Source organism: Anaerovibrio sp. RM50, assembly GCF_000622005.1.
In the GTDB taxonomy this organism is placed as follows: domain Bacteria; phylum Bacillota; class Negativicutes; order Selenomonadales; family Selenomonadaceae; genus Anaerovibrio.
On the sequence record NZ_JHWV01000006.1, the window covers coordinates 170,860 to 228,530 of the forward strand.

At 46.7% G+C, this 57,671-nt stretch carries 53 protein-coding genes and 1 riboswitch (2 of these 54 only partly in view); of the genes, 4 read left to right on the plus strand and 49 right to left on the minus strand.

Annotation, left to right across the window (positions count from 1 at the left end; all coding sequences use genetic code 11):
* From T525_RS14215 to T525_RS0104560, 15 genes are all read right to left on the minus strand, one after another.
* Nucleotides 1-838: the beginning of a TonB-dependent siderophore receptor gene (locus tag T525_RS14215; protein WP_051533405.1), read on the minus strand. 1,043 nt of this gene lie to the left of the window's left edge; 838 of the gene's 1,881 nt are visible here — the first part of the coding sequence; it begins with the start codon at nt 836-838; its stop codon lies off the left edge, out of view.
* 17 nt (nt 839-855) lie between these two features.
* Nucleotides 856-1,848 carry an ABC transporter substrate-binding protein gene (locus tag T525_RS0104495; protein ID WP_369751935.1) on the minus strand — a complete coding sequence of 331 codons (993 nt, stop codon included), beginning with the start codon at nt 1,846-1,848 and terminating at the stop codon, nt 856-858.
* A 131-nt stretch (nt 1,849-1,979) separates the two neighbouring features.
* A riboswitch (cobalamin riboswitch) is annotated at nt 1,980-2,154 on the minus strand.
* Between the two features lie 187 nt (nt 2,155-2,341).
* Nucleotides 2,342-4,363 (minus strand): clostripain-related cysteine peptidase, encoded by a 2,022-nt coding sequence (locus T525_RS0104500; RefSeq protein ID WP_037325079.1) that lies wholly within the window; start codon nt 4,361-4,363, stop codon nt 2,342-2,344.
* Nucleotides 4,364-4,676: 313 nt separating this feature from the next.
* Nucleotides 4,677-5,096 (minus strand): type II toxin-antitoxin system HicB family antitoxin, encoded by a 420-nt coding sequence (locus T525_RS0104505; protein ID WP_051533407.1) that lies wholly within the window; start codon nt 5,094-5,096, stop codon nt 4,677-4,679.
* Between the two features lie 9 nt (nt 5,097-5,105).
* Nucleotides 5,106-5,300, minus strand: coding sequence for a type II toxin-antitoxin system HicA family toxin (locus T525_RS0104510; protein ID WP_027406218.1), 195 nt, complete (start codon nt 5,298-5,300; stop codon nt 5,106-5,108).
* 286 nt (nt 5,301-5,586) lie between these two features.
* Nucleotides 5,587-7,749 carry an autotransporter outer membrane beta-barrel domain-containing protein gene (locus T525_RS0104515; protein ID WP_027406219.1) on the minus strand — a complete coding sequence of 721 codons (2,163 nt, stop codon included), beginning with the start codon at nt 7,747-7,749 and terminating at the stop codon, nt 5,587-5,589.
* Nucleotides 7,750-7,996: 247 nt separating this feature from the next.
* Nucleotides 7,997-8,938: a hypothetical protein gene (locus tag T525_RS14220; RefSeq protein WP_051533408.1), complete on the minus strand. Its 942-nt coding sequence runs from the start codon at nt 8,936-8,938 to the stop codon at nt 7,997-7,999.
* A gap of 255 nt (nt 8,939-9,193) precedes the next feature.
* Nucleotides 9,194-12,808 carry an autotransporter outer membrane beta-barrel domain-containing protein gene (locus T525_RS0104525; protein ID WP_027406220.1) on the minus strand — a complete coding sequence of 1,205 codons (3,615 nt, stop codon included), beginning with the start codon at nt 12,806-12,808 and terminating at the stop codon, nt 9,194-9,196.
* 271 nt (nt 12,809-13,079) lie between these two features.
* Nucleotides 13,080-13,382, minus strand: a complete 303-nt coding sequence (locus T525_RS0104530; protein ID WP_027406221.1) for a type II toxin-antitoxin system RelE/ParE family toxin — start codon at nt 13,380-13,382, stop codon at nt 13,080-13,082.
* Complete coding sequence (locus T525_RS0104535) at nt 13,375-13,638, minus strand: prevent-host-death protein (protein ID WP_027406222.1); 264 nt, start codon at nt 13,636-13,638, stop codon at nt 13,375-13,377. The genes T525_RS0104530 and T525_RS0104535 overlap by 8 nt, the downstream gene beginning before the upstream one ends.
* A gap of 190 nt (nt 13,639-13,828) precedes the next feature.
* Nucleotides 13,829-14,044, minus strand: coding sequence for a hypothetical protein (locus T525_RS0104540; protein ID WP_027406223.1), 216 nt, complete (start codon nt 14,042-14,044; stop codon nt 13,829-13,831).
* Nucleotides 14,045-14,139: 95 nt separating this feature from the next.
* Nucleotides 14,140-14,700 (minus strand): heavy metal-binding domain-containing protein, encoded by a 561-nt coding sequence (locus T525_RS0104545; RefSeq protein ID WP_027406224.1) that lies wholly within the window; start codon nt 14,698-14,700, stop codon nt 14,140-14,142.
* 69 nt (nt 14,701-14,769) lie between these two features.
* Nucleotides 14,770-15,579, minus strand: coding sequence for an ion transporter (locus T525_RS0104550; RefSeq protein ID WP_027406225.1), 810 nt, complete (start codon nt 15,577-15,579; stop codon nt 14,770-14,772).
* A gap of 132 nt (nt 15,580-15,711) precedes the next feature.
* Nucleotides 15,712-15,909 (minus strand): hypothetical protein, encoded by a 198-nt coding sequence (locus T525_RS0104555; protein WP_027406226.1) that lies wholly within the window; start codon nt 15,907-15,909, stop codon nt 15,712-15,714.
* An 88-nt stretch (nt 15,910-15,997) separates the two neighbouring features.
* Complete coding sequence (locus T525_RS0104560; protein ID WP_027406227.1) at nt 15,998-16,651, minus strand: lipoprotein; 654 nt, start codon at nt 16,649-16,651, stop codon at nt 15,998-16,000.
* 241 nt (nt 16,652-16,892) lie between these two features.
* On the opposite strand from T525_RS0104560, the gene T525_RS0104565 reads away from it, so the two are divergent.
* Both T525_RS0104565 and T525_RS0104570 read left to right on the plus strand, forming a co-directional pair.
* A complete protein-coding gene (locus T525_RS0104565; RefSeq protein WP_027406228.1) occupies nt 16,893-18,233 on the plus strand; it encodes a GHKL domain-containing protein in 1,341 nt (446 codons plus the stop codon).
* Entirely contained in the window at nt 18,227-19,120 is an 894-nt protein-coding gene (locus tag T525_RS0104570; protein WP_027406229.1) for a hypothetical protein, read from the plus strand. The genes T525_RS0104565 and T525_RS0104570 overlap by 7 nt, the downstream gene beginning before the upstream one ends.
* Before the next feature lie 121 nt (nt 19,121-19,241).
* Here T525_RS0104570 and T525_RS0104575 read toward each other — a convergent pair whose 3' ends face one another.
* The 4 genes from T525_RS0104575 to T525_RS0104590 form a co-directional block, all read right to left on the minus strand.
* The gene (locus tag T525_RS0104575; protein ID WP_027406230.1) at nt 19,242-19,970 is read right to left on the minus strand and encodes a LytTR family DNA-binding domain-containing protein; all 729 of its coding nucleotides are present in this window, start codon (nt 19,968-19,970) and stop codon (nt 19,242-19,244) included.
* A gap of 210 nt (nt 19,971-20,180) precedes the next feature.
* The gene (gene pckA, locus T525_RS0104580; protein ID WP_027406231.1) at nt 20,181-21,782 is read right to left on the minus strand and encodes a phosphoenolpyruvate carboxykinase (ATP); all 1,602 of its coding nucleotides are present in this window, start codon (nt 21,780-21,782) and stop codon (nt 20,181-20,183) included.
* A gap of 238 nt (nt 21,783-22,020) precedes the next feature.
* Nucleotides 22,021-23,490 carry a threonine synthase gene (gene thrC, locus T525_RS0104585; RefSeq protein WP_027406232.1) on the minus strand — a complete coding sequence of 490 codons (1,470 nt, stop codon included), beginning with the start codon at nt 23,488-23,490 and terminating at the stop codon, nt 22,021-22,023.
* A 91-nt stretch (nt 23,491-23,581) separates the two neighbouring features.
* Nucleotides 23,582-24,844 carry a DUF2939 domain-containing protein gene (locus T525_RS0104590; protein ID WP_027406233.1) on the minus strand — a complete coding sequence of 421 codons (1,263 nt, stop codon included), beginning with the start codon at nt 24,842-24,844 and terminating at the stop codon, nt 23,582-23,584.
* A 282-nt stretch (nt 24,845-25,126) separates the two neighbouring features.
* On the opposite strand from T525_RS0104590, the gene nadE reads away from it, so the two are divergent.
* Nucleotides 25,127-27,010 carry an NAD(+) synthase gene (gene nadE, locus T525_RS0104595; protein ID WP_037325082.1) on the plus strand — a complete coding sequence of 628 codons (1,884 nt, stop codon included), beginning with the start codon at nt 25,127-25,129 and terminating at the stop codon, nt 27,008-27,010.
* Between the two features lie 149 nt (nt 27,011-27,159).
* On the opposite strand, the gene scpB is transcribed toward nadE, so the two are convergent.
* The 29 genes from scpB to T525_RS0104740 form a co-directional block, all read right to left on the minus strand.
* Nucleotides 27,160-27,729, minus strand: coding sequence for an SMC-Scp complex subunit ScpB (gene scpB / locus T525_RS0104600; RefSeq protein ID WP_027406235.1), 570 nt, complete (start codon nt 27,727-27,729; stop codon nt 27,160-27,162).
* A complete protein-coding gene (locus T525_RS0104605) occupies nt 27,729-28,460 on the minus strand; it encodes a segregation/condensation protein A (RefSeq protein ID WP_037325184.1) in 732 nt (243 codons plus the stop codon). The genes scpB and T525_RS0104605 overlap by 1 nt, the downstream gene beginning before the upstream one ends.
* Nucleotides 28,461-28,467: 7 nt before the next feature.
* Complete coding sequence (gene trpS, locus T525_RS0104610; RefSeq protein WP_027406237.1) at nt 28,468-29,565, minus strand: tryptophan--tRNA ligase; 1,098 nt, start codon at nt 29,563-29,565, stop codon at nt 28,468-28,470.
* A gap of 80 nt (nt 29,566-29,645) precedes the next feature.
* A complete protein-coding gene (locus tag T525_RS0104615) occupies nt 29,646-30,272 on the minus strand; it encodes a site-2 protease family protein (RefSeq protein WP_027406238.1) in 627 nt (208 codons plus the stop codon).
* Nucleotides 30,273-30,285: 13 nt separating this feature from the next.
* A complete protein-coding gene (locus T525_RS0104620) occupies nt 30,286-30,831 on the minus strand; it encodes an NUDIX domain-containing protein (RefSeq protein ID WP_027406239.1) in 546 nt (181 codons plus the stop codon).
* A gap of 98 nt (nt 30,832-30,929) precedes the next feature.
* Nucleotides 30,930-32,636: a DNA repair protein RecN gene (recN, locus tag T525_RS0104625; protein WP_027406240.1), complete on the minus strand. Its 1,707-nt coding sequence runs from the start codon at nt 32,634-32,636 to the stop codon at nt 30,930-30,932.
* 49 nt (nt 32,637-32,685) lie between these two features.
* A complete protein-coding gene (gene argR / locus T525_RS0104630; RefSeq protein WP_027406241.1) occupies nt 32,686-33,147 on the minus strand; it encodes an arginine repressor in 462 nt (153 codons plus the stop codon).
* Nucleotides 33,144-34,004, minus strand: a complete 861-nt coding sequence (locus T525_RS0104635; protein ID WP_027406242.1) for an NAD(+)/NADH kinase — start codon at nt 34,002-34,004, stop codon at nt 33,144-33,146. The genes argR and T525_RS0104635 overlap by 4 nt, the downstream gene beginning before the upstream one ends.
* A 65-nt stretch (nt 34,005-34,069) precedes the next feature.
* Nucleotides 34,070-34,900: a TlyA family RNA methyltransferase gene (locus T525_RS0104640; RefSeq protein ID WP_037325084.1), complete on the minus strand. Its 831-nt coding sequence runs from the start codon at nt 34,898-34,900 to the stop codon at nt 34,070-34,072.
* 2 nt (nt 34,901-34,902) lie between these two features.
* Nucleotides 34,903-36,789 carry a 1-deoxy-D-xylulose-5-phosphate synthase gene (gene dxs / locus T525_RS0104645; RefSeq protein WP_027406244.1) on the minus strand — a complete coding sequence of 629 codons (1,887 nt, stop codon included), beginning with the start codon at nt 36,787-36,789 and terminating at the stop codon, nt 34,903-34,905.
* A 15-nt stretch (nt 36,790-36,804) separates the two neighbouring features.
* Nucleotides 36,805-37,689 (minus strand): polyprenyl synthetase family protein, encoded by an 885-nt coding sequence (locus tag T525_RS0104650; RefSeq protein ID WP_027406245.1) that lies wholly within the window; start codon nt 37,687-37,689, stop codon nt 36,805-36,807.
* Nucleotides 37,690-37,692: 3 nt separating this feature from the next.
* Nucleotides 37,693-37,935, minus strand: coding sequence for an exodeoxyribonuclease VII small subunit (gene xseB, locus T525_RS0104655; RefSeq protein ID WP_027406246.1), 243 nt, complete (start codon nt 37,933-37,935; stop codon nt 37,693-37,695).
* Between the two features lie 4 nt (nt 37,936-37,939).
* Nucleotides 37,940-39,142 (minus strand): exodeoxyribonuclease VII large subunit, encoded by a 1,203-nt coding sequence (xseA, locus tag T525_RS0104660; RefSeq protein WP_027406247.1) that lies wholly within the window; start codon nt 39,140-39,142, stop codon nt 37,940-37,942.
* A 92-nt stretch (nt 39,143-39,234) separates the two neighbouring features.
* Entirely contained in the window at nt 39,235-39,669 is a 435-nt protein-coding gene (gene nusB / locus T525_RS0104665) for a transcription antitermination factor NusB (RefSeq protein ID WP_027406248.1), read from the minus strand.
* A 44-nt stretch (nt 39,670-39,713) separates the two neighbouring features.
* Entirely contained in the window at nt 39,714-39,974 is a 261-nt protein-coding gene (locus T525_RS14225) for a DUF2273 domain-containing protein (RefSeq protein ID WP_037325086.1), read from the minus strand.
* A 13-nt stretch (nt 39,975-39,987) separates the two neighbouring features.
* Nucleotides 39,988-40,560: an alkaline shock response membrane anchor protein AmaP gene (gene amaP, locus T525_RS0104675; protein WP_027406249.1), complete on the minus strand. Its 573-nt coding sequence runs from the start codon at nt 40,558-40,560 to the stop codon at nt 39,988-39,990.
* Between the two features lie 11 nt (nt 40,561-40,571).
* Nucleotides 40,572-40,967 carry an Asp23/Gls24 family envelope stress response protein gene (locus T525_RS0104680; RefSeq protein WP_027406250.1) on the minus strand — a complete coding sequence of 132 codons (396 nt, stop codon included), beginning with the start codon at nt 40,965-40,967 and terminating at the stop codon, nt 40,572-40,574.
* Nucleotides 40,968-41,164: 197 nt separating this feature from the next.
* Entirely contained in the window at nt 41,165-45,856 is a 4,692-nt protein-coding gene (locus T525_RS0104685; protein ID WP_027406251.1) for an autotransporter outer membrane beta-barrel domain-containing protein, read from the minus strand.
* Nucleotides 45,857-46,154: 298 nt separating this feature from the next.
* Complete coding sequence (gene efp, locus T525_RS0104690; protein WP_027406252.1) at nt 46,155-46,712, minus strand: elongation factor P; 558 nt, start codon at nt 46,710-46,712, stop codon at nt 46,155-46,157.
* 60 nt (nt 46,713-46,772) lie between these two features.
* Nucleotides 46,773-47,846 (minus strand): Xaa-Pro peptidase family protein, encoded by a 1,074-nt coding sequence (locus tag T525_RS0104695; RefSeq protein WP_027406253.1) that lies wholly within the window; start codon nt 47,844-47,846, stop codon nt 46,773-46,775.
* 23 nt (nt 47,847-47,869) lie between these two features.
* Nucleotides 47,870-48,319 carry a type II 3-dehydroquinate dehydratase gene (gene aroQ, locus T525_RS0104700; protein ID WP_027406254.1) on the minus strand — a complete coding sequence of 150 codons (450 nt, stop codon included), beginning with the start codon at nt 48,317-48,319 and terminating at the stop codon, nt 47,870-47,872.
* Between the two features lie 44 nt (nt 48,320-48,363).
* Nucleotides 48,364-49,584 carry a U32 family peptidase gene (locus T525_RS0104705; RefSeq protein ID WP_084276889.1) on the minus strand — a complete coding sequence of 407 codons (1,221 nt, stop codon included), beginning with the start codon at nt 49,582-49,584 and terminating at the stop codon, nt 48,364-48,366.
* Nucleotides 49,584-50,204 (minus strand): O-methyltransferase, encoded by a 621-nt coding sequence (locus T525_RS0104710; protein WP_027406256.1) that lies wholly within the window; start codon nt 50,202-50,204, stop codon nt 49,584-49,586. Before T525_RS0104710 ends, T525_RS0104705 begins: the two co-directional genes overlap by 1 nt.
* 43 nt (nt 50,205-50,247) lie before the next feature.
* A complete protein-coding gene (gene mltG / locus T525_RS0104715) occupies nt 50,248-51,348 on the minus strand; it encodes an endolytic transglycosylase MltG (protein WP_232219187.1) in 1,101 nt (366 codons plus the stop codon).
* Between the two features lie 378 nt (nt 51,349-51,726).
* Nucleotides 51,727-52,044, minus strand: a complete 318-nt coding sequence (locus tag T525_RS0104720) for a DUF1292 domain-containing protein (RefSeq protein WP_027406258.1) — start codon at nt 52,042-52,044, stop codon at nt 51,727-51,729.
* A gap of 131 nt (nt 52,045-52,175) precedes the next feature.
* Nucleotides 52,176-52,592, minus strand: coding sequence for a Holliday junction resolvase RuvX (gene ruvX / locus T525_RS0104725; RefSeq protein WP_027406259.1), 417 nt, complete (start codon nt 52,590-52,592; stop codon nt 52,176-52,178).
* A complete protein-coding gene (locus T525_RS0104730; protein ID WP_027406260.1) occupies nt 52,592-52,840 on the minus strand; it encodes an IreB family regulatory phosphoprotein in 249 nt (82 codons plus the stop codon). The genes ruvX and T525_RS0104730 overlap by 1 nt, the downstream gene beginning before the upstream one ends.
* 172 nt (nt 52,841-53,012) lie before the next feature.
* A complete protein-coding gene (locus T525_RS0104735) occupies nt 53,013-54,560 on the minus strand; it encodes a DASS family sodium-coupled anion symporter (RefSeq protein WP_027406261.1) in 1,548 nt (515 codons plus the stop codon).
* 82 nt (nt 54,561-54,642) lie between these two features.
* Nucleotides 54,643-55,518 carry a transporter substrate-binding domain-containing protein gene (locus tag T525_RS0104740; protein ID WP_027406262.1) on the minus strand — a complete coding sequence of 292 codons (876 nt, stop codon included), beginning with the start codon at nt 55,516-55,518 and terminating at the stop codon, nt 54,643-54,645.
* 276 nt (nt 55,519-55,794) lie between these two features.
* Between T525_RS0104740 and T525_RS0104745 the strand changes: the two genes are divergently transcribed.
* The gene (locus tag T525_RS0104745; RefSeq protein ID WP_027406263.1) at nt 55,795-57,096 is read left to right on the plus strand and encodes an NCS2 family permease; all 1,302 of its coding nucleotides are present in this window, start codon (nt 55,795-55,797) and stop codon (nt 57,094-57,096) included.
* A 119-nt stretch (nt 57,097-57,215) separates the two neighbouring features.
* On the opposite strand, the gene gatB is transcribed toward T525_RS0104745, so the two are convergent.
* Nucleotides 57,216-57,671 carry the final stretch of an Asp-tRNA(Asn)/Glu-tRNA(Gln) amidotransferase subunit GatB gene (gene gatB, locus T525_RS0104750; RefSeq protein WP_027406264.1) on the minus strand. Its footprint extends 987 nt past the window's final position, so the window shows 456 of its 1,443 coding nt (coding positions 988-1,443); the start codon falls outside the window, past its right edge; it ends in the stop codon at nt 57,216-57,218.

Genomic DNA, 57,671 nt, shown 5'->3' on the forward strand with positions numbered 1-57,671 from the left:
AATTATAGGTAATAGAACCATAATTATAATTATGATTTTGGTAAAATGGTGGATTATTATAAATACCCATATCCTGCTGTCTATGGGTAAACATCAGACGCAGGGAATCACTGTCAGAAAACTTTTTCCCAAGACGCATAGAAAGGCTGTCGTTGCTGTAATCACTGTTATCCATGGAAACATCCTCGCCATTTTCAGCTTTGTATTTGAAATCTCCACGCTTCTGGATACCAGCAGTTACGAACCAGTCCCAATCCCCCTGACTGCCCTGATTGGTCAGCTCATAGTTGTGGGTTCCAAATGAGCCTGTATTAAGGTCTAAGGTAGTTTCATTCTTGCTGCCCTTTTTGGTGATAATATTTACCACACCACCTACAGCATCACTGCCGTAAAGGGCAGAGCCTGCACCCTTTACCACCTCAATGCGCTCGATATTCTTCACGGACGGAATCATACCAAGACTGGCACTGGCACGGCCCATGGATCCCTGATCGTTATTAAGGCGCTGACCATCAATCATAATTACAACACGCTGGTCACCATTGATGATAACTTCCTGGTCACCATTGGAACCACCACTGTTTACAACCACACCATTTACATGGGAAAGTGCCTCAGCCACATCGCTATAGTGATTATCCTCAATCTGCTCAGCGGTGATAACAGTTACATCAGCAGGGGTGCTCATTATAGATGATGGCATACGCTCCGCCGTAACTACCACATCCACAATATCATCATCCTGCACCACAGCCTCAGCCTGGCAAACTGCTGTACCAGAGTACAGTACACCCAAAGCCAGGGAAGCCAACACCATTTTCTTCAAATCCCTTTGCATTATAAAAATCCTCCTCATTACTTCTCTACTGCTGACAGATGCTGTTGGGGTTCCAGCTTAAACTTGTCACCATATACACGATAGGCAATCTCCTGAACCGCAAAAACAAAATCCTGTGAGCAATTATATATATAACCCTCATCTGGCATCAGCAGGGCACCATTTTTTATGGCTTTCATACCCTGCAGCCCCGGGTCATTGATGTATTCAGACCGGATACGGTTTATATCCACCTCTCCATGATTGTTATAGGATGGCAAAAATAGAAAATCCGGATTTATAGCCACCATTTTTTCCTTGGTCATAATCTGTCCATTTTGGATACCCGCAGCGGCAGCACCATTTACTACACCCGCCAGCTGACAGGCTTCATCAAAGGCGCAGCCCGCACCGCCATAATCCTTCATAAGGGATATGAGCAATACGCTTTTCCTCTCTGACTGGGGTATTTCTGCAACCTTTTGACTTATCTCAGCCAGCTTTTCATCCATTTTCTTCAGCAAAATATTTCCCCGTTCCGGCTCTCCCGCAGCCTGGGATAACAGGGTAATTGTTTCTTTTATATCCTGTAAATTCTTTGGACCTTTGCAGACCACCACCGGGATTCCTAAATCCCTTAGGGCCGCCACTCGCGAAAGATCTCCCCAGTCCGGCTCAATAACCAAATCCGGCTGAAGGGCAGCAATTTCTTCAACAGAAGGATATGTAATCTTGGTAGGCACCTTTTTGCCCAACTCCACCATATTTGAGCTGGAAGGATCATCCAGCAGGTTGTTTACTGCCACCATACGCCCCGGTTCCACCAGTCCCAGCATAATTTCATCAGTACACATAGACATAGTAAGTATCCTCTTTGGTTTGGCTGGTATGTTGACGGTGGTGCCCTGAATATCCGCGACTGTATAGCCACCCGAATTATCTGCTGTTGCCCCCTCCTGCTTGCAGCCTACCAGAGAAATTACTATCAGTAATGCAAGGGCTATTAAATTAAACCTGATATATTTATTCAAAACTTCTTCCTCCACAGGAAACAAACAAATAAAAAAACCATCCTTTCTGAAAAAGGACGGCACAAACTTTTACATAACATTATAAATAATATTAAGACTTGCAAATCCCCTTCCCATCGCTCGTAGGAAAAAACGGTGATTGTTAAACAGGCAGTTCTCCTGACTCGATTCATTGCTAGGCTACACCTTCCCAGATTTCTCCAGTGGCACTTACTATAGCTTCGCTCCTCATACAGTGGCGGGACCGTGCTGGACTATACCAGCTTCTCTATTAAGCCTCACGGCACCTGTTCCTAAATTATTAAATTTTGATTAAAAAGATTCAACAATTATTAGTATACACTTTTGGTTATAATTGTCAAATTAAATAACTAAAAGTAATAGGTTTTCGCCAAAATCATCGTTTTAAAAAAGTTAAGCGCAGGACACTGAGCCCTGCGCTTTTTAAATATTTTAATTCTACTTAAATTAACAATATGAAATAAAACAGGCCTTACTCAATTGTTGTGGTGATGTCACCATTCTTTATATCAAACTGAACCATCTGTGAAAAGGCACTGTCACCGGTTGGGCTTACAAATTCGAAGAAGTATCCGTAAAGTCCGTCCCCTGTTTCATCATCAGCAAACACTGGGTTGCTGCCAATGGTAAAGGTATCAACATCTACTGGCGTAAAATCATTGCTGGCAGATGAAATTTTCATTACATAGTGGATGGTTGTAATGGTATCTCCTGCTTTCAGCTTCACATAGTGACGGTCACCCATGCCATTTTCATCTATACCCTTCCAGGCGCCAATAATACGATATTTATCATCGGCGTATGTGTATGCCACCTGCAAATTGCATTGTTCCCCATTCAGCTTTATTGGAATGGAATAAAGGTTATACCCGTCCTCCTCGGTGGTGATTTCCACATAAACAGGATGTCCGTCAAGCATCGGCCATTTGCCGAAGAAATTATCCTTAAAAATACCCTTGTCCCAATCTGCAATTATGTTGGAATCACTACCCAGAGCCATCATAATGTCCCCAGCCATATCAATATATACCAGCTGGCAATGAACTGATGACAGAAGATCCATCTGCTCCTCCGTCAGTGAAACAAAAGCATTGCCCTCACTGTCCATATCCACTGGGGTATCCTCCAGCTGGGATACATTACAAAATCTTTGGGATGGCTGAATCTGAGGAACAGGGGCCGATATAGTTCCCTGGCTGTTGCCGGCCAGAACCTTGTCAGCCTCCTGTGGCCATTCGCCACTGAGCAAATAATAATACAAGCATTTATGGGCCAGAGGAGCAGCATGCTGATCAACATATCTGGAAAATGTGTCCACATCACCATCATAAGGATAATAGCCGGACAAGCCACCGCCCTTTTGACGATATGCACCCTGAACCTTGTAGACAACTGCATTGTTCACACTATACAGCAGATTGGAGGCTGTTTTTGGCATCAGATGCTGTGATTTGTAGGCCAGATCACCGATATCCACCATGTTGGAATATCCCTGTTCCCTGGTATTTCCCCCATAATTTTCTGCCATCTGGGCATCACGTCCAAAGTCTGAGAAAAATCCCTGAGGATTCCCCTTGGCCTGACCAAGGGCTTCTGCACCAAAGGCCTCGTAGGCTGTCTTAAGGTCCGGAACCTTGGAAATATCCACAACAGAAAGGGTTGCCGCATCCTCGGTGCCGTATTCCTCACAGCCCTCCATATATGTATCGCAAACAACCTGCCCCAGTCTGTCGCCACCCATGGCAGGATTGTTGGCCAAAGCACCGACCCAGCCTTCATAATTCCAGCCGTTACCCGGCTCTATTTCCTCAGAAGCGGTCATATAACGGGTCAAGCCATGAAGCATATTGGCTGTATCATAAGTAGCCATGAGACAGGCATCAAAGCCTATCATTTCAAAAGGCGGATTATCCTGGGATACCCCGTAAACCCCTGAAAAGGCTTCATGTATATCATTAAGGCTGAGAATATTGCCAGTACGTTCATCCAGACAGACACCTGCCGCACTTCCGCCGCCATGATCCCAAAATACAAATACCCTGTGATCTGCAGGGAAATTATCCTTGCCAAACTGCAAAAAATCCTTGAGGGTATTCTTGTCACCCATATCGGCATCAGGGGCCAGCTCCAGCTCCTGAAGGCCGTTTGAATCATAAAGGTAACGTCCTACTACGTTATTGCCCATAACCTCATTTTGCCACTCAGTGCTGCCGCCGGTCTGAAAAACAACCTTAACATTGGATGGTAAATTAACCTCCAAAAGCTCTGCAATATCTTCGGTGGCAGACCCATACTGGGATTCCAGATCCGTACCGCAGATATACCAGTACACAACCCAGCTGTCATTAGGATTGTAAACATTGGCAAAGGCCTTTCCCTGGTTATTCTCATCATCCAGACACCCTGCAGCCAATACAGCCACCAGCATAAATACCAATAAAGCCAGTGCCCTCAGCTTTTGTTCTAAAAAATATTGACCAATATTTTTTTTCATTCTCCCACCTCGATATAACTTAAATAAATTTGCATCTTTTACTAATAATTGCCTATCTTCCTCTAATATACAACCTTACATTTCAAAAATCCACCACTTTGGAGCGAACGGTCGAAATTTGCAACGAACGGTCGATTTTTAGACCAATTGACTTTTCTTGTATGACAAAATTGTTATGATGGCTGGCGAAAAAAATTCTCCTGCTAATATTACAGACAATAAAAAATCTCCCGCTGATCACTACAACCAATCAACGGGAGTGTGTCCAATCCATCATTTAACCGTTAGTGCCACCATATACTGTATCACTCCACTATTTATTTTGACTTACAGTTGCAATTACAGCATTTTGAAGAAGCTGAGAGAAATTTACTCCATATCTTTCCCCCTCAGCATTTACCCAGTAAGGGATTGATACAGTTTTCTTGATAAACCTTTTATTTAGTTTTTCGCGAATAACGGGCATAAAGGCATTAACCTTAACCAGCACCTCATTATCAGCCAAATTTTTCTTTAATTCCTTCAAACTGGAAGGCTGTGGAATAGCTTCTCCATCCTCTTCTATGCCAAACATGTGAAGCTGTAATACTTCTTCTGCTTTTCTTGCGGCTTCGTCTTCATCAGCTCCAAAAGAAACACACCCAGGCAAATCTGGATAGGTAATATGGATACCGTCATCCTCATAAGTAAATATGGCAACATAATTATAAAATTTTGGCAAACTGTCCATCATGATTCCTCCTTAAAATTTTATCCCTGCCTGTTTCTCTATACTCTTAATATCTCGTATATTCATATCTTTAACCGGATGAGTTACAGTAACCCGTCCATGCTTGGTTGGGTGCTTAAATTGGTGATGATCCCCGACACAAGCAACCTCATACCAGCCATCTTCCTTCAGCTTTTGTATCACTTCCCGTGAGGAATAACTTTTCATCCTATGCCCTTCTTTCCTACATTATTACACGTAATATATTACGTGTCAATTACCATCCTAGCATTTAGTAAATCTAACTTGTTTTTATATAATTTTATCATCTTTAAGGCTTATGATAAATATATTTTGGTATTTTCTAAATTTTATATAATTTTATTATGAATATACTTATTTTTAATTAAATATGTATATAACAAAAACTCCCAGCAAAAGCTAGGAGCCATAAAAAATATCATATTTAGTTTAAATATGGAACACTGCGGAAAGTCCCCCTGTGTATGACTTTTCAGAAGCTCCAGGTGGCACCCATCTGTACACTGCCGCCTCTTTGCTTTCCAACCCAGCCATTGAGGCCAAGGTCAAGGGTCAATGGGCCGTTGCCCGGCTTTACCTGCCAGCCCAGCTCCAGCATTCCACTGCTGCCCTTTACGCTTGGGCTTGGGGTACTGCCGCCATTGTAGTGGGCTGTGGCATCGCCGCCAAATTCATACTGGTAGGCTACGCCCCCATAATAGCTGTTTTTCTCGTTAACCTTGTGGGTTAATCGTGCGCCGATACGGATACGGTGGCTGTTCACTGCATCGAAGCTCCATTGCTCATCCCCAGTAATTGAGGCGTGCATGGTGACATCGTCCCCGGACTGATGGCTGTAGAAATATTTCAAATATCCGTCAAGGGTATTGCCCTTCCCCAAGTCGTAGACCTTGCCAAGACCAAGATGGGCCGCCCAATAATTCGATGCGGTGTCGTAGTTTATGTCCTGCAAGTTGAAGGTACTCTTGTAATCTGAGGTCACACGACCCCCACGAAGGCTTCCCTCGTAGTAAAAGCCGTCCCTATTGATTTGCCGCGCCATAATGCCTACACCGAAGTAATGGGAGCCACCCTCGCCGTGAATGCCATTGTCAAGATAACTGTCATAGCTGCCGCCGCCGTATTCCACTACAGGGCCAAAGAGCAATTTACCATTGGCATTGGAAATCTCCCTGGCAAAGCCCACATTCAGGCCGAAGCCCTTTGTATCCACGTAGGAGCCGCTTTCTGCCCGCATACTGGAGCCACCGAAGGCAGCAAATGGGGTAAAGCTGCTCACGGTTGGAGCTCCTGCCCCGCCGCTTTTGGACTGCTCCGCGGCTTCACCGCCTTTTGACTGGGCCGCCGTTTCCAGAGCAACGGCATTGGCCGCCTGTTGGAAGCCCTGGGAAGCCAGCATATCTGCCCCCGCGTTAATGAAGGTAGTGGTGGCCGCCTTGGTTTCCACTATGGATTTTGTATTTTCCATAGCCTCATTTTTCTGGGATCCATTACCGCCTCCTTCATCAGACGGTTCCTCCGTAATGGTGGCGTAAATATTGTTTGTGTCGCTGGTAACATCAAATTTATAAGTATCGATGGTGGCAATGCTCTCTGGCACATTGATCTCCGTGGTCTGGGACACTGTGCCGTTCAAGGTGTTGGCGTGGAGCAGGGTCACCTTGTCATTTTTCACCAAGTTCACCAATTTTCCCTGGGCCATGACACCCACCTTCGCGTCCGCCACATTGGCGGTGCCGCTGACCGTCAGCATGGTGTCAGTCTTGCTCATGTCTGTAGGTATATAGAAGTTGAGGTTTTGGAACCTGTCCAGTACACCCGTAGTCACGCCCTTTGCGGCAAGGTTCAGGGTGTTACCCGTGGAGTTGCTGACGACCACGGTGCTACCGCCAATCAACCCGCCCACGGTAATCTGCTTCAAAATATTGACGGTGTTGTTCGTAGCCGCGCTGCCTCCGTACCCGCCGTGAATTTCGGTATTCGCCCCGAAGGTGCCGCCGGAAATTGTGACGATATTATTGTCCACCGTTCCGCTTATGGAGTAACCGCCATATACTTTGCCATTGATAGTGCCGCTGGTAAACTCCACCCTATTCCCCGTAACGTCGCCATTGCCAGAGCATCCGCCGAGCACGATGCCATTATCGCTTACCGAGCTGTTTGTGACAGTGACTTTGTTGCCCGTGGCATTGCCCGTGCCGACGTTTACCCAGCCGCCACATACATCATTGATGATAAAACTGTCTTTGAGCTCAAGGATATTACCCGCGGCATTACCACTTTCAGAGTATCCGCCGTATGCACATTCTACATCACCGGTCCCGTCCAAGATAAGCGTATAGCCGCTGATATCTCCGGCTGATATCCCGCCGTAAATTCGCCAATTATTACAATTGCCGTCCGTGACGGTCAGTTTCTTTTCCGTTGCCGTTTGGCCGACATCAGGGGTTGGCCGGCAATTCATGTTGCCCCCTACTTCCATGACTTTGTCCCCGTTGTCAGCATTGATGTAAAGCAAACTGTAAGCCGATGCTATACCAGCCTCCCCTATCCACAGGGAAAGAGCAAGAGCCAATGCTACCCGGGCCTTCTTGCTGTTAAAGCTGCTCTTTTGGAAATATACTTTTGTAGGCATATAAAACACCTCCAAACGACAATCCATTTATCCGCATCTGTTTATTTACCTATACTACATATATCGTCAAAATCCTGCAAAATAAACAGCCGGGACAGCTGGACAAAATCCAGCCCCCGGCATTTTGAAAACTATATTTCATTAAATATGGAACACTGCGGAAAGTCCCCCGGATGAGCCCCCGTATAGCTTACTCAAAAATCTCCCGCTGATCAGTAAAGCCAACCAACGGGAGTATGTACGAACATCATTTAGCTGTAACTGCCGCCTTATACTGCGCCCGCTTATCTTCAGGAATTTTCAAAGCTGTCATAGCCTCATCAACGGAAAGATGCATCGCCGTCATTAGATTTCTTATATGCTCTATACAAGTGACATCACGTCCTTCTACTTTACCTTTATTAAGTATCCGTTTAGCCGGATAATCCAAAATCTTACCGCCCATGATTGTTTCCACTCCTTCCCGAATCAATTTATAGTCTTTAGCCAAATTACGTACTACTTTCTTACCCATATCCAAAATCGACTGTTTGGTATAGGTATCTATCTCACCATTATCCAACATCTTGTTCAGGCATTCACATATATGCCGATACTCTGCCAAAAATAGCTGAAGCTGGTTCTCATCTTCCTCATATACCTTAAACCGTGCCTCATGGATAAATATATAGAATGGTATCAAATAAAACAATTTCTTGTCAAATATTTCATCTATGCTGTACTTTTGCACCTTCAAGACAGGTATACCATACTCTGCCGTTGTGCCTGGTGTCTTTATACGCACCATCGTGGTGTCCGGCGTTCTTTCGCTATGCCTCAAATACAGAAGTGCTGAATGAGGAAATGACACTTCCAGAACGTTATCTGTGATTTTTCCGTCCGACAAAGCTATCTGAGCATCATACTCAAACATACGAAGGGACATGGTATTATCTTCAGTTGATTGTATTTCATAATGATACTTCTTAGTGACATTACCCTTGATGACATAAAAACTGGAATCCGTTATGCGCTTCCTTTGTCGGCCATTTTGTTGCTGAATATACAGTTCATTGGGCTGAAACACAATCTGTTCAGTACCATCATAGTTCTCACCGAACATTTCATTAATAACAGGGAGTATCAAATGACTGCAATCATACAATAACGTATGCCCCACATCGTCATACGGTGTTGAAGTATATCCCATATAAAACCCTCTCCACATTTACATTTTAGCACATAGGAATGCTTTTTTCTATTCTCTGTATCAAAACAGAAAACTATATCCATTTCCTAAATAAGTAGTAACATTTTATTAATTATATTAATATAATATCATATATTACCTAATTAATCTATGAGAAATCGTGTATTTTTATTATATTATCAACAATAAATTTTATACTATAAACTAAAACAGGACCTGTTCCATGACAGGCCCTGTTAAAACTGTAATTACTACTTAAATATGGAACACTGCGGAAAGTCCCCCGGTGAGGCCCCGCTTTTTCCCGGCAAATCCGCTTAAATTCAGATCAAGGGTAACATTGCTATTGTCCCCTGGCTGGAAGGTGGCACCGATTTCACCACGCAGGCTTGTACCGCTTATATCTGCCCCGCGAATAGCCACACCGTCAGCAAGACCAGCAGCCCTGCCGCAGAACTCATGCTCAATGGCCAGTCCGCCATAGTAATTAATCTTGTCGCTCTTTTTAACGGTGTATCTGGTGCCCACACGAAGCACGCTGGATTCCACTGCATCAAGGTCATAGTGTCCCCCTGCATCAAAGGACACACTGCCCCTGTGATTGTAGAAATACTTGGCATAAAGGTCCAAAACGTCAGTCTTGTTCAGCTTGATTTCACGGCCCACGCCAATATGGGCACCCCAATAGGTGGCGTCAGTTTCATAGCTGTATGGATTGCCGTTTACATCACGGAGTACATTGGTGGCATCATCGTGAATAGAACCGGCCCGCAGACTCCCCTCTACATAAAAGCCGTTATTCTTCTGCCACTTTCCAAGGATACCGCCGCCAGTATAATGGGTGGAGCCGTCGCCCCGTTCGTCCCCATTGAAGGTGGAATAGTTGCCCCTGCCATATTCAAAGAAGGCACCATATTCCGTGGAGGAAAGCTTCTTTTCATTTTTGTGACCAAGAGCCAAAATAGCATTCCAGGTGTGGGTCTTGACATGGGAGCCTGTTTCCACATTCATGGAGCCGCCACCCATATTGGCGTAAGTGGCCACTCCGTCAGCGCCCACATTTCCCGCCATGGCCAAGCCTTCAGTGGCTGCACCAACATATTCATTACCAGCAGAAAGAGCCGCCATACCAACCTCAGCCCCCATAACGGTGTTATGGGTCTGCTCCTGAACAGTCATCTTTTCTGCGCTGGTGTCTGCAGTGAAAATAAGGGCATCCAATGTGCCGTCCTCATTACTGTCCACCAAGGTGGCCTTGCCCTCACCCTCCAGAGTGGAGCCCACCTTGTACTTGGTACCCGTAATGGTTCCCACGCTGTTGCCAAAGTCAGATACCAAGGTCATCTTCTTGTTGGCTTCCAGCTCCTTGATATTGGTAAAATTAATGTTGGTGGTATCTACAGCCGCACCATTGAAGGTAATATTTGCCGGGCGGGTCATAAGGGCCCCTGTGTCCTTCCACTCCACATTGCCAAAGGTGAGCTTGGTGGCGTTATTGCCTGTAGCGGTATAGCTGATTTCTCCCCCAGTAGCCTTATAACTGCCGTTGATTATTCCATCCACAGTCACCCCGGAAACAGGGCTGTATCCATAGGAAACATTATGAACAGTTTCGTCAATATTACGGAGAGTATTGTTGGCTGTAAGGAGTGTTTTCGTATCAGCAGTAACATCCTCCGGATTATTAAAGGTCAGTCCGCTAAGATTTACTGCAGCATTTGAATAATCATAGCCTGCTCCATTGGCAGTACGTCCAGTGCCCCAAGCCATGGAGCCAAAGGATACATTGCTGACATCAAAATTGCTTCTCTTATAGACCAGCTTAGTGCCACTGTCCGCAACCTGAACGCCCTTGGACTCTGAACCAGTCAAAGTTACACCACTGACAGTATCTGAGCTAGAGGCCAATTCCTTGTACTTGATGGCAGCCGCAATTTGGTTTTCATTGAAGAAACCATTTGTTGCAGTCAAAATATCAGTTGTTGAGCCAGCGGCCACATTGGGTGCAAGGCCAGTTCCCATGATGGAATTTTCCCCAAGATTTGAGGTCCAGCCTGTAGGAACACTGCCCTCTGTGCCATCCCACCCCGTAAGGTTGATACTGTTAAGAGCTGTCTTAGTATCGTCGTATTGAATCCACTTTTTCCAGCTTTTAACATTGCCGGAAAGGGTGGCCGACAAGGTGGCACCGTTTATTGTTTTGCTGAAATTCTGACTATGGGAAATAGATAACCCATCTGCCAGATTGGTTGCACCAGAAAGCAGGTCCATACGGCCCGTTACCTCATCAGGGTTCGAAAATTTAAGGTTCGCCGTATTAATGGTCTCTAAATTAGCGAAGTCATAGTCGCCTGTCAGTACGCGCCCATCACCCCAGGTCATCTCCCCCAGGGTAACTTTTTTTACATCATTGCTGATAACATAATCTACTTGTTTTAAATCATTATCAAGGGAAACTGTGTGCTTCATAACACTATCCAGTGTAACACCTTTGTCCGAACTGCTGTCTTCTACGGACTTAACCACTTGACTTTTGTTAGTGCTATTTAATACAACTGGTGCAGTCTTAGTTGAAGAATTATAGATTAGTTTCAGGGGCTCGTCCCTAAATTCATATTTAGTATTTGCGGAAAGCAAGGTCATTTTGCCGACAGTGGTACTATTCAGCAGCTTTGTTCCACCGGTAATGTCCAGCGCTCCACAATTATCAAAATGATTGGCTTTCAGCACTGGAACTGTACTTATGGGATCCCATGTCAATTCCTTGTCCAAGGTAATGGTCTCAAAACTCCCAACTGTTCCTTTGACAACGCTTGGCCCGGATAAAATCAATATATTTCCCGTACTTACATGTTCTCCTTCGTAAGGTCCTAACCTGCCTTTATGACCACCATATACATTTTTCTCCATGGTGCCGCCACCCAGAGTAACGCTGTTTCCACTGACAGCGCCACTAAAGGTGTGGCCACCATACACATCTCCTTTAATTGTGCCTCCAGTTATGATGACTTTATTACCAGAAACTTCACCACCTGATGAATAGCCTCCACAAATATAATAGCCGTCATTATTATTACCTACTGTGCCACCACTGATATTGACAATGTTTCCCTGGCTGCCACCCATACCAGAGCCACCATAAACACTGAGTTCAACCGTGCCACCTGTAATAGTGACAATGTTTTTTTTGGCTTCAGCATACGCCTCTGCACCATAAACAGATTCACCAACTGAACCGCCTTCAATGGTCACTGTATTCTTCTCAGCAACACTGTTGTTATTAGGGGTAGCAGCACCATATACACTTTTTGTCACAGTGCCACCAGTCATCACCACATGATTGTCACTGGCAGTTCCCGCCGACCAGCCTTCACTACTTCCTCCATAAACATAGTTCGCCGTGCCACTGAAATTAACCTGATTCCCCGTAACAGAAACTCCATCCATAAAAAAACCATTGCAATAACCACCATACACCCCGTCTGTCACCGTTCCCGCCATAGTAATCTGATTATTGTTGATGCCACCTGTAATACTATAACCATTAGTATGCTCCGAAACAGAAGCACCACTTTTGATAATAATAGCATTGCCGCTGGTATTAGCTCCAAATATATACATTGCTTTACTGCCATTTGTCATCGTAAAGCTAACACCATCTGTAGTAAATATATAGGCATCATCGGAATGGTCACCAGATATTTCTTCATCATTAGGAACTTGTATAGTATTTGCCCATGCCACCCCGCTGCCCCCTATCCACAGGGAAACAGCCAGTGCCAATGCCATCTGGGCTTTTTTGCTGTTAATGTTGCTCTTGTGGAAAACTCCCTTATACTGGGTGTTTGATGTCCCCCCCCGTGAGGACATTTGTTGATTTTACATCCTTGTCTGCCATTTCACACAATCCTTTCCCCTCTGCTATTAATAACATAGTTTAAACATTTGATTTCACAACTTTCCCATTTTATTTAATATACAACCTGGCATTTCAAAAATCCACCACTTTGGGGCGAACGGTCGAAATTTGCAACGAACGGTCGATTTTTAGACCAATTGACCTTTCTTGTATAACTGTAATGTTATAGTAACAATAAAAAATCTCCCGCTGATCAGTAAAACCAATCAACGGGAGTGTGATTTAAATATTTCTTCCTAAATATTGCACCGTAACAACCCAAACTATTTTTTCTGCTTCATCAATACGAAAAATAGCAACATAATTGTCAATCAGCAGCTGTTTATAGCCTTTACCGGAATATCGGCCAGTTAATCTATCTTGATGAGAATATGGAAAAATATCCAGCCCCAATATCGCTTCTTTTATTCTATCCACCTGACCTTTGGCATTTTCAGGAGCAAGTTTTTCATTGGCAATGTAATTATAGATATTGTCAATATCCCTATAGGCTGCCCGCAGTAATTTGACTTTATACTTAACCAAAATACTTCTTCTCCAATTCCTCAAATGCAGTTTTTGCATCTACTGCTTCTCCAGTTTCGGCAAATTCCTTCTCCGCCTTATAAATTGCATAATCAATGTCTTTTTCCCGCACAAAGCTGTCGTAAAGTTCACTGCTCATGACCACCAAATCACTGTAACCATTTTTTGTAACAAAAATCGGCTCTTTTGACTTGTGAGCAAGAGAAGAAATTTCATTTGTATTTCTTAAATCTTTTATAGGCACAATTAAAGGCATAATATCCACTCCTTTTTCACTATTATGACATAATTATATCATATTTATGTAACTTTAACTATATAATTATACTAAGTAAAACGGCGCTGCAAAATCAAAATAAAAAGGACCTGTCCCATGACAGGCCCCGTATAACTTTAATTACTATTTAAATATGGAACATTGCGGAGAGTCCCCAGTTTATGCCTTTTTAGAAGCTCCAGGTTGCACCCAGCTGGACACTGCCGCCCCTTTGCTTTCCGACCCAGCCATTGAGGCCAAGGTCAAGGGTCAATGGGCCGTTGCCCGGTTTTACCTGCCAGCCCAGCTCCAGCATTCCACTGCTGCCTTTTACGCTTGGACTTGGGGTACTGCCGCCATTGTAATGGGCCGTGGCATCGCCGCCAAATTCATACTGGTAGGCCACGCCACCATATTTGTTGAACTTCTTCCTTGATGTTCATTTTTTTCATTTCCTTCCCTTGGGTATTGCTTAAATGATATTACATTTTTATTTAGTCCCTATTTCCTGATTTTAACAGCGGTTCCGTACATCTGGAGATAGAAGAAGGAAAAATGATCTGTATCCATATCTATATCCTGCCGCATGTGTACAACGGCATCCCCTCCAAGGAATAAGGCCTTTCTCTTTAATTCTTCCGTTGCAATATAGAAGGCCTGGTCAAAATTATCTTCCCCCACAGAAAATTCACCAAGCAACAATATACGTCCGATTTCACCTGCAACACTGTTATTATTGTCTTTAAGATGTTTTACTTCGTCCTCGTATTTTTTTGCCAGCTTGGAAAATTTGCTGCTGAATATTCCCTTATTGGATATCTGGAAGTACACTGGGCCAATAATATCGTAATCCTGCCTGATATCCCCAGTGGTAACCACGACATTTTTTGCCAGCTCCCGGATTTTTGCTTCCTGTTCAAAATTTACTGCCCGTTCCTCCTCAGCTTGTCTGGAACGGTCTTCCAGCCTCTTGTTTGCCTCATCTGCCACTTTTGATGCTGCCTCGGAAGCAACAGATGCAACATTATTCAAATTCTTGCCCAAATCATCCAAAAATCCCATAAGCCAAACGCTCCTTCCTTAATATAAAATATACAAACGCGGAATAAATATGTGACATTTAAATACTCTCTATGCTTTTCTTGCCTTCAGCAGCTCCTCAATCTGCTCAAAGTGCTTGCGGATTTCCATTTCCACCTCATCGGGTACGTTCCCCTCAGCAAGGGCATTTTCAGCCTCCTTGGCGGCCTGCTTTTTCTTGGCGGCCTCGGAAATTGTGCCAACAGCCTCTACAACTATACCAACCATTACATTCAGCAGAGTAATGGAGGTAAGGAGGATAAACACAAGGAAATAAATCCATGCATAAGGCTGAACCTCCATTATAGGTCTGGCCACCGCCGTTGCCCAGGATTCAAAGGTCATAACCTGGAACAGTGTAAACATGGAGCCCCCAACGCCTCCGAATAGCTCTGGGAAGTTGTCCCCATAAAGGGCGCTGCCGAAAACGGCGAAAATATAAAATATAATAAATAAAAGAACCAATGCCCAGCTCATACTTGGAATGGCCTTCAGCATGGCCGAAACCAAAATCTGCAGCTCCGGAAATTCCGCCAATGCCTTCAGCAATCTGAATATACGAAATGCCCGGATAATAGATACGCTGGAGGAAATAAAGATTATGGAGCTGGCCACAACCACGAAATCAAAAATATTCCAGGCATCGGACCAGAAATTTCTCTTGTAAACCAGCAGCTTTGCCACCAGCTCTATTACAAATATAACAAGACAGGCCTTGTCCACTGCCTCAAGGAGAAATACCTCCTCAGCTGACAAAGACCTGTCAGTCAATATACCCAATACAATAGCATTTAAAATAATAACAGCTGTAATGATTTTTTGTGTATGCTTCCAATCAAGTGCTTTCTGTAATATATCCATCCCATATACTCCTCAAGATTAAAAGGCGCGTCAACTGAGGAGACCCCCAAAAACGCGCCTTTATTTTATTTCTTCTGAGCTGAAGGACTCACCGCCCCGGTGGTCCATCCAGCTCAACAAGAAGGGTAAATTTTACTGTACTTCCCAAACGCCGCCGTCCTCGTCCACGAGAATATCGCCGGACTCTACTGGCTCATCAACGATAAGCTCTACATCTTCCATCAGGGTCTGATTGGTAGGAACTACGCTGCAATCCAGAGAAGCTGCGCTTGCCATCTGAGCACCCAAAGCAAATACCATTGCTGCCAAAATCATGCTGAACTTTTTCATAATATTAATCTCCTCTCTTTTTTTCAAACTTTTTACTGATTTGTACAATCTTACATACCATGATAGTGTATAATTAAATAATAATTAATTATAAACCGTTTACGAATCTCTTGAGGCCGTCAACATCTACTGGAGCCCAATAGGTCTTGCCATCGTCGCCCTTTACGATTTCGCACTTGCACTCATAGGTCTGGCCCATCTTAAGTGGGAACTCGTTGATGTAGTTCTCAATGCACTCAAGGGTAGCCTTCTGGAAGTCAGGATCCTGCTTGAACTGCTCTACAGTGTAGCCGTTGGCCTGCAGTGCGCCCAATACAACACCAAGAGCGATAATGTCCTCATTAGTCTCAGCAAGCTTTGCAGCACCAGCCTGATCAAGAACGTTTGCAGTAACCTCTACTACAGGATGCTCGGCATCATCGGTCTTAATCTTGGTCTGAATCTGCATAGCTGCCTTCATCTTGGTAATGTATGTAGCAGTGATGTCCTCAACATTTGCGTCATTCAGTGGGAACTGGGCAAAGCTCTTCAGCAAATCGCCAATTACAGCCTCCTGAATCTGCTCCTCCTGTGCCTTGGTCATGCCCGTAGCAGCCATGCTATCGGAAACACCATAGGCCATAATCTCGGAATAACCCAATACAGCCTTGTCTGCGCTGTCCTTTGGCTTCTCAGTGCCACAGCCTGCAATAGCAAAAATGGCAATCAAAGCCACCAACCCTAACAGCAATTTTTTCATCATTTTGTTTTTCCTCCCTGAACTTGAATATCATTTGCCATCATGGTATTGTCTATTGGTGGGAAGAATGTCCCCCATTGACAATTACATTTTAAAAAAATATTCTCACAATTTCAACATTTTTGGGTCGAACGGTCGAAATTTGCAACGAACGGTCGATTTTTAGACCAATTGACTTTTTTCCTATAACTTTTTTGTTATAGTACAAGCCTTATGGGCTAAAACATCTTAACGAGGTTTTACCATGAATGAACTTATTTTTCCAATATGTATTTCCATAGCAGTGCTCCAGATAGCCCATACATATCTGAGATTTTTGTCCTTCAAAAGGGAAATGGACACTGAGAGCATTCACCGTCTCTATTGGTGTGTGGCCCTATGCGGTGTTTGCAGCTGCTTTGTATATTATGATATTTTAAACGATCTGATTCTCAGCACCGCCACCTACAAAACCCTGTTGATGATGGGCTGGCTGCCCTATTTTCTGATTTTTCTCATGCTCATCCACCGCCACATTTCCCTTCATATTTTCGTGCTGGGAATGTCCGGTATATGGAGCTTTTTCCTGTACAGCCTCAGCAGTATTATCCTTATATTCTTTTTCAATGATCTCCACTATATACTTACCACCCTTCTTTTCACCCTGATGAATATACTGCTTTTTGTTCTTCTGCTGCCAATTGAACGGCGGATTTTCTCAAATCTGCTGCCCCAGGATGAATTCTTCAGGGACAAAAACATTGGTCTGTACATAGCCAGCTTGCCTCTTACCATATTTTTTGCCCATATAATAGTGACCACAGGCAATACCCTGTTATCCACCTGGGAGGAACGGCTTTCCCGCTTCTATCTGCCCCTGGTTTTCCTGTGCTGCTATCACTATGTACAAATAGCCGCCAAGCAATATAAGGACAAAAAAATACTGCTGGTTGATAACCAGCAGCTTTCCCATGAAATGGTTTCCTTGGTGGAACACCGCCTTATGCTGCAAAAAAACCAGACAATGATCAAAAAGTTTCGCCAGAGCTTCCTTGGGGGCTATGACCGTCTGCTGGAGCTTATTGAGGACAAAAAGGACGAGGAAATCAGGAAATTTCTTTCCAGACAGGAGCAGAAGCTGCCCTCTGCCGCTATTTTTTCCTATTCGGACTCACCAATTATCAACACGGCTGTTTCCATTTATAATTCCCGCACCCAAAAGCTGGACATAAAATTTTCCCCAAAAATAAATCTGCCGGCAAAATTCTCCACTGATGAAAACGATTTGAGCATATTGCTGTCCAATTTACTGGAAAATGCCCTGCAGGCCTGCATCAAAGAAAAGGAAAAGGGCCAAAAGGAGGCGGGAATAACCCTGAAGGTACAGCACAATGGCCAGCAATGCGTTATTGCCATTACCAACCCCTGCTCGACTCCCATTGACCTTGACGGGGAAGGACTGCCCCGTGCCACCAGACAGGGCCACGGCATCGGCATGGTATCACTGAAGATGTTTATGGAAAAATACCAGGGCTATGCCACCTTTACCCAGCAAAATAATCTGGTAAGTCTTTTCGTATACTGGAGGGATCATAAACTATGCTAGCCTTCTCCTACGCCCTTTTGGTTACCATAATACAGCTGGCAGGGGCTTATATGCGCTATCTGCCATTCAGACAGGTGGTTGACCATGACAAGGCCACTGTTCTTTGGCGCAATATGCTAATATGGAGTATTTTCGGCCTGGCAATTAACTTTGCGGTGACCCATACCCTTGGTGTAACCATGGCCACCTACAAGCTGCTCTTTTTCTTCGGCATGACACCTTATGTGATTATTTCCATAATCCTTATTCCACGCCGTCTGCCCCAGCATTTCTTTGTATTGGGTGTTCAGGCCCTCTACGCCTTTATGCTCCATTCCTCCTCGGGAATGATTCTTACCATTATCTATTCAACCATGACAGCCAGACTGCTGCCCCATGAGCTTGTTATCTGGATTTTCCTCTTTTTGCTGATATATCCTTGGGGCCATAAGCTCTTTACCAGTCTGTTGCCTGATGACCAGCTGGCATCTGATGCCAATCTGCGCTGGTATATCGCCTTGCTACCCCTGTCCTTCTACGTGGGATGTATAATCTCCATCAGCAATGTTACCTTCCTGCCGGAGCTCAGTGACCGTCTGTCCCGCTTCGCCATACCACTTTTCTTCTTCATTATTTATGCCCTGGTGCATTATGATTCCGCTGAAAGGCAGCAGCACCAAAGGCTCATGGAAAACAGGGAACGCCTTACAAGACAGCGGGAAAATCTGAAGGAGCATACCAAGCTGATGCAGGAATATGAACAGGCCATTTCCGTACTGCGCCACGATATGCGTCACAGCTACCGTATAATATATGCGTTGCTGGAAAAGGGTGATTACGACAGCATAAAGAAGCACATCAGCGCCCAAAAGGCCATGCTGGAAAACACCCCGGAATACAAAAAATAAAACATAAAATATCATGTAAAGAAAATATCGGACAAAAAAAGACCTCATCTGTCAGACTGCCCAATGGCCATAGGCCAGGGTTAATTTCTGCCACAGATGGGGTCATTTATTTATTTGCTTATTATTTGCTAATTATATGATTCATATAGGCCACCTTGACCTCCTGACGCTTACGGCGGCTAATGGGAAGGCGGCTGCCATCTGTCATGAGAAAATCATCGGGCTCCATTTCCTCCACAAAATCCATGTTCAGAAGCATGCCCCGGCGATTTTCCAGAAAACGCTCATCCCCCAGCAAAATATCACATACCTCGCTGAAGGTTATTGTGGCCACAAGGACCTTATCGATTAAATGCAAATTTACACAATGAGAGTCAAATACGTCAATATATATTATCTCTCCATAGGAGATATCTATAGGGGTGCCGTCAACCTTAAAGGTTATGCCACCCTTCTTTTTCAGCAGCTTGGGAAAAATAAAATCAAAGGTCTTGGTAAATTCATCCTCATGCTCCGCCAGTGGCTTAATGAAATACCCCACGGCAAATACACGGTACCCCTCCAGCAAATGCTCATCACTGGAGGTCAAAAATATAATGCTGACCTCATTGTCCACCTCACGGATTTTTTGGGCAGTTTCCAGTCCCGTTATCCCCGTCATGTAAATATCGAGAATCACCAAATCGAAAGCAGCGGACTCGTAATGCTCCAGTAAATCCTCGCCGCTGGAAAAGGTTCTGATTTGGACAGAGCGTTCTTCCATGGCAAAGTTGTCACGGATATAGTTTTTGCAATAAGAAAGGACATCATTACGATCTTGCTCATTATCGTCCACAATAGCAATATTCATAATATCAGCTCCTTTCCCAAAATATTATCCCAAAAAATAAAAAACACGGGGACTAATAACCTACCTTATCAGTGATATTTTATCACATAAAAACGTTTTTTTTCTACCACTAATCCCAATAATTTCCTATAATTCTTCCCACAAAAAAGAGAGCCCCCCGAAAGGGACTCTCTCATTTTTTTAAACCTTGGACTTAAGCAAGGGCCAATATTACAGCTGAGGACCAGCAGCAACAAGAGCCTTACCAGCAGCATTGCCGGTGTACTTGCCGAAGTTCTTAATGAAGCGGCCGGCCAAATCCTTAGCCTTGGTCTCCCACTCGGAAGCATCCTTGTAGGTGTCACGAGGGTCGAGAATCTTAGGATCAACGCCTGGCAGCTCGGTAGGTACCTCGAAGTTGAACATAGGAATCTTCTTGGTAGGTGCAGTCTTGATGTCGCCATTGAGGATAGCATCGATGATACCACGGGTATCCTTAATGGTGATACGCTTGCCAGTACCGTTCCAACCAGTGTTAACCAGATAAGCCTTTGCATCGTTAGCAGTCATCTTCTTAACGAGCTCCTCACCGTACTTGGTAGGGTGCAGCTCGAGGAATGCCTGACCGAAGCATGCAGAGAAGGTAGGAGTTGGCTCGGTGATGCCACGCTCGGTACCTGCCAGCTTAGCAGTGAAGCCAGAGAGGAAGTAGTACTGAGTCTGCTCTGGAGTCAGGATGGAAACTGGAGGCAGAACGCCGAATGCATCAGCGGAAAGGAAGATAACGTTCTTTGCTGCAGGAGCGGAAGAACCTTCCTTGATGTTCTTAATGTGGTTGATAGGATAAGATACGCGAGTGTTCTCGGTAACGCTCTTATCAGCGAAATCAATCTTGCCGTTAGCATCAACAGTTACATTCTCGAGAAGTGCATTTCTCTTGATTGCATTGTAGATATCTGGCTCGGACTCCTTATCAAGGTTGATAACCTTGGCATAGCAGCCACCCTCGAAGTTGAATACGCCGTTGTCGTCCCAACCATGCTCGTCATCACCGATGAGCTTACGCTTAGGATCGGTGGACAGGGTGGTCTTACCAGTACCGGAGAGGCCGAAGAAGATTGCAGTGTTCTCGCCGTTCATGTCGCAGTTAGCGGAACAATGCATGGAAGCGATACCCTTCAGAGGGAGGAAGTAGTTCATCATGGAGAACATACCCTTCTTCATCTCGCCGCCGTACCAGGTGTTGATGATAACCTGCTCCTTGGAGGTAGTGTTGAAAGCTACGCAGGTCTCGGAGTTGAGGCCGAGCTCCTTGTAGTTCTCTACCTTAGCCTTGGAAGCGTTGTATACTACGAAATCTGGCTCAAAGTTTTCCAGCTCCTCGGCAGTAGGCTGGATGAACATGTTGGTTACAAAGTGAGCCTGCCATGCAACCTCAACGATGAAACGAACTGCCATACGGGTATCTTTATTTGCACCGCAGAAAGCATCAACAACATAGAGCTTCTTGTTGCAGAGCTCCTTCTTTGCAATTTCCTTAACAGTCGCCCATACGTCCTCAGACATAGGATGGTTATCATTCTTGTACTCGTCAGAAGTCCACCAAACCTTATCCTTGGAATTAGCGTCCATAACGATGTACTTATCCTTAGGAGAACGGCCAGTGTAAATACCGGTCATAACGTTTACAGCACCGAGTTCAGTCACCTGACCTACATCGTAGCCCTCAAGACCAGCCTTAGTCTCCTCTTCAAACAGTACCTCATAGGATGGGTTGTGAAGAATCTCAGTAGTACCAGTGATACCATACTTAGTCAAGTCAACAGTTGCCATTTTGCTATCTACCTCTTTCTTTTTTACAATTCTGCCACAATGATTTGCTACCCCTCTGGGCCTTTTCGCCCAGGACTCAAATCAAATCATTTATGACATTTATGATTAGATAAACACTTCATTCCGCATAGCGGAATATCCTTTTTGTATTTTAGACGTTTTAAGGCAATTTGTCAAAAATTGTTAAGTATTATTTTGTGATAGAAACAGGTTATAGTTCCTATTACTTTTTCTTATTTTACGCAAATTCAAATACAGTTTTAGGCATTTCTGTCTTTTCCACGGTGTTTTTATGGTTAATTTTAGCATCTTTTAACTTAGCCAATCCCATCGGAATTCCAAAACTATTTAATTTTGAAAGTTCATCCAATAACTGGAATTCATCCTTGCCGCTGATGTCCTGACCAAGGGCTGTTAGAACGCTTTCATTGAATTTATATGGGCTGGCGGTGGAAACGATAACCACATTTTCCTTGTCAGCCAGCTTGGAGAAGGCATTCCAGGCCACGGCGGTGTGAGGATCAGGAATATATTTTTCCATATCATATTCCTTTTTTATCATACCTTTTGTGGCATTATCATCAGACCAATCGGCACTGAATACTTCCTTAATCTTGGCAAGCACCTCTGCCCCTACGTCGTATTTCCCTGTTTCGGACAGCTCCTTCATCCAGCCTGCCACCCTGGCTGCATCACCGGTTACGTGATAAAGGAGGCGCTCCAGATTGCTGGAAATAAGGATGTCCATGGAAGGGCTGATAGTCTTGAAGAAATCACGGTTTCTGTCGTAAACACCAGTGTTGAGGAAGTCCGTAAGAACATTATTTGTATTGGAAGCGCAAATAAGCTTCTTTACAGGAAGTCCCATGGACATGGCATAGAAGCCCGCCAGAATATCCCCGAAATTCCCCGTTGGCACCACAAAACTCACCTTGTCCCCGGCCTTTATGGAGCCATTTTTAAGCATATCTGCATAAGCACTAAAATAATAAACGATCTGAGGTACAAGACGGCCCCAGTTAATAGAGTTGGCAGATGAAAGGGAAATGCCCTTTTCGTTAAGCTTTGCATTAAATTCCCTGTCACTGAATATGGCCTTTACCCCGCTCTGGGCATCGTCAAAATTACCCTTTACGGCAGTTACCCCAACATTGGCCCCCTCCTGTGTTACCATCTGGAGGCGCTGGATGCGGCTAACCCCGTTATCAGGATAGAACACCATAATCTTGGTCTGCTCCACGTCCTTGAAGCCCTCCAATGCAGCCTTTCCCGTATCCCCGGAGGTAGCCACAAGAATAAGCACCTCATTCTTTTCACCGGTTTTCTTAAGGGCTGTGGACAAAAGCTGAGGCAGAAGCTGAAGGGCCATATCCTTAAAGGCGGAGGTTGGGCCATGCCAAAGCTCCAGCACGGAAACATCCTTCAGAAAATTCACAGGGGCAATGGCGCTGTCATCAAATTTGCCACCGCCATAGGCACGGTTCACGCAGCCCTCAATTTCCTCCCGTGTATAATCCGTCAAAAAAAGGCTCAGCACTCTGACGGCTCTTTCCTGATAGGAAAGGGTCTGAAGGCCTTCAATAAATGCCATATCCACCTGTGGCATATTATCAGGCACAAACAGACCGCCGTCATCTGCCAAGCCTTTGATTATTGCTTCTGCGGAGGACAATTCCTGGTTGTTTCCTCTGGTACTTCTATATTTCATGATATACTCAACTCCTGTCTCATAATATTCCGACATACAAGATATTATATCACAAGACATTTGTATTGTATATACAGACTTTTAATTTACATTAATTGGTCTTCGGTTTGGATTCTTCCTTGTAAACTGATACTTCAGGCAGATTCTCCGAACGAACCGGACTAAAATCTACTCCCACTTCCGCATCAGCACCAGGATAGTTGGCAGCCCTTACAGCTGCATCGTCGTTGTTGCGCATGGCCCTTACGCCACGGGCACGGACCTCCTCAGACGGGCCGATAATCGCAGCTATCTCAGCCTTGTTTTCCTCCCATCTCCTGTTGGACTCGGACATTTCCCCGTTTATCTTGCTGGCCATGGCCTCAAAGTTTGGTGATCTGCTCTTCTTGACCTTCTTGCCCTGGGCAGCCAGCTCCGCAGCCTTTTTCGCCCTTTCCTCCTCCAGCTTCTTGTAATCCTCCACCTTTTCCTGATGGTTAAGGGAAGTATAATAATCATCCATCATCTCATAGAAAATGTTCTTGCGCTCGTTAAGGAGACTTTCCAGATGCTTGCCCGCCACAGGAACCTTCAGTTCATCAAGGCCCTCACAGGATTCCTTCATGATCTTTTCCGCCTCAATGATCCAGTCCTTGTTTATCTCCGGCATTCTCTTTTTCAGCTCGGCAAATTTATCCTCTGTATTCTTGAGATTGCCCCGTACCTTTTCAATATACCGCTTCATATCACGGTCATTCTGCTTTATAAGGGCATCCACAAAGTCGGCATAATTTAAAATGTCGTAAATCTGCCAGGTTTCATCTGCTGTCTGGCGCATCTTGAACTTCAGCACGAAGCTGTCACCGTAATTTGGCTCAAATATCCTTACAGCCACAGTGGCAGTTGCAGACCCCTTCTCTTCTGACTCCTCAGATCCCTCCTCATCCTCAGTTTCTATAACAGGGTCCTGGGAAACATATTCAATCTTTCGCATGGACATAGTACGGAGGCCTATTTTGTCCTGGAATGCAGTTTCCTGGGAAACACTTTCCTCCTTCGGCCATTTTTCATTTGCTACATAATAAAGAATATCCTCCTTGGTCTGCTCCACCAAGGTGCCGTCCAGTATCATCTGCTTATCAGGGCTGTCTGCATCAACTAACTTGCTAAGGTCACTTGCGCCCTTATTTAACACGGAATCAAGATCCACGTACTTCTGGAACTCCTCAGTATTATGGTTCACCACAGCCTTCTGCAATGAGTTCATAGAATATGCAGGTGTATGCACATAATATAGGAAATAAAAAGCCGCTGCTGCCCCGGCCAACAGTATTTCCAAAAATATGCCAACTATCAGAGCGCCTTTATAATTCATAATCCACCACTTCTTCCAAATCCTTTTAGAGTCCGAATAAAGGCAAATCCTTTTGCCTTCCCATATTGATAAAATCCATCATTAACTAACGGCCTTATTGGTTAATTCTATTGTACCACACTTCATTATGTTCTTAAATGAACATACTTATAGATATATATTAATAATTTGCTTAAAATCTTAAAATTCCTGCTTTTTTTCTCATAATATATTTGTCATAATATAAATATGGTAATCTATCGTGGATTTATATATTTTAAAGTATAGGAGTGTGAGGAATTAATGAAAATTGCCGTTGCTCAGCTGAGGATTGCGCCTGGTCATCCAGATGACAACACCAGGAAAATGCTGGAAATGATCAGAGAGGCCAAGGAGAATGGGGCCCATCTGGTTATTTTCCCTGAAATGTCCATTCCGGGGTATTTAGTAGGAGATACCTGGGAGCAGCCTGCATTTATCAAGGACTGTGAGGAATGCGGACAGGACATTATTGAAGCATCCAAGGACATCGCTGTTATTTTTGGTAATGTTGCAGTGGACTGGAACAAGAAAAATACCGATGGCCGTCCAAGAAAGTTCAATGCCCTGTTTACCGCTTACCACGGCAAGCTTGTGGCTCCGGACAACATGCCTTATCCATTTGCTATCAAGACCCTGATGCCAAATTACCGTGAATTTGATGATACCCGCCACTTCTATAGCTTAAAGCAGCTGGCGGAAGAAAAGAACGTCAATGTAAATGATCTTATCTCTCCTGTTCATTTGGAGATAAATGGTAAGATGTATTCCATTGGCGGTTTTCTTTGTGAGGATGGATGGAGCGACAATTACAACTATGCCCCAATAGATTTCCTCAAGGAAAAGGGCGTTGATTTCTATGTAAATATCTCCTCCTCCCCTTATACCCTTGGAAAAAACAAGAAGCGTCACCTTATTTTCAGCAAGGAGGCCAAGGAAAACGGAGCGCCTTTAATTTATGTTAACAACACCGGCATTCAGAATAACGGCAAGACTATCTATACCTTTGACGGCTCCAGTACCGTCTACAGCAGCAATGGCTATCCTGTAGACCGCATGGATAAATACGTTGAAGGTATTCATTATGTGGAGCTGGAAAAAATCGATGAAATGCCGGAATTTAAGTATCAGCCTAAAAATGAAATTGCCAATATTTTCACCTCACTAAAATATGGTGTACAGTCCTTCCTTAAGGATATAGGCATGGACAAGGTAATTGTCGGCGTATCCGGAGGCATTGACTCTGCTGTGGCAGCAGCCTTGTACACCCACATTCTTGGTCCTGAGAATGTACTTTTGGTGAATATGCCAAGCCAGTTTAATTCTGAAACCACCAAGGATCTGGCCCACCAGCTGGCAGAAAATCTGGGCTGCCACTATATGGTAATGCCAATCCAGGAGTCTGTGGACCACACCATAAAGCAGCTGGAAACCATTCCAATTACCTTTATGACGGATAAATCTGTAATGAATCTGAAGATTAGCTCCTTTGTGGCTGAAAATATCCAGGCCCGTGACAGAAGCGCCAGAGTACTGGCGGGAATTGCCGCTGCCTTTGGAGGCGGATTTACCTGCAATGCCAACAAGGCGGAAACCACTGTGGGCTACTCCACCTTATATGGTGACCAGTCCGGCTTCCTTTGCGCCCTGGCTGATCTGTGGAAATTCCAGGTTTATGATCTGGCCCGCTTTTTAAATACTGAGATTTACGGCAAGGAGGTTATTCCTCAGGCCACCATTGATATTGTTCCAAGTGCGGAGCTGTCCTCTGCCCAGAACGTGGATGAGGGCAAGGGTGACCCTATTAAATATCCTTATCATGACTTCCTGTTCAGAAGTTTTATTGAGCGTTGGGAAAAGGCCACCCCGGCTGATGTGCTCCGCTGGTACCGTGACGGCATGCTGGAGGAAAAGCTGGGCTGTGAAAAGGGTATCGTAAAGAAATTATTCCCTACCCACAAGGAATTTATTGAGGATCTGGAGCGCTGGTGGAAGCAGTTCACCGGCATGGCTGTGGCAAAGCGCATTCAGGCACCGCCTATTATCGCTGTCAGCCGCAGGGCCTATGGCTTTGACCACAGGGAAGCCCAGAACGGGGTATATTATACTAGACAGTACCGCCGCATAAAGGAAGAGCTGCTTAAATAATTTCTACTAAAAGTATTAAAAATAGCAAAAATATAAATATTGTTTAAAACTTAAAAGGACTGCTCCTTCATTGGAACAGTCCTTCTTTTTGCGCTCATATTCTATCATATTCGCGTTCATATTCTATTTAAATTTGCGCCACATTCTTATTATGATGGATTATTGTCCTCATCAATAAGAGTCAGCTGCTCTATTTCCTTGTCATCAATTTCCACTGTAGGCAGCTCAGGCAAATCAGTGAGCTCGTTAAGGCCGAAGCACTTGAGGAAGTTTTCCGTGGTGCCGTAAAGTATGGGGCGGCCTAAAACGTCCTTGCGGCCCAGCTCCCGCACCAGCTCCAGCTCAATAAGCTTTGCCAGCACCTTTTCCACGTGAACTCCACGGATATGCTCTATTTCCTGTTTGGTAATAGGCTGTTTAAAGGCGATAATGGACAAGGTCTCCATGGCTGCGGCGGATAACTTCTTTTCCTTGGTTTCCGTGAGCTTTTCCACGTAGGAAAAGTGCTCCTGACGGGTGGCAAGCTGCCATCCTCCCGCCACATGCTGAACCATAACGCCGCTGCCCCGCTCATCAAGAGATTTCTTCAGGGCCTCAACCAGTTCATCAAGGCTCTCCATATCAATTCCGAAAATCTCCATCAGCTGCTGTGCAGAAACCGGGTCCCCACTGGCAAAGAGAACAGCCTCCAGTGCTCCGGTCAGTTCACCCATAAACATTAATTTTCACCAACCCTGACTTCTATATAAATCTCGGAAAACCTGTCCACCTGATATACCCTGATGCTCTTAACCTTAATTAGCTCCAGCATGGCCAAAAAGGTGGTAATCAGTTCGGAACGGTTCCCCGTGTGAAATGCGTCCTCAAAGGATATTTTGCCCCCGCTCTTATTAAGCAGTGAAAGCAAAAGCTCCATCTTGTCGGAAATGGTAAATTCCTCCGGCTCCACCAGGGCATCGGGAATTTTCAGTTCCTTGTGCATGGCCAGCACATTGCTGAAGGCCCGCACTAAATCCTGCATGGACATATTTTCCGGGGGCAGATGATGAACTGGCAGCTCCATTGGGGCACGGGTCACAAACTTCTCCTGAAAATCCTGCATATCCAGAAGTACATTGCTGACTTCCTTGTACCGCCTGTACTCCAAAATGCGGTCAATGAGCTCCTGACGTGGATCTATATCCTCAGTCTCCTCCGCCTCCTTGTTTTTCGGTGGCTTCGGCAGCATCATGCGGGACTTGATCTGCAAAAGGGTGGCCGCCATCAGCAGAAACTCACTGGCAATCTCCAGATTGAATTCCCGGAACTGGTCCAGATAATCGATGTATTGCTCAGTAAGCTCCGCTATGGGAATATCATAAATATCGATTTTATTCTTTTCTATGAGATGCATCAAGAGCTCCATTGGGCCCTCAAAGCTCTCAAGATGCACTGAATACTTTTCAGTCAAATTGAAATCAATCCTTATTTCCCTCATACTTTGCAGCCTGGGCCTTAATAAGCTCCTCATCTGCAAAATAATTAATTCTCATGGCATTCTTTACGTCCTGCAGGGTGTTTTCAGCCACACGTCTGGCCTCGGCACTGCCCTTCTTCAGGATTTCATATACCCCGGCAATATCCTTCTCGTACTCCTTGCGGCGCTGGCGGATAGGCTCCAGCTCCTCCTGAAGAATGCTGTTAAGGAACTTCTTGATCTTCACGTCCCCAAGGCCGCCACGGGTATAGTGCTCCTTAAGGGCATCAAGGTTCTCATATTCTGGAAGGTACTTCTCAAAATGATCAGGACGGCAGAAAGCGTCAAGATAAGTAAATACTGCATTGCCCTCCACATGGCCAGGATCGGAAACCTTGATGTGGGTAGGATCAGTGTACATATCCATAACCTTCTTGCGTACAGTCTCCGCATCATCGGAAAGATAAATGCAGTTGCCGATGGACTTGGACATTTTGGCCTTGCCGTCAGTACCAGGGAGACGTCGGCATGTCTCATTTTCTGGCAGCATAATATCCGGCTCCACCAGAGCCTCGCCACCATAAATCATGTTGAAGCGACGAACGATTTCCTTGCACTGCTCCAGCATTGGCAGCTGGTCCTCACCTACTGGCACCAAAGTTGCCTTGAAGGCAGTAATATCGGAGGCCTGGCTGATAGGATATGTAAAGAAGCCCACTGGGATGCTCTTTTCAAAATTCTTCTGCTGAATCTCAGCCTTAACCGTAGGATTTCTCTCCACACGGGAAACAGAAACCAGATTCATGTAATAGGTGGTAAGCTCAGTAAGCTGAGGCACCTGGGACTGAATGAACAGAGTGGACTTGGCTGGGTCAAGGCCCACAGACAGATAATCCAGAGCCACCTCAAGGATATTCTGGCGAACCTTCTCAGGATTCTCGAAGTTATCGGTCAAAGCCTGAACATCAGCTATCATAATATAAATCTTGTCAAACTCCCCGGAATTCTGCAGCTCAACCCTGCGCTTAAGGGAACCTACATAATGTCCAATATGCAGTCTTCCAGTTGGTCTGTCACCAGTCAAAATAATTTTTTCCATTTTTTATTGAAACCCCTCTCAGTTTAAATACTTGTTATTTGAATAATTTCCTATTGTATAAAATGTATATATTTTTGACATTAAAGAAGCACACTCAAAATTGTCTCAAAAATGCCCAAAATCAGGCTGGACAACGGAATGAGAATACCCCCTAAAATAGGTGTCATCATCATTACAATGAGAATAATAAAGCTGTATCTCTCAATTCCCATGTACTTGTAGGCCAGCTCCCCTGGCAAAAACTCCAGCAAAATCTTGGAGCCGTCCAGAGGCGGCAAAGGTATGAGATTAAAAATACCAAAGTTAACATTGAAGAGAACAATCATGGACAAAACCGTTTTGATGCCCACTGTATTAAGCATGCCCATTTTAAACAGCACTGTCATAATAAAGAGGGTAACAAAGGCAGTTAAAAAGTTGGCGGCAGGACCTGCCAGAGCCACCAGAATATTGCCCTTCTTCATATCCCTGAAATTTCTTGGATTTACCATAACCGGCTTGGCCCAGCCAAAGCGGCACACCAAAAGCATCAATAAACCAATAGGGTCAATATGGGCCATTGGATTAAGGGTAAGACGGCCAGTAAGCCTTGGTGTAAAATCCCCCATGGCCACAGCCACCCGTGCGTGGGCATATTCATGGAGCACCAGGGCCAGAAGCAGTCCCGGCAACCCCGCAATAATACTCATTAAATTAAAATCAAACATAAATCCTCCAATATTACTTATTAATAATGCGGTCCAGCATCAAAATGGCAGTTACGGACTTGGCATCATTGATGCGGCCATCCTCCACCATTGCCACTGCCTCACTGAGGGGCAGCTTAACCACATTAATAAATTCATCTTCATCAGTGTGCTGTTTACCCGGCTCCAGGCCACGGGCAGCATAAGTATAAATGACCTCGTTGCAGAAGCCCACACAGGTGGCCAGCTTGGTAAGGAATTTGTATTCCTTGGCAGTATAGCCTGTCTCCTCGCTGAGCTCACGCTTGGCACACTCCAGAGGGTCCTCCCCCTCCAGATCCAGCTTTCCCGCCGGAACCTCCAATGTTACCTCATCGATGGGATAACGATACTGTCTTACAAGTATCACCTGTCCGTCCTCAGTATATGGAATAACAGCGGCAGCCCCAGGGTGCTTGATCCACTCACGATAGGCAGTGCCCCCATTTGGCAGCTTCACCTTGTCCTTCTTTACGTGAAGCAAATTGCCGTCAAAAATATCCTCGCTGGATTCCTTTATTTCAATTAAGTCTTCGTACATAATCAGAAGCCTCCAAAAAAGTATTTTAGTATAAAACTTACCTTAAGTCCATAAGTCCATAAAATGCATCTGCCGAAATTTGATACATGCAATTACACTCATTTGCGGCTGTACTGCTGCTTCTTAATCCCAGCATTTGCCAGCATTTCACGGGCATTATCAAGAGAAGCTGCAGATACGTCAACTCCCGAGGCCATACGGGCAATTTCATTTACCCGCTCCCCTTCAGTAAGGGCCTTTACGGAGGTGGAGGTCATGCCATTTACCACCTGCTTGTTAATGTAAAGATGCACATCGGCCATGCAGGCAATCTGAGGCAAATGGGTAATGCACAGCACCTGCTTGTCCGCCGCCACCATGGCAATGCGTTCAGCCACCATCTGGGCAGTGCGGCCCCCGATACCAGTGTCTATCTCATCAAATATCATGCTGGCTGGGGAATCGTCCCTAAAGGCGGTAACTGCCTTGATGGAAAGGGCAATACGGGAAAGCTCGCCCCCAGAGGCCACCTTCTGAATTGGCCGCATATCCTGTCCCGGATTGGCGGAAAAGAGAATTTCCAGCTCATCTGCCCCAAGGCTGTCAAGGCCATCAGACTCATTAACGGCTATCTCAAATCTGGCATCGGGCATTCCCAGTTCGTGGAGATGCTCCTCAATGGCCATGGAAAGCCGTTCTCCCGCCTGCTTTCTAAGCTCCGTAAGACGCTGGGCATGGGCCGTGGCATCCTTTCGTGCCTTATCTATCTCCTGCTTTAAGGCAGCAATATCATCATCGTAATTTTCAATATCATTAAGCTGCTGCTGGGCCTTATCCTTAAAGGCCATAATTTCCTCAATAGTGGAACCGTATTTTTTCCGCAGCTTGTCAATTACATCCATACGGCTCTGGAGCTTGTCCAGAAGCTGGGGATTAAATTCCAGCTCATCACCGTAATCCCGCACCTCGTAGGCGGCTTCCTTTATCTGGATGCAGGCCTCTTTAATGGTATCCGTGACACTATCAAGGGAATTATCGTAGCGGGACAGATCACGGAGATTTTCCACCACTTCTTCAAGGGAGCTCACAATGCCAATACCGCTGTTGCCGCCGCCATAAAGATTCTGGCAGGCCTCCCCAATATAGTTGGAAATCTTTTCCGCGTTGGAAAGCTTCTTTATTTCCCGCTCCAGCTCCTCATCCTCGTTTTCCTGAAGCTGGGCCGACTCAATCTCCTGAACCTGCCATTTCAGCATATCCAGCTTCTGCTCATTATCCGCAGAGCTCTGTTCCTTGTCAGAAAGCTGTTTCTCTTTGTCCTTTAACATTTTAAAGGACTGCTGATAATCCTTTAATGCCGCCACAATACGGTCATCAGAGCCGTCCACCAGCTTGTACTGGTTGGCTGCATTAAGAAGGGCCAGATTCTCATTCTGGCCGTGAATGTCTACCAGCAAGGTTCCCAATTTTTTCAGCACAGCCACAGTGGTGTGGCAGCCATTTACAATTATGGTGCCCCGTCCGCTGCTGGTTATCTGGCGGGTGATAATAAGCTCACCCTCAGTGGTATCAATGGCATTTTCATTTAGAAAATCAATAACCTTTGGCTGATTATCCAATGTGAAAATGGCCTCAACCCGAAGCCAGTCAGCCCCCGTGCGGATCAAATCCGTGGACAGGCGGTTTCCCAGCATGGCCCCCAGGGCATCAATGAGAATTGATTTGCCTGCCCCTGTTTCACCGGTGAGAATATTAAGTCCCTTGTCAAAATCTATCTGAACCTGCTCCAACAGAGCGAAGTTCCAAATTGTAAGTGTATTGAGCATTTTGAAAATCTCCTTGCTCTAACTCTCCAAACATTCCTTCAATAATAAATTACTTAAGACCCATGCTCATGGCTTCCAGCTTAAGGGCCACTTCCTCAGCCATGCTGGAGGCCTTAACAACGGCCAAAATAGTATCATCCCCGGCCACGGTGCCGATAACCTCCGGCCAGCGGGCATTATCAAGGGCGGCACAGATGGAATTGGCAGCTCCCGGCATGGTTTTTACCACAATGATGTTCTCGCTGTAGTCAATCTTCTTCACCAGCTCCTTAAAGAGGCGCTGCATGCGGTCCTCGGAGTGCAGTGTCTGGCTGTCCATTGGATAAGCATAGCGATACTTGCCGTTGCCGCAAGGAATCTTCACCAGCTGCATATCCTTTATATCTCTGGAAACAGTGGCCTGGGTAACCTCAATATCCCTTGCCCTGAGGGCAGCTGCCAAATCCTCCTGAGTCTCAATTATCTGATTTTCAATAATCTGCTTTATCTTTGATTGTCTATGAGCCTTCATTTAGAATTCCCCCATAACTTACTCTTTAACGTATCGTAATAATTTTTGTCACCAAATTTTATTATGCGCGCCGGGTTCTTTCCCTTGCGGATATACACCACATCTCCGGGCAATAGCTGGAAGCTCTCCTGACCGTCGAAGGTCATCTGAATATCCTGATGAACTGCCGCTATATAAATCTGCACTTCCTCATCATCGGGAATTATCATTGGCCGTGCATCCAATGTATGAGGACAAATTGGCGTAATAAGAAGGGCGGGAACACTTGGGTTCACAATTGGTCCACCGGCGGAAAGGGAATAGGCCGTGGACCCTGTGGCGGTGGAAACAATAACCCCGTCCGCCTTATAGTCGGCAATCATGGTATCGTCTATCCGCATACTGAGACTCAGCATGCGGGACAGGCCCCCCTTGCCAATAACCACGTCGTTAATGGCATGGCCCAATATGCGGCGGTTCCCCTGGCTCAGCACAGCCCCGGAAATAACAGTGCGCTCCACCACCTGATACTCACCATTCAAAAGGCTATCAAGTCGGCTTTCCAGCTCTGTCAGCTCAATATCCGTGAGAAATCCCACACGGCCGATGTTAATGCCACAGGCGGGAATCTTGCGGGTATAAAGCTTGCGGCACACCCCCAAAAGGGTGCCGTCCCCGCCAATGCTCAGCCCCAGATCTATGGGCTCATTGTCCAGATCATCAACGCCGTATTCGGGACAATTAAACATTTCCGCAACGCTGTGGGACATTACAACACGGACCCTGTCAGCTTTATCCGCAAAATAGCTGCGGATTCTTTCCATAACCTGGGCGGATTCGTCCTTATTTATATTGGGATAAATTGCAATTGTCTTCATAAAGACGCCCTCTTAATTTATCTGAAAATATCTGAAAGAATCCAGACCTATCTGAATCTGTCATGTCACTTATCAAGATTGCTGTGGGCCAGCTCAACGGTTTGGGCCATTACCTCATCAGTTACATTGTCCGCAGCTTCCTTGTCCTTTGTAAGCCACACAAGGTATTCTATATTGCCCTCGGGACCCTTTACAGGGGAGAAGGTCAGCTCCTTGGTGACGAAGTCCATCTCTCTGGCAGTATCAATAACATTATGAATAACCTCCAGATGAACCTTCGGATCACGGACTACGCCCTTTTTGCCCACCTTTTCCTTGCCGGCCTCAAACTGGGGCTTAATAAGGGCCACTACCTCGCCGTCGGCCTTCAGCATATTCTTTACTGCGGGCAAAACCTTCTCCAGAGATATAAAAGCCACATCAATGGAGGCAAGATCTATAAGCTGGCCAATATCCTCAGGGGTAACATTCCGCACATTGGTGCGTTCCATGTTCACCACCCGCTCATCAGTGCGAAGGCTCCAGGCCAGCTGGCCGTATCCCACATCAATGGCAAATACCTTCACGGCGCCATTTTGCAGCATACAGTCGGTAAATCCCCCGGTGGAGGCACCAATATCGGCGGTAACCTTTCCCGCAAGCTCCACACCAAATTCCTTGATGGCCTTCTCCAGCTTCAGACCTCCGCGGCTCACGTAGGGAATCTGATTACCAAGAACCCGGATATCAGCATTTTCCTTCACCATGGTGCCCGCCTTGTCAATCTTGTTGCCGTCCACTATGACCATTCCCGCCATAATGGTGGTCTTGGCCCGCTCACGGCTCTGGACAAGATTCTTTTTCACCAGAAGTACATCAAGGCGCTCTTTTTTAACTTTTTCTGTATTATCAGCCATAATTATAAATCACCAAAATTCTTTGCAATGCGGTCCGCAATCTGATCCGGAAGTAAGCCGCAAAGCTCCAGAAGCTCAGGGCATGAGCCCTGCTCGATAAACTTATCCTCAATGCCAAAACGCATTATCTTGGCAGAGCTGATACCCGCATCAGCCAGATATTCCAGCACAGCGGAGCCAAAGCCCCCGGCCAGTGCATTTTCCTCAAGAGTTACCACCAGACGGGCTTCCCGTGCCAGCTCATCAATGAGAGCTGTATCCAGTGGCTTTATAAATCTCATATTTACGACGGTGGTGTAAATATCCTTTTCCTTCAAAATAGCTGCTGCCTTAATGGCCTGCTTGACCATACTGCCCACAGCAAAGAGCACTATGGTCTTGCTGTCACGGGAGAGGATTTCCCCCTTGCCGATTTCCAGCTGCTGGAAGCCCTCCTTCACTGGCACCCCGGTGGCAGAGCCACGTGGATAGCGCACGCTGATAGGGCCATTGTAATTTGCTGCCGTATAAAGCATATTACGCAGCTCGTTTTCATCCTTTGGCGCCATACAAACCATATTTGGAATGTGACGCAGATAGGAATAATCAAAAACTCCGTGATGTGTTGGGCCGTCAGCCCCCACCAGACCGCCACGGTCAAGGCAAAGGGTAACAGGGAGATTCTGCAGGCATACATCGTGAATTATCTGATCATAAGCCCGCTGGGCAAAGGTGGAATACAGGGCCACAAATGGCTTGCCCCCCACTGCTGCCATTCCAGCTGCCATGGTCATGGCATGCTCCTCAGCAATGCCCACATCAAAGAACCGCTCCGGATACACAGTAGAAAACTTTTTTAACCCAGTTCCGGAAGGCATGGCCGCCGTTATGGCGGAAATATTATTGTATTTTCCCGCCAGCTCAATAAGGGCATCAGAGAAAATATCCGTATATGAAGGAGGTGCCCCCTCCTTTTTGATCATTTCGCCGGTGTCGCAGTTGAATTTCCCCACACCGTGGAACTTATGAGGCTGATTTTCCGCAAAGGAATAGCCCTTGCCCTTGGTGGTGCGCACGTGAATAAGCACAGGACCCTCAATGCCCCTTGCCTTCTGGAAAACCTCCTGCATATATTCAATATTGTGGCCGTCAATAGGTCCAACATAAGTATATCCAAGGGACTCAAATACACTGCCCGGAGTCAGAAGTGCATAAATACCATCTTTTACGGAGCCCGCCGCATTCCATACGGTCTCCCCAATGCCAGGAAACCCCTTAAGGAACTCCTGAAGCTCCTTTTTTGCCTTATGATACTGGGGCATAATGCGGATATGGCTCAGATATTCGGACATGGCTCCCACGTTTTTGTCAATGGACATTTCATTGTCGTTAAGAACCACTATCATATTCTTGCCCATAGTTCCGCCGTAATTCAGCCCCTCGTAGGCCTCGCCCCCGGTAAATGCCCCGTCGCCAATAACTGCAATAACGCTGTAATCCTGCTTGTGCATATCCCGCTCAATGGCCATACCCACTGCAGCGGAAATAGAGGTGCTGGCATGGCCTACACCAAAGGCATCACAATGGGATTCAGAACGCTTAGGAAAGCCCGTAATGCCCCCCTTGGTGCGCAGTGTGGAAAATCTGTCCTTGCGGCCCGTGAGAATTTTATGGGAATAAGCCTGATGGCCCACGTCCCAAATTATCTTATCCCTTGAAGGGTCAAATACGCTATACATGGCCAGGGTCAGATCCACTGTGCCAAGGCTTGGGGCCAGATGTCCACCATTGGCGGCACATACATCTATAATCCTGCCTCTGATTTCGCCAGCCAGGGCTTTAAGCTCCTCAAGGCTGCACTTAGCCACATCAGAAGCATTATTTATTTTATCCAATATGTTCTCAGACATGGTGTGGCTCCTTAATTACTTATTTCTCTTCAATAAATATTCCACCAGCTCCCGCAGGAAGGTGGCCTTGTCACCAAACATTTCCAGGGCCTTCACTGCTTCTGCCACAGTATCAGCCGCCAGCTTCTTTGCTTCCTCCAGAGAGGTAAGGGAAACGTAGGTGGACTTGTCATTGCGCTCATCGCTGCCCACTGGCTTGCCGATAACCGCCTCATCACCAATAACATCAAGAATATCATCGGTAATCTGGAAGGCCAGTCCGAAGCAGTCAGCATAAGTGGTAAGGGCAGCCAGCTCCTTGTCGGAGGCTCCCGCCACAATGGCGCCGCTTCTGATGGCTGCTCTGAAGAGAGCACCGGTTTTTCCTGCGTGCATCTTCTTTAATTCTTCAAGACTCAGGGATTTCTGCTTCCCCTCAGCCTCCAGATCAATGGCCTGCCCGCCCACCATACCATTTGGTCCGGCACCAATGGACATTTCCTTAACTACCTTTAAAAGCACATCAGCGGGGAGGTTGTCCTGACGGAGCATTACCTCAAAGGCCTGGGTCAGCAGGGCATCACCTGCCAAAATGGCTATTCCGTCCCCATAAACCTTGTGATTGGTGAGCTTGCCACGGCGGTAATCGTCATTGTCCATGGCAGGCAAATCATCATGAATAAGGGAATAGGTGTGAATCATTTCAATGGCACAGGCAATATGAATAAAATCAGTGCCCTTGGCGCCAATGGCATCAGCCGCTGCCATGACCAGAATCGGACGTAGGCGCTTGCCCCCAGCTGTAAGGCTGTATTTCATGGATTCGCAAAGAGTGGGATCCAATGCCTTGTCCTCCTGCAGCTCCTCCACAAGGGCTTTTTCTATAAGCTTAATTCTTTCATTCCACTGAGTCTTGTCCATTTATCAATTTCCTCCCTCAAGCTCCAAAGGCATTTCCACTACTTTTCCGTTCTCCTCGCTGAGGATAACATTCATCCTGTCCTCAACGTCCTTCAGTTCTGCCAGGCACTTTTTTGAAAGCTCCATGCCCAATGTGTAATTTTCAATAACATCCTTCAGGCTTGCCTCGCCGCTTTCCAGTTTATCCACAATCTGCTCAAGATTGGCCAGATTTTCCTCAAAGGATGCTTCCTTTTTCCTTGGCATAGAACTACTCCTCCCTAATTGCCTTAACATGGGCATCAAACTGCCCCCCATTAAGCTTTACGGACACCATATCATCAACCGCTATCTGGCTGATATTACTGATAACAGTGCCCTTCTGGTCATGGACCATGCCATAACCACGTCTGATAACCCCCAAAGGATTTATCAGCTCAAGTTTTTCCATATCGTGAAGCAGCCGGTTTTTCTTGTCCTTAACCAGCTGAATTGCTATCTTGTTTAATCTCGACTGCAAAGCCTCAAGCCGCATACTGCTTCCTTCCAGCATGCGCATTGGCTGGGTAAATACAAAGCTGTCCATAAGGCTCTGAAGGCTCCGCCTCCTGTCCCTTATGCTTGAAACCGCCGCCATCTGCAGTCTATCTCTGGCTGAATTAATGCGCCCAATGACCTCGGACACATCCGGCACTGCCAGCTCCGCCGCCTGTGACGGGGTGGCAGCTCTCTGGTCAGCCACAAAATCCGCCAGTGTGAAATCTGTTTCATGGCCCACAGCGGAAATAACGGGAATACGGGACCTGAAAATGGCCCGCACCACCACTTCCTCATTGAAGGACCACAAATCCTCCATGGATCCGCCGCCGCGGCCCACTATCAGCACATCCACGGGATATTTTGCATTGAAAAATTCAATGCCATGGGCTATCTGCTCCGCTGAGCCTGCCCCCTGGACCATAACGGGATAAAGGGCCAGTCTTATGGAGGGCATGCGCCGCCCTGAAACTGTATAAATATCCCTTAAAACAGCCCCCGTAGGTGATGTGACAATACCAATGGTCTTTGGAAATGATGGCAAAGGTTTTTTATGCTCAGCATCGAAAAGACCCTCTTTTGAAAGGCGCTCCTTCAGCTGTTCGAAGGCCAGAGCCAGCTCCCCCACACCATCCGGCACCATACGGCTTACGTAGAACTGATACTTGCCGTCCCGCTCGTAAACCTCCACGCTGCCCGTGGCCAACACCTGCATATCATTTTCCGGGCGAAACCTCAGTCTGTCCGCATAGCTGCGCCAGATAACGCACTTTATAATGGAGTCCCTGTCCTTCAGGTCAAAATAGCAATGGCCCGAGGAATACTGCTTAAAATTTGAAATCTGACCCCTCACTGTAACATTATGCAGGGCCGGATCATTTTTCAGGAGTCCCCCAATGTATTTAGTTATCTCCGACACGCTTCTGATAACAGCCATATTTCACCCAAAAAATAAGACAAAAATGAGACAAAAATACTTATTCTAAAACGCAGAAAATGGGCCGCACCCAAAAATGCGGCCCTGTTTTTTTACAAACGAGCAATAGCTCCCAGAATACCATTTACAAAACGGCTGGAATCATCGCTGCCAAACTTCTTGGCCAGCTCCACCGCCTCATTTATAACGATATTTGGAGTCAGCTTCTCCTCGCAGAACTTAAGCTCATAAACAGCCATACGGGTAATATTTCTGTCTACTCCGGCCATGCGTTGCAGCTTCCATTCCTTGGAGCTGTTGGTAATCATTTCGTCAATGGACTCCTGATTGTCAAGGGTGCCATCCACCAGATCCTTCAGAAAATCCATATCCTTGCTGCCCAGCTTAACATCCTCATCCTTTGCAAAGACAGCAGCATCAATGGCATTCTGTCTGGCCTGGGCCTGATCCATACCTTCATCCAACGGATTCATATCCAACTGAAACAAAGCCTGAAGTGCTACCTCACGAGCTTGTCTACGACTCATACTTATATTCCTCGATTCTTAAACAAAAAATTTATACTTGGCTGTCAGCGCCAGCGGTGAATATCGTGGGGAATTGAATCCCGCACATTGTCAATAAAGCTTCCGCCCTTGTCAATATTCTTGCCGATAAAGCAGCCGATAAAGCCACAAATAACCACAAACATAACATTCCAAAAGCCAAAGAGCAAAATGCCCACAGCAATCAGAATGCCCCCTGCTATGCCCAAAAGGGTCCCGGGGCGTTTTTCGCACTGACGGCGGAAAGCTCCGGCCAGGGCCTGCTTCATACTGGTTTCGTTTTCCATTCAGACACCTCCGTTACTTCAGCCGTCTTTTCTTTACTACAACGCCGCTGGAAATACTCTGAACGGAAACCACCACATCAAAGCTTGAAATACATGCTATTTCAGTCAGGTATTTGCTTGACTGGCTGCGGACTTCATCGGAAATATTGGCAATACTGCGCTCCTGTCCAACCTCCAGCTTCACGTCAAGACCAAGGCTGTCGCCCTTTTCCTTATTCCGCTCCACTGTGGCCTTCACCTTGGCTTCACGGACACCACGTACCCCTGCGGCAATGCGCTCCACCATTTCCCTTATGGCAGTGACGGATACGTTTACTTCGCCTTCAGTACCATGTATCAGCAGAATATCTCCGCTGTTGATTTCCTTACTGCTCTTGCCCCCGAAGGAACAGAACATAAGGTGAATGCTGAAAAGAAGCACCACACCCGCAACAGCAGCGGTCTGCCACTGAGTAATGGCAAACTGATACTCGTTGAGAACTACTCTTTCCGGAACAACATTAAATACCAGTAAAATGACCCCCAGGCTTACTACACCAAAAAGCAAGGTGTATAAAAACAGCAGGAATCTGTTAAACACTCCCATTAAACTGCCCCCTAGCGGATTTTTCTGGTTTCATCCTTTTCTTCCTCTTCGCCGAAGTCAACACCCTGAACGTGAACATTAACCTCAATAACGCTGAGCCCTGTCATGGACTCAATCTGCTTCTTTACGTTCTCCTGAACGGCAATGGCAACATCAGGAATACGCTCGCCATATTTAACGATAATGTACAGATCAACACGGGCTTCCTTTTCGCCCACTTCAACCTTAACGCCCTTGGACAGATTCTTTCTGCCAAGAAGCTCAGCAATGCCACCGGCAATGCCGCCGCTCATTCCGGCTATGCCAGGAATCTCCAGTGCAGCGATACCCGCCATCATGCTGACAACCTCATCGCTAATGCGAACAGAACCTAAACCGTCATCAATCTTAATCAATTCATCTGCCATTATAATACCCCCTCTAAATATTTAATCCGATGCATAATATCACCTGCTTATCATTATACCAAACATGCAGTTCTTATTCAAGAAATGTGTATATTCTGTATATTTTTCTGGAAATAAAAATCTCCCGCTGATCAGTTATAAACCAATCAACGGGAGTATCATCCAAATATTTATACTACAGAAGCAACTTACACTCCTTAGAAGCTGTAATTCAGGCCGCAGTTTACTACCCAGTTGCCCTGGGCTGCCTTGCTGCCAATGCCCAGACGGCCGGCTTCAATGTACCATTCCATCGGCCCCTCCTGACGCTTGAAGCCAAGGGCCAGATCAAGCCATGTGTCCTTAAAATCATTTTCAAGGGAGTTGGACAATCCCTTGGTCATGGTGGCCCGCACTCCTCCCGCAAAGTCGTGCATCAAATCAGCCCTTGCGTAGAAGGTGTTGCCCTTGCTGAACTCCTTTCCAAAATTAATACCAATATTTCCAAGGAAGGAATTGCTGGCATCCACGGAAACGGCTGAGCCGTCACTGAGGCTGTAGTTGTAGCCATTTACATGGGCCCACTGGAGTCCAACATGAGGCTCTATGTACCAGTTATCCGACTTTTCCATACGCTGGCCATAGGTGAAGCTGAGGGCCTGTCCGTAGGTGCTGTTGTCCCCCTTGGAAAGTGCCGCCTGGCCAGGGTCCTGTAAATCAAGGGTGGAAGCAAGGCGTCCAGCCCTGAAGGTTATTTCCGAGTACCTTCCCCCATTTCCCTGCCACAGACCATAGGCGGTGAGAATATCGTCGTGGGAATCCCCGCTTCCGCAGGAGTACCCCTCACTGCCGTATTTCAGGCCATAGGAAGCCCCCACCGTCCAGTTGGCATTCACCCTTCGGTCGTAGCCAATATCCATGCGGCTGTAGGTGGCAGATACATCATGGCCCTGATTATCCAAGGAGTTCTTTCCTCTGGTGAAATTTACCCAGAAATCGTTGCCTACATTTGGCTCGCTTCTGAGCTGGGCCATGCGGTTTATAACCGGGGCCCCGGCCTGTCGCCAGTATGCCGCCTTGGAGGAGGCATTGCCAAGCACACCATACATTTGTTCGCTGTTGCCGTTTAGGCTTACACCAGTTATCTTCCACGTAAGGCCGTTATTTGTAGTTTCCACCGTTGGGGTAAAGGAATATCCGCCAATGGTGCTTTCCGCTCCCTCAAAGGTGGCTGTATTTGCCGTACCCACAGTGGCAACAGTGGTATTTGTTGCAGCTACTACCGTGCCCGTGGCCAGAGTAGGGTCATAATTTATGTATATCTTGTTGGCGGAGGTGGTATTAACCACATTTGTCATGGTAATGGTGTCCGCCACATTGTTGGCCAAGTCCGTATTTATATAGAAGTTGGCATAGCCGTCCATATTTGTGATAACAAGAGATTTGCCAGGAGCCGAATAGCCGTTGACATCACCAAGGCCAAGGCGCACCGTGTCCCCACGGGCATAAGCATTAGTAAATGTAAATGTAGTACCCGCAGGGGTATTAAGATCTCCCAGCCAAGCCTCAGCAAGGCCAGTATCCAGAAGCTCCAGCATACCGCCAGTTGCCACATCTATTTGGGCCTTGGCATAGTCGTTAACAGTGAGGGTACCGCCATTTATGGTAATATGCTCACTGACACCGCCGGAATTGGTTTCGGAGCCCTTTTCCAAAATCTGGTGGCCGCCATTAAGGGTGGTATAGGTGGCAGAGCCGCCGGCAGCTACGTTTTGTAAGCCATCCGTGATGGTGGTAGATATGGCCTGTCCGCCGCTGCCAATGGTCTGAGTGCCCCCCGCAATTGTCATGGTGGCAGCTGTACCACCAGAGCCAACGGACTGGATATTATAGATGGTGCCGCCGCTGATAACGCCCCCATCAGCAACCTTCTGGGTGCCGCGAACCTCCACATTCTCCACATGACCCTGCTTCTCTACAGTCTGGGTGCCGCCTTCCTCTACTTTGCCTCCGGACACTACGCCATTGTCCCTTACATCCTGCACACCACCAGAGGAAACGATTGTTTCTGTAGCCGTACCACCAGAAGCAACAATCTGGGAGCCACCACTGGTTACGGTGGTGCTGGTAACTGCAGCATTGGCAGATACAATCTGATAACCGCCATTTGCCACAGTGGTGCTGGTGGCTGTACCACCGCTGGCCACAGCCAGAGTACCATTGGATACAGTATGGCCGGATACAGCTGCCCCGTCAGCCAGGCGCATGGTTCCGCCATTCTGGTAGCCAGTGTAATTATCATAATTGGTGGAGCCTTCCAATACAGCTCCCCCGTGCACCTCAATTACACCACCAGAAAGAACTGTAGTGCTGGTGGCTGAACCGCCGGAGAGAACACTTTGCACACCACCGCTGATGGTGGTGCTGATTGCCTCCGCTCCATTATTTATATTTTGTGTACCGCCATTTATGGTGGTGCTGGTAACATTTCCGCCGATGATTGATTGTGTACCGGCACTAATGGTGGTGCCAGAAACTGTTCCGCCACTGACGGACTGAGTACCACCATTTATAGTGGTGCTGATAACATTTCCATCGATTATAGATTGTGTTCCGCCGCTAATGGTGGTGCCAGAAACTGTTCCACCGCTGACAGTCTGGTTGCCCCCATTTATAGTGGTGCTGGTGACATTTCCATCGATAATAGATTGTGTTCCTGCACTAATGGTGGTGCCAGATGCTGTGCCGCCACTGACAGTCTGAATACCGCCATTTATCATGGTGTCAGATGCTGTGCCACTGCTGACAGTCTGGGTGCCCCCGGAACGAATATCCGCATTCACTACGAAGCCACCGCTGTTAACCAGCTGATTGCCGCTGACCACCGTGCCACTGGCCAGTCCCTGTACCTCCTGGGCTGCCCCGGAGATAATGGTTCCACCCAAGGCCGTGCCAAGGACTTTATTTGACCCACCAGAAATAATGCCCCCAGCTGTGGCATCCTGGGTGCCGCCACTGGCAATGATAGTATCCGTGGCTGTGCCGCCGCCAGAAACGTACTGAATACCGCCATCATTAACTGTAGCTTGTACTGACTGACCACCACTTAAAATGTACTGCTTGCCGCCGCTTCCCACAGTGGTCTTTGACGTCGTGGCATAGTCTTTCACTACTTCAGCACCGCCCTGGTTGACTGTTGTAAAAGATACCACACTGCCGGCTGCCGCCTGGACCGTACCGCCGTCACCCACAGTGACGCTTATGGCAGTACCGCTGTCACCAATCTCAAGGATATGGCCAATGATGGTACCACCGCTCTGGGTGGCTCCCACCACCAGTCGGTGGATGCCCCCTGATGCGAAGGTAACATCGTTGATTATTGCTCCCTCGCCAAATTCCTCTATTACACCGCCGCTATGTACGCTGGTATTCTGGGACGTACCGCCACTATAGATGATCTGGACGCCGCCCTTCATAAGGGCAGACACAGTGCCAATGCAGCCAGAATAAATTTTCTGCTCACCGCCACTCATATTTTCAATGGTAGCACTGGCGCCGCTTCCAACAATGCCGATGGCTTGTTGCCCGCCATACATGGTGATGACCGTAGCTGCAGCACCAGGGTTGACCGTCTGTATGCCGCCGGACATACTGCTAACCGTAGCCGTGCCGCCCGCCAAAACAAGCTGCTCGCCGGCGTTCATGGTGGTAATCCTGCCGCTGCCACCAGAATAGATTTCCTGATGAGCCGGGGCGCCAGCGTCGCTGCCCATGGTGACCGCCAAGCCTACGCCATCGGAATAGATTTTCTGGTTACCATCCAAAATTTCCACGGTGCCGGAGGCCGCGGCACCGGAGATAAGCTGTATCCCTTGAGGTCCTACACTGGTAATATTACCCGTGCCGCCGGCGGAAATATTCTGTGTGCCGCCCTTCATAGCGGAAACAGTGCCCGTGGCGCCACTGGAAACACACTGTGTGCCGCCATTCATGTTGGTTACCGTGCCCGTTACCGTGCCCGTGCCGCCGTTGGCGATTTCCTGCGTGCCACCGAACATCTTAATAATCGTACCTGAGACAGTGCCCTTACTTATTGTGGGAAAGTTGATTTTCTGCAGGCCACCGAACATGGATGTGATTGTACCGTCGCCAACAACATACTGTGTGCCGCCGCTCATGGTGGTTACCGTACCCGCGCCGCCACTTCTGACGAATTGATAGCCGCTGTTCATAGTGGAGACATTGCCCGTGGCGCCACTGGAAACATACAGTGTGCCGCCGTTCATGTTGGTTACCGTGCCCGTACCGCCGCTGACCTCCTGCATACCGTTGCTCATGGTCATGACCGTGCCTTTGCCACCTCTGACGTGCTGCGCGCCGCCGCTCATGTTGACAACCGTGCCCATGCCACCATTGCTAACATACTGCCCGCCGCCGTTTATGGTGACAACCGTGCCCGTGCCGCCATTGTTAACGTGCTGCCGGCCGCGGTTCATGGTCGTAACCGTGCCCGTGCCACCATTGTTAACGTGCTGCTCGCCGCTGTTCATGGTCGTAACCGTGCCCGTGCCGCCATTGTTAACGTGCTGCTGGCCGCTGTTCATGGTCGTAACCGTGCCCGTGCCGCCGCTGTTGATGGTCTGCTTGTCGCCGACTTTCATTGTACCGCCATTCTCAATCCAGGTGGCGCTTTTGATATCGCCGTAAGGTATGGTCTGTTCTGCTGCCTCAGCAGTTCCATAGAACAGGGAATTTTGCCCCTGGGCAATGGACTGAATCTGACCTCCCTGGGCAGATAAGTCCTTTGTTATATTCACGTATGGAATAGCCACCGGGGCCAGGGTATTCAGAGCGTTTACCAAAGATATGGCCACCGCCAGCTTCTGTTCAAGTTTCCGCTTCTTGCTCATAATAAATTCCTCCACGAATTTATATTATTACACAATAAGACATTGTATGAATTTTCTGAACATAGTTACACATATAAATCGTAACAATTTTAAAATAAATTTTCAATAAGAAATATTATTAACAAAGAGATTATACGGGTGGCATGGGATAAGGTGGCCGATTATTAAATTGATGTGGCACTGCGAAGCAAATGAATGTCCTATCCCATGACAGGCCCCGTTAACCTTTTTTACATAAAAAAATCACCTGTAATGGACTAAAATCCATCACAGGTGATTTAATGATTTTATTTAAATTTTATGCACGCTCGATGTAAGCACCGGTACGGGTATCGATGCGGAGCACATCGCCCTCCTCGATGAAGAGAGGAACGCGAACGGTGTAGCCAGTCTCAACAGTAGCCATCTTGGTAGCACCAGTTGCAGTGTTACCCTTTACGCTTGGCTCGCACTCAGTAACCTTCAGCTCAACGGAGTTAGGGAGAGTAACGCCAATTACGCGGCCCTTGTAGGACTGAATAGCAACCTCCATGTTCTCCTGGAGATAGTTAAGAGCGTCGCCCAGCTGCTCCTTGTTCAGCTCAGTCTGCTCATAAGTCTCGTTGTCCATGAAAGTGTACATGCCATCGGTCTCATAGAGATATGCCATGCGGGCAGTGTCCAGACGGGCCTGAGGCATCTTCTCGTTAGGGTTGAAGGTACGCTCAACAACAGCACCAGTCTCTACATTCTTAATCTTGGTACGAACAAAGGCTGCACCCTTACCTGGCTTAACGTGCTGGAAGTCTACTACCTGCCATACGCCACCATCAATCTCAATTGTCAGACCTGTACGGAAATCTGTACTTGTAATCATTAGAAAAACCCTCCAATTTAATTTGCAAATTAATTTTAAATTTTATATGTGGACGACCCATCATACAGCCAGCTCAATTAATTCCTTGGTTACGGAAGTAAGGGCTTCTCCTGATGTGTCTGTAACCAGCACTGTATCCTCAATGCGGACCCCGCCCCAGTCGGGAATATATACCCCCGGCTCCACTGTTATCAGGGTGTTGGGATGCAAGGCCTCGCAGGTGCTCCTTGGTGAAAGGGTTGGTGCCTCGTGAATCTCCAGCCCCAGACTGTGTCCCAGCCCATGGCCGAAGTATTCCGCATATCCTCTTTCGTGAAGATATCTTCTCACTGCCCCGTCCACAGCTTTTCCCGCAGCTCCTGGCTTTACCAGGGACAGTCCCAAAAGCTGGGCCTTCAGCACGGCATCGTATACATCCCGCTGCCTGTCATCAGCAGGGCCAAGGCAAATGGTACGGGTAATATCGGAATGATACCCCTCATACACAGCACCGTAGTCCATTGTAACAAATTCCCCGGCATTAATCAACTTTTCTGTTGCAGTTCCATGGGGCAGGCTTCCCCTTTTTCCTGAGGCCACAATGGTGGTAAATGCAGGACGCTGGGAGCCCAGGGAACGCATTACCCCTTCAAGGCGGGCCGCCACCTGATTTTCGCTCATGCCAGGCTTTATAAAGGTAATAATATCCTCAAAGGCCTTGTCACTGATGGCCACAGCCCTTCTTATGCAGTTAAGCTCCTCCTGGTCCTTGATTTGGCGGAGGCTGTTAAGCTCCAAGGAACTAAAGGAAACACCGTCACCCACCAGCTCCTTAATCTTTCCATACCAGTCAAATACAAGGGATCCACCTTCAAAGCCCAATTTTTTGATGCCCAGCTCCTTGATCACCTCGGAAACCCGCAGCAAAAGGCCCTTTTCCTGCTTGGCAATCCTGTATTCAGGAGCCTCATTCTGGGCCTGCTCCACATAGCGAAAATCCGTTACGATTACCGCATCATCATGGGTAACCACCAGCATGGTGTCATCACCGGTAAAGCCGCTGAAATAGTGGAGATTTTCCTCCTTGCTGACAAGAACCCCCTCCAGGCCCTTGTCCTTTATATAATCCCTCAGTGCCCTAATTCTGTCCTTAATCACAAAAACACTTCCATATACTATTAATTCAATCTCTGCTTTATCTTTCTCAGCACCACTGCCATGGCGGCGAAATAGCTGTCCACCCCAAAGCCCAGAATCTGGCCCATAACCACAGGAGCAATTACGGACTTGTGGCGGAATTCCTCACGGGTATGGACATTGGAAAGGTGAACCTCAATAACCGGCACATCAATGGCCGCAATGGCATCACGAATGGCAATGCTGTAATGGGTGAAGGCCCCTGCATTTAGGATAATGTAATTGTAGCCCTTGGCCGGAGCCTGCTGAATGGTGTCCACAATGTCCCCCTCATGGTTGGACTGGAAAAAATCAGCGGGAACCCCGTCGGCTGCTGCCTGCTTCTGCAGCATGTCATTGATGTCCGCCAGAGTTTCATAGCCGTAAATTTCCGGCTCCCTGGTGCCCAAAAGATTAAGATTTGGTCCGTGAATTACAAGTACTTTCCCCATGTCATCATACTCCTTTTTCTACCTCATCCGTCAGCTTCGCTGATTTATATATCCCTGCGCAAAATGGTATATGGCTCCACTGGCTGGGTCATCTTCATTTTCACCAGCTGCTGAGGGTGGGGTGCCACATCGATGAGCTCCCCTTCATCATTATACATCTCATCAAGAATCATGCGGTAGCCGGGAAGATTTGGCTGGAATACCTCGATTTCCTGCCCCTTCTTCATATTGTTCCGCTGCTCCACCATGGCGTAGCCCGTGGCTTCGTCATAGGACAGAACCAGCCCCACAAAATCCGAGGTCTGCTCGTAGGAGGTGGTGCCGTATATCTGATCCTCCTCAGATGGCTTGTTGTAATAAAAGCCCGTGGTGTACTGACGGTGGGACACCTTTCCCAGCTCGTCAATCCACTCCTGCTTCAGCTGAAAATGCCCCGGATCCTCGCAATAGCTGTCAATGGCGGCCCGATATGCCTTCACGATGCTGGCGGCGTAATGAACGCTTTTCATGCGGCCCTCTATTTTCAGGCTGTCAACACCACTGTCAATAACGTCCCCAATGTGGGGCAGCAGACACATATCCTTGGAATTGAAGAAATAGGTGCCTCTGTCGTCCTCCTCAATAGGGAAATACTGGCCTGGGCGCTTTTCCTCCACCAGAGCGTATTTCCAGCGGCAGGCCTGGGCACAGCTGCCACGGTTGGCATCACGGCCCGTCATGTAGTTGCTCATAAGACAGCGTCCTGAATATGAGATACACATGGCTCCGTGGACGAACATTTCCAGCTCCACAGGGCACTTTTCCCTAATGGTGCGAATCTCCCCCAAGGACATTTCACGGGCCAGCACCACACGGGTGGCCCCCATGTCAGCCCAGGCATTTACAGTAACCCAGTTGGTATTGTTAGCCTGGGTGCTGATGTGAATATTAGTATTTGGGGCGTATTTTTTCGCCAGAGTGAATATGCCCAAATCCGCTATAAGCATGGCATCAACCTTTATTTCATCAAGGTAGGCCAAATACTCCGGCAGCTTTTCCATATCACTGTTATGTGGGAAGATGTTTACAGTAACATACACCTTTCTCCCCAGCTTATGGGCAAATTCCACAGCCTCCTTCAGCTCATCATAGTCGAAGTTGCCTCCGAAGGCCCTGAGGCCAAAGGCCTTGCCACCCAAATATACAGCATCGGCGCCATAAATAAGGGCCATTTTAAGTTTTTCCATATTACCGGCAGGAGCCAGTAATTCAGGCTTTTTTATCATTAAATGTTCTCCTTTGGCAACCGCCGGCTTACTGCCAGACCGTCACCATCCTCACGAATCACAGTTTCAAATTCATTATTGTCGCTGACAAGGGAAATATACTCCCGCAACCTTTTCACTATTGTTTTAAAACGACGTGGACACTCTGCATCACCCCGCACATAGCCACGAAACAGCACATTATCCGCCAGAACCATGGCATCCTCCGTCAAAAGGGGATAAACCTTGCGAAAATAATCGGGATACTGCCCCTTGGCGGCATCAATAAACACGAAATCATAGCTGCCATGAAGCTTTAAAATATTCTCCCCCGCATCACCTATATGGATTCTTATGCGGTACTTATAAGGGGATCTGTCAATATATGCCCTGGCTGTGGCCGCCCGCTCCTCAGACAGCTCCAGGGTGTCTATTTCCACATCCTCTGCGGAATTTTTGGCTATAAGCAGAGCGGAATAGCCAATGGCAGTGCCGATTTCCAGCACCCGATGGGGCTTTTTTTGGCGGACAACCTCCAGCAGCACCGGCATTCCCTTTTCATTGATAATGGGAACGTGATTGCTGCGACCGTATTCCTCCATTTCAGCTATTAAATCATCAAAATTTTCTGTTTCCTTCATTTTAGTTCTTTATCACTTTAATACTTTAACGCATCCCTAATTATTAGCGGACCTCTGCCACCTTTGACAGATGCTCGTCATAGGTGTAGCTGTAATAGTTTTTCCCATCACGGTCAGCCACGAAATAGAGATAGTCCGTGGAAGCAGGATCCAGGGCCGCCTTCAGGGCCTTCAGCCCTGGGCTGGCAATGGGTCCCGGTGGCAGACCATAGTTCTGATAAGAGTTATAAGGAGAATCTATCTTGGTATCCGCAATGGACACATCCTCCTTGATTTCCGCCATTACGTACTGGAGGGTGGCATCACTCTGGAGAGGCATGGAGATATTAAGCCGCTTCCACAGCACCTGGGAAATAATAGGCATATCCTCCTCAAAGCGGGCCTCCTTTTCAACAAGGGAAGCCATGGTAACCAGCTCATAGATGGAAATGTTTTGGGCCTTTGCCCGTCTTCTCATATCAGCAGTAAGCTTGTTGTCAAACTCGTCAATAAGGCGTCTCATTACGTCCTCAGTGGTGGCATCACTGGCAAAATCGTATGTATCAGGGAAGAGAAAGCCCTCCACACGGTAAACCGTATCCTTGTGCTTTTCCATATATTCATAAGGGGCGTAATCCTTGGCCAGCTTCAAAAAATCCTTTTCGCTGCACACCCCGGCTTCATCAAGGCGCTTGGCAATTTCCTTAACCCCGTAGCCCTCGGGAATGGTGACCCTCACAGCCACGGTTTTGCCATTTATAAGGATTGACAGGGCATCTGCCGCACTCATATTCTTGGTTAAGGCAAAGGTGCCCACCTTGAATTTGGAATCAGCACCATTTAACTTGGTGGCAAGCCAGAATTTGGTGGTGGAGCTGATAACACCCTTCTTTTCCAGCTCCTTGGCAATGTCGCCGCTGCTCATGCCCTTGGCTACATGGACGTAAACCAGGTCCTTTTTGCCCTCCAGATTGGCGGGAGTGCCTGCCTTAAAGGAAAAGAAAACCATTGTAAAAAACAAAACAAATACCACCATAACACTGGAAACAGCTATGATGATATTTCTCTTTTTTCTCTTTATTTCTTCATCACTTGCCTTGGCATCATAAGAAATCAAATCAGTTAAGATGTCTTTTAATGAATCCTTCAGATTCTTAAAATCCACAATGTTCACCCCGTAATCATATTTGTACCCCAAATTGTACTATAACGAGCTTTAAGATGTCCCCCACCTCTTTAGGTGGGGAAAACAAACTACAACAGCTGGCGAGCATATCTCCCAGCTCGTTGAAACGCTAATTGGAAGATTTTTCTTCTAAAGAAGAAAAATTTGAACAATGGCGTTATAATCCATAGTCGCACATAGTAATATTTTACCATAGTCATTGGCAAATAACAAAAATAACAGGGGGATTTTTCCCTGTTAAAGAAAGTTTTTTCCATACAAAAAGACGGCTGCTTCTAAAGCAACCGCCCTCATTTTTTTAGTATTATTAAGCTTCCGCTGATAACTCAGCTTGTGCCACTTTTCTGCTTCTGCCGATTATTCAGCCTCTGCCTCGTCACAAATCTTGTTGTATTCCTCAACAACTGCGTCGAACTCTTCCTCAGGGAAATCAACAATGTACTCATCCTCGCCCTTTTCGTCCTTCACGATCTTGGCGATGGTAACATTTTCTTCCTCGTCGAAATCCTCGTCCTCTTCCACGTTAAGGCCCACCAACAGTGCATACTCGGCACCGTTTAATGGAATACGCATTTCCTCTGCGAAATAACGCTCATTACCCTGATCATCCTGAAAGGTAACAATAATATCATCATCCATGAAATCTTCTTCAGGTACATTTTTATTATCTGCCATATTTTTTCTCCTTTTTTGGAACATGGCCCAAGTAAATCGGGGCCACGAATTAACTTATGAACAATGGGATTTTACCCTATAGCCGTGTCCTTGTCAACTATTGCTGTCATTGTCAGCCGTTGCCGCGGTAGTCAACCGTTACTGTCAAGCCAGCCCTGCAAAATGAAAACCGCCGCCATCTTGTCGATGACCTTTTTGCGCTTCTTGCGGCTCACATCTGCCTCAATAAGGGAACGGGTTGCCGCCACAGTGGACAAGCGCTCATCCCAGAGAATAATATTGGCATCGGGAACGGCCTTCTTAAGCTCCTCACAGAATTCCTTCACAAACTCACAGCGGGGCCCCTCTGTGCCGTTCATGTTGCGGGGATAGCCCACCACAAACTTGGTGGTTTCGTACTCTGCCGTCAATTCACGGATACGGTTAATATCCTCCTCCATGGTGGTTCTGCGAATGGTTTCCACACCCTGGGCCGTCATTCCCAGAAGGTCGCTGACAGCAATGCCTATGGTTCTGTCTCCCACATCAAGGGACAAAGCTCTTTCCATTATTTCTTCTCCAAATAAGTACGGATCAGCTCTTCCAAAATCTCATCCCGCTCCAAAGTACGGATCTTCTTGCGGGCGTCCTCAAAGCTGGTAACGTATGTAGGATCCCCGGACAAAAGATAGCCCACCAGCTGGTTTATTGGGTTGTAGCCCTTCTTTTCCATAGATGAGCAGGTGCTCTTTATAATATTTTCTGCCTTATTCTCATCTGCACCAAAACGGAACATCATAGTTTCTTCACTAACCATAGTTGCACCTCCGATTATGTTTCATTCATGCTTCTATTTTACCACATGTATCTGAAAATAAAAAGAATGAGCTCCATAAGGCTGAAGCCCATTCTTTAAATATGTCTATATGTCTATATGCCTAATATTTATATCTTCTATTTACTACCTGCTATGGCACATCCGCTATGGCTTAAATTCCCACGACCCATGTTACAAAATAAACCACCAATGGAATGGTTACAAAGGCAATACCGATGAAATCGATAATTACGCCGGTGCGGAGCATCTTGGTAATCGGAATATAGCCAGTGGCGTATACAATGGCATTTGGCGGTGTGGAAACTGGAAGCATGAAGCCCAGTGAAGCCGCCAGGGCAATACCAATGGAAACAGGAACAGGGCTGAGGCCCGCAGACACGGCTGCCGTAATGGCCAAAGGCCCAATCATATTGGTAGCTGCCGTATGGGAGGTAAGCTCAGACAGACACAGTGCCAATACGGAGAAAATGGCCACCATGGTTATCTGGGAAATGGAGCCTCCCAGACCGCCAATAATCAAATCACCAATCCAGGAGGAAAGGCCGGTCTTGTACATCATGGAGCCCATGGCCAGACCGCCGCCGAAGAGGATAAGAGTACCCCACTCGATACCTTCCTTGGCCTCCTCCCATTTAATAGTAAATTTACGTTCACTAAAATCCACCGGAATTACAAAGAGCAGCAATGCTCCTGCCATGGCCGCAATGGCCTCCGGGAATAATCTGTCATACATTTTAAGAATAGGTGAAGTGGTACCAAAAACAATGCTCAGTACACCAGGGGTAACCCACAATACTACTGCCACCACAAAGCAAAACAGGGTGTTCTTCTGGGCTCTGGTCCACTGTCCCATTTCCCTTATGCGCTGGGCGATGAATTCCTCTGCCCCCTCAATTCTGTCCACATCTGCCGGGAACAGCTTCATGAGCACCACATAGGCAATGGCAAAATATACCACCATGGCAATGGCACCCCACATCATCCACTGGAAGAAGGAAATGTGAATATCCGCCATCTGATCCAAAAAGCCCAGCATAATCAGGTTTGGCGGAGTCCCGATTGGGGTTAGCACACCGCCGATGGAAGCAGCATATGCCGTCATAAGCATAAGTCCGGTAGCGTATTTATAATCGGATAAATCAATGTCCTTGCCGTTGGCCGCCATCATATCCTTAATGGCACCCAGAAGGCCCAAACAGATTGGCAGCATCATGGCCGCGGTGGCGGTATTGCTGACCCAGCCGGAGCAAAGGGCAGCGGCAAGACCTATGGCCAGAAAAATCCGCCGTGGATTGGAGCCTACCCAGGACATGGACAAAAGCCAGTAGGAAAACCGTTTATCAAGGCCGTGAAGCATCATGGCCTTGGCCAGAATAAATCCGCCCATGAAGAGAAAAATCATGGGATTGGCAAAGGCGGCAAAGGCATCTGAGGCATTAACCACACCGGTGACAACAGCCAGCACAGGGCCCATAAGAGAGGTAACGGGAATTGGTACAGGCTCTGTAATCCACCACAGTGAAACCAGTACCATTATGGAAAGCAGCTTATGTGCTTCCAGTGACAGTCCCTCAATTGGCGAAAAAACCACTAAAATCGCCAACAAGGGGGCACCAAACATGCCGACAGTCTTTCGCTTTCGGTCAAATGACTGCTCAGCCCTTTTAATTTCAAGGGCTTCCTGACTAAGTTTGCGCATCGCTTCACACTCCTTTATAAAAAGGGGCTGCCTCCAAAGAAGCAGCCCCATGAAAACAATATGCTAATGAGAAAACTTGCTTTTATTTCTTAACGATGTGAACCAGCTCATCCTTGTAGTATGGATCTGACAAAATCATTCCATTTGGAATATCGGCATCACGTGGCATGAACAGGCCCTTGATACCAACCTTGTCAGGATTATTATCGCTGACAGGAAGGAGTGTCCAGAACACCACATCAACCTTCTTGGACATCAGAGCGGAACCTCTGGCTCCACTGGCCACCTGTACGACCTCGATGCTGCGATGGAGGCGGTTGCCGATTTCTGCCAAAATAGCTGTGTTGAAGCCAGCTGCATTACCGTCTGCCTTTACGAAATCAAGTGGCGGCAAATCGCCTGTAACGGCTATTCTCAGAGGAACCTCACCTGGCTGGAACGGAAGCTTTACTGCTGGTGGCTCTTCCCCTGGCTTAAGGTCGGTAATATACTGCTTGGTTAATTTATCAAGAGTGCCGTCGGCCTTCATATCCTTAATAACCTTGTCAAGATCAGCCTTCAGTGAATCCTCTTCCTGTCTCAGACCAAAGCAGAACTCATCTGTAGGGTGATTATCAATATCCTTGGCTGTCAGTTTAGTATTTCTGTCAATCAAATATTTTCCAACGCTTTTGAAAAGATCCATCTGGACGATGCTGCCGCTTTCCAGTCCCATCTGCATTGCATTAAGATTATCAAAATAAATAATCTTGATATTTTCCTGTGGGGACTTTTCCTTAATCATTTCATTCAGCTTTTCCTCGCTGATGTTCTGCTGGGCCAGCATACCGGTTTTAATGGCATCCTTGCTGTCCTGTCCGCCCTCCTTCTGGGCAGCCTGCTGTCCACCACAGCCTACCAGTAGGGCACCTGCCAGGGCACAACTAACCAAAATTGCTGCTGCTTTTTTCAGGTTCATGCTTCATTCCTCCTTAAAAAATAATAAAATGGATAAGTTCCCTGAAAAATCACTTTTACTCCTAATTATAAATAAATTGTGATTTCCCTTTATTTTTACTCACATCATCTACTGTTGTTTTCGACATATATTTATTTTTTCCTTTAAAAATGGTAAAAAAAAATACTATTTTATTTATAATTGACATTATTCATACCATAATAGTATAAATAATATAACGAGTTATAATAATATATTCTGAATGCAGCCATGGGCATCCGAAAGGGGTGAGGTACCATGAAAGAATTTATTTTACGTCATTTCCAGATTGAAGAGCGAAAATCATCCATTAAAACAGAATTTTTGTGCGGGGTGCTGAATTTTTTCGCCATAATGTACATTATAGTTGTAAATCCGGCACTCTTTGAACACGCGGGCATGGATTTTGGCGGCGTATTTCTTGCCACAATACTCGCCACTGCCATTGGCTGCTTCTACATGGGCATGATGGCAAATTATCCCATTGTCATTGCCCCGGGACTTGGCATAAATGCCTATGTAGTGTATACGGTGGTTGTGTCCATGGGATACAGCTGGCAGGACGCTCTGGGGTGCAGTTTTGTGGCGGCTTCCATATTTTTGGTGCTGAGTCTCACATCCTTCCGGGAACAGCTTATAAATTCCATTCCCGAATGTCTGAAAATCGGCATCACTGCCGGCATTGGGCTGTTTGTTGCCTTTATCGGACTGAAAAACGGCGGCCTGGTTGTTAACAATCCTGACACCTTTGTAACCATGGGCAATCTTGCTGATCCCGGCACTGCCCTTACTGCCATTGGCATTCTCCTGTGTCTTATCCTGTTGATATTGAATGTACCCGCCGCCATGCTGGTGGGTATGGTAATTATGGCCATTGTGGCATGGGCCATGGGAATGCTGGAAATGCCTTCAGAATTAATATCCCTTCCATCAAATATCGGCTCCACCATAGGGGCCCTGGAATTTGACGATATCCATCGAATGATACCTATTGTCATGGTCATTCTCCTGGTAACCATGTTTGATACCACGGGCACCATGATCGGTGTTGGAAAACAGGCAAAAATCGTAAAAAACGGCGTATTTCCACATTTACGAAGTGCTCTTATGGCAGACGCCTTTGCCAGCTTCTGGGGTACATTGCTGGGAACAGGACCATGCTCCAGCTTTGCAGAGTCCTCCGCAGGAGTTATGGCGGGGGCACGCACAGGGCTGGCGGCAGTTACCACGGGTATACTGTTTCTGTCGCTGATATTTATTTTCCCTTTGGCCCAGGCCATAGCCTCCGTTCCGGCCATTACAGCCCCAGTGCTTATTATTGCGGGAGTTCAGATGTTCTCTGAAATCAGCACTCTGGATTGGGAGGAAAAGAGCAGCCTTTATCCATCGGTTCTGGCCTGCATCATTATGCCACTCACCTACAGCATCACAAATGGCGTGGCCCTCGGCATGATAAGCTATGTTGCCATCGCCATTGCCGCAGGAAAACGGAAGGAAATCCACCCGCTGCTGTATCTCTTCAGCATCTGGTTTTTATTGGATTTTCTCCATATATTGTAAATATAAGGCGGGGGCTATTGACTGGAGCGTCGGTCATCAGCCCACTCAATAAAAAATTGGAGTTGCTTATTCAGCAACTCCAATTTTTTTATGCTTAATATTAAATTTGCTCTGTTATCTTATCCCAGCTTTTGGGCCAGCAGCTGATTTACAGTCTGTGGGTTTGCCTTGCCCTTGGACTGCTTCATAACCTGGCCAACGAGAGCACCAATGGCCTTCTTGTTGCCGGACTTATAGTCCTCAACGGCCTTCTGGTTTGCCTCAATAACCTTGTCCACGATTTCCTCAATGGCCTTGGTATCGGTAATCTGCACCAGACCCTTGTCCTTAACGATTTTCTCAGGACTATCAGGGCACTTCCACATTTCCTCAAATACCTTCTTGGCAATCTTGGAGGAAATGGTGCCCTTGCTGATAAGACCGATCATCTCGCCCAGACGCTTTGCGTCCACTGGGGAATCGGCAATTTCCAGGCTCTCAGCGTTGAGATTCTTGGAAAGGTCACCCATAATCCAGTTGGCTGCCAGCTTGGCATCAGCACCAGTTTCAATAACCCCGTCAAAATACTCAGCCAT

What these genes read in the sequence shown, in the direction of transcription:
- dxs (WP_027406244.1), bottom strand. Translation starts at nt 36,789, where the DNA reads ATGTCTGAGAACATATTGGATAAAATAAATAATGCTTCTGATGTGGCT.
- T525_RS0104640 (WP_037325084.1), bottom strand. Translation starts at nt 34,900, where the DNA reads ATGGCTGATAATACAGAAAAAGTTAAAAAAGAGCGCCTTGATGTACTT.
- T525_RS0104505 (WP_051533407.1), bottom strand. Translation starts at nt 5,096, where the DNA reads ATGATGGACAGTTTGCCAAAATTTTATAATTATGTTGCCATATTTACT.
- thrC (WP_027406232.1), bottom strand. Translation starts at nt 23,490, where the DNA reads ATGAAATATAGAAGTACCAGAGGAAACAACCAGGAATTGTCCTCCGCA.
- nadE (WP_037325082.1), top strand. Translation starts at nt 25,127, where the DNA reads ATGAAAATTGCCGTTGCTCAGCTGAGGATTGCGCCTGGTCATCCAGAT.
- nusB (WP_027406248.1), bottom strand. Translation starts at nt 39,669, where the DNA reads ATGAGTCGTAGACAAGCTCGTGAGGTAGCACTTCAGGCTTTGTTTCAG.
- ruvX (WP_027406259.1), bottom strand. Translation starts at nt 52,592, where the DNA reads ATGGAAAGAGCTTTGTCCCTTGATGTGGGAGACAGAACCATAGGCATT.
- T525_RS0104635 (WP_027406242.1), bottom strand. Translation starts at nt 34,004, where the DNA reads ATGAAGACAATTGCAATTTATCCCAATATAAATAAGGACGAATCCGCC.
- T525_RS0104535 (WP_027406222.1), bottom strand. Translation starts at nt 13,638, where the DNA reads ATGCCTTTAATTGTGCCTATAAAAGATTTAAGAAATACAAATGAAATT.
- T525_RS0104740 (WP_027406262.1), bottom strand. Translation starts at nt 55,518, where the DNA reads ATGAACCTGAAAAAAGCAGCAGCAATTTTGGTTAGTTGTGCCCTGGCA.
- T525_RS0104590 (WP_027406233.1), bottom strand. Translation starts at nt 24,844, where the DNA reads ATGAATTATAAAGGCGCTCTGATAGTTGGCATATTTTTGGAAATACTG.
- T525_RS0104510 (WP_027406218.1), bottom strand. Translation starts at nt 5,300, where the DNA reads ATGAAAAGTTATTCCTCACGGGAAGTGATACAAAAGCTGAAGGAAGAT.
- T525_RS0104650 (WP_027406245.1), bottom strand. Translation starts at nt 37,689, where the DNA reads ATGGACAAGACTCAGTGGAATGAAAGAATTAAGCTTATAGAAAAAGCC.
- scpB (WP_027406235.1), bottom strand. Translation starts at nt 27,729, where the DNA reads ATGTTTATGGGTGAACTGACCGGAGCACTGGAGGCTGTTCTCTTTGCC.
- T525_RS0104705 (WP_084276889.1), bottom strand. Translation starts at nt 49,584, where the DNA reads ATGATAAAAAAGCCTGAATTACTGGCTCCTGCCGGTAATATGGAAAAA.
- T525_RS0104575 (WP_027406230.1), bottom strand. Translation starts at nt 19,970, where the DNA reads ATGAATATTGCTATTGTGGACGATAATGAGCAAGATCGTAATGATGTC.
- T525_RS14225 (WP_037325086.1), bottom strand. Translation starts at nt 39,974, where the DNA reads ATGGAAAACGAAACCAGTATGAAGCAGGCCCTGGCCGGAGCTTTCCGC.
- T525_RS0104745 (WP_027406263.1), top strand. Translation starts at nt 55,795, where the DNA reads ATGAAAGAATTTATTTTACGTCATTTCCAGATTGAAGAGCGAAAATCA.
- trpS (WP_027406237.1), bottom strand. Translation starts at nt 29,565, where the DNA reads ATGGAAAAAATTATTTTGACTGGTGACAGACCAACTGGAAGACTGCAT.
- T525_RS0104565 (WP_027406228.1), top strand. Translation starts at nt 16,893, where the DNA reads ATGAATGAACTTATTTTTCCAATATGTATTTCCATAGCAGTGCTCCAG.
- amaP (WP_027406249.1), bottom strand. Translation starts at nt 40,560, where the DNA reads ATGGGAGTGTTTAACAGATTCCTGCTGTTTTTATACACCTTGCTTTTT.
- T525_RS0104550 (WP_027406225.1), bottom strand. Translation starts at nt 15,579, where the DNA reads ATGGATATATTACAGAAAGCACTTGATTGGAAGCATACACAAAAAATC.
- T525_RS0104615 (WP_027406238.1), bottom strand. Translation starts at nt 30,272, where the DNA reads ATGTTTGATTTTAATTTAATGAGTATTATTGCGGGGTTGCCGGGACTG.
- T525_RS0104720 (WP_027406258.1), bottom strand. Translation starts at nt 52,044, where the DNA reads ATGGCAGATAATAAAAATGTACCTGAAGAAGATTTCATGGATGATGAT.
- T525_RS0104570 (WP_027406229.1), top strand. Translation starts at nt 18,227, where the DNA reads ATGCTAGCCTTCTCCTACGCCCTTTTGGTTACCATAATACAGCTGGCA.
- T525_RS0104560 (WP_027406227.1), bottom strand. Translation starts at nt 16,651, where the DNA reads ATGATGAAAAAATTGCTGTTAGGGTTGGTGGCTTTGATTGCCATTTTT.
- T525_RS0104735 (WP_027406261.1), bottom strand. Translation starts at nt 54,560, where the DNA reads ATGCGCAAACTTAGTCAGGAAGCCCTTGAAATTAAAAGGGCTGAGCAG.
- T525_RS0104515 (WP_027406219.1), bottom strand. Translation starts at nt 7,749, where the DNA reads ATGCCTACAAAAGTATATTTCCAAAAGAGCAGCTTTAACAGCAAGAAG.
- xseA (WP_027406247.1), bottom strand. Translation starts at nt 39,142, where the DNA reads ATGGCTGTTATCAGAAGCGTGTCGGAGATAACTAAATACATTGGGGGA.
- T525_RS0104500 (WP_037325079.1), bottom strand. Translation starts at nt 4,363, where the DNA reads ATGAAAAAAAATATTGGTCAATATTTTTTAGAACAAAAGCTGAGGGCA.
- T525_RS0104710 (WP_027406256.1), bottom strand. Translation starts at nt 50,204, where the DNA reads ATGAAGGAAACAGAAAATTTTGATGATTTAATAGCTGAAATGGAGGAA.
- T525_RS0104555 (WP_027406226.1), bottom strand. Translation starts at nt 15,909, where the DNA reads ATGAAAAAGTTCAGCATGATTTTGGCAGCAATGGTATTTGCTTTGGGT.
- T525_RS0104620 (WP_027406239.1), bottom strand. Translation starts at nt 30,831, where the DNA reads ATGTACGAAGACTTAATTGAAATAAAGGAATCCAGCGAGGATATTTTT.
- pckA (WP_027406231.1), bottom strand. Translation starts at nt 21,782, where the DNA reads ATGGCAACTGTTGACTTGACTAAGTATGGTATCACTGGTACTACTGAG.
- T525_RS0104680 (WP_027406250.1), bottom strand. Translation starts at nt 40,967, where the DNA reads ATGGCAGATGAATTGATTAAGATTGATGACGGTTTAGGTTCTGTTCGC.
- T525_RS0104545 (WP_027406224.1), bottom strand. Translation starts at nt 14,700, where the DNA reads ATGGGATTTTTGGATGATTTGGGCAAGAATTTGAATAATGTTGCATCT.
- T525_RS0104730 (WP_027406260.1), bottom strand. Translation starts at nt 52,840, where the DNA reads ATGGTTAGTGAAGAAACTATGATGTTCCGTTTTGGTGCAGATGAGAAT.
- T525_RS0104525 (WP_027406220.1), bottom strand. Translation starts at nt 12,808, where the DNA reads ATGTCCTCACGGGGGGGGACATCAAACACCCAGTATAAGGGAGTTTTC.
- T525_RS14220 (WP_051533408.1), bottom strand. Translation starts at nt 8,938, where the DNA reads ATGGGATATACTTCAACACCGTATGACGATGTGGGGCATACGTTATTG.
- aroQ (WP_027406254.1), bottom strand. Translation starts at nt 48,319, where the DNA reads ATGGGGAAAGTACTTGTAATTCACGGACCAAATCTTAATCTTTTGGGC.
- argR (WP_027406241.1), bottom strand. Translation starts at nt 33,147, where the DNA reads ATGAAGGCTCATAGACAATCAAAGATAAAGCAGATTATTGAAAATCAG.
- T525_RS0104685 (WP_027406251.1), bottom strand. Translation starts at nt 45,856, where the DNA reads ATGAGCAAGAAGCGGAAACTTGAACAGAAGCTGGCGGTGGCCATATCT.
- xseB (WP_027406246.1), bottom strand. Translation starts at nt 37,935, where the DNA reads ATGCCAAGGAAAAAGGAAGCATCCTTTGAGGAAAATCTGGCCAATCTT.
- recN (WP_027406240.1), bottom strand. Translation starts at nt 32,636, where the DNA reads ATGCTCAATACACTTACAATTTGGAACTTCGCTCTGTTGGAGCAGGTT.
- efp (WP_027406252.1), bottom strand. Translation starts at nt 46,712, where the DNA reads ATGATTACAAGTACAGATTTCCGTACAGGTCTGACAATTGAGATTGAT.